We start from the raw sequence: 57,671 nt of genomic DNA, 5'->3' as shown, positions 1-57,671 counted from the left end.
GTATTTGCTTGGCAGCGTGCAATCGATCCAGCAACTGGATCACCTTACGGACCATTCATGATGTCTGGTACTGTTAAGAACGCTACAGCAATCAGTGAAGGTAAAATGGATAAGAAAGAACTTGGAATCGTAGCGAAAGATGAAAAGACTTTGGAAGTAACGCTTGAGCGTCCAGTTCCATATTTCCTTTCATTGATGTCTTTCGGAACTTTCTACCCACAAAAAGAAGAATTTGTTACATCTAAAGGCGATGCATACGCAACAAACTCTGATAACCTTCTTTATAACGGACCATTCACACTAACTGATTGGGACGGTACTGGCGGTAGCTGGTCTTATAAAAAGAACGATGAGTATTGGGATGCTGAAAACGTAAAACTTACACAAATCAATGTAAACGTTGTTCAAGACTCAGCAACTGCTGTTAAACTTTACAAAGATGGAAAGCTTGACCGTGCTGGAGTATCTGGCGACTTGGCAATGCAATATTCAACAGATCCAGAAGCTGTCCTTCAACCGGAAACTTCTGTATTCTATATGAAGTTCAACCAGAAGAAACTTAAAAAAGAAGAAACACCACTTGCTAACGTTAATATCCGTAAAGCAATCGCAAAATCATTCCAAAAAGATGACCTTGCAGATGTCGTTTTAGCTAACGGTTCACTCCCTGCAAACTTCCTAGTACCAAAAGACTTTGCTTTTGACGAAAATCAAAAAGATTTCCGCGATCTCAGTGGCGATCACTTGACTTACAACGTAGAAGAAGCTAAGGAATTCTGGGAAAAAGGATTGAAAGAGCTTGGAGTAGATTCACTTGAACTTGAAATCCTAGGTGGAGATACTGATCTTTCTAAGAAAATGGACGAGTACTTCAAGTCTCAGCTCGAAACAAATCTAGAAGGTTTGACTATCAAACTTAAAGAAGTTCCATTTGCAGTTCGTCTTGAGTTGGACGATTCGCAAGATTATGATATTCAAATTTCTGGTTGGGGACCAGACTTCCAAGACCCTATCTCATTCCTTGACTTGTTCGTTACAGATGGTACAAACAACTTAATGTCTTACTCTAACCCTGAGTATGACAAGTTGATTGCTGATTCTAAAGCAGAACTTGCATTGAAGCCACAAGAACGTTATGAAGCATTTGCAAAAGCTGAGAAAATTCTTTTAGAAGATGATGCAGCAATTGCTCCGATTTATCAACGTGGATTGATTTTCCTTGAAAAACCACACTTCAAAGGTTTAGTAAGTCACCCATTCGGTGCTGACTACAGCTACAAGTGGGCTTATATTTCAGGTAAAGAGTAAACGTTAGATAGCTGAATAACGGGAGTATATGGTGAGTATTCACCATATGCTCTCTTTTTAATAATATCGAGTATTGCGAATGTTTTGTAAGTGCTTTCATTTTGAAAACAAACCGTCAATTGGTTTCACATAGAGTAGTGGTACATAGATCTGGAGGTGCACTATGGTTAAATATATTGGAAAACGAATAATTTATATGTTCATCACAATGTTTCTCATTGCGACTGCTACATTTTTCTTAATGCAAACGTTACCGGGTTCACCCATTCAGTCATACAGCAAATTGAATGATACGCAAAAAGCAATTGTTGAAAAGAAATATGGAATTGATAAACCGAAACCTGTTCAGTATGCAATCTATATGAAGAACTTGGCAAAAGGTGACTTAGGAACATCATTTGCGTTCAAAGGAAAAAGCGTAAATGATCTACTTGCTTCACGTATGAAACCATCCTTTATACTGGGAATCCAAGCAATGGTCTTCGGAACGATAGTTGGGATATTGCTCGGTATGATTGCAGCACTGAAACAAAATACTTTCTGGGATTATGGAAGTACCTTTTTTGCCATATTAGGAATTTCGATTCCTTCATTCGTATTTGCAACACTTCTTCAGTATTACATTGCGTCACAATGGCACCTTCTACCGGTCGGACTGTGGAATGACGGTTGGAAATCTAGTATCCTTCCATCTCTCGCATTGGCGATGGGACCTTTGGCATTATCTGCACGTTTCATCCGAACAGAAATGATTGAAGTTATGGGATCAGACTACATTACACTTGCAAAAGCCAAAGGGGCAAATGGTTTTGAAATTGCATTTAAGCATGCATTCCGAAATGCATTGATTCCTTTGATTACTGTTTTAGGTCCGGTAGCAGCTGGTCTAGTAACAGGTTCACTTGTAGTAGAGCAAATATTTGCAATCCCTGGAATCGGTGAGCAGTTTGTTTCTTCTATTATGGTGAATGACTTTGCAACAATTATGGGTACGACATTATTCTTCTCAGCATTCCTAATTGTTGTCATCTTTATTGTGGATATTTTATATGGTGTCATTGACCCTCGTATCCGCGTGGCTGGAGGGAAAGCATAATGAAAAAAGATATCGAACAGCTGCCTCAAGACAAATTCGAACGGATCGAAATCGATAGCACGAAAGCTGAACGTATAGAGAAACCAAGCTTAAGTTTCTGGCAAGATGCTTGGTTACGTCTTCGTAAAAACAAAGCAGCTATCATTAGTATGGTTGTACTTGTTTTGGTGGTTATCATGGCACTAATTGGACCTCATTTGAACGGTCATGACGGAGCTACTCAAAACTTAAGACACGCCAACCTGCCTCCTAAAATGCCGGGTATTGAAAAACTTGGAATTATGGATGGGGTTGGGAACTTAAGCGGTGAAAAAGTAGATTTGTATGCTATGAAAAAAGTTGATGAGTACTATTGGTTCGGAACAGACGGTTTAGGTCGTGACTTATTTACACGCCTCTGGGAAGGGACTCAAATCTCACTACTAATTGCATTCATTGCAGCTATGATTGACTTAGTTATCGGTGTTATATATGGCGGTATTTCTGGTTATTTCGGTGGACGAACAGATGATATCATGCAGCGTGTCGTAGAGATTCTGATTGGAATACCTACCCTTGTTGTTGTTATCCTCATGATTATGATCATGGACCCTGGTATAGGGGCAATCATTATCGCCATCTCAATTACAGGGTGGATTGGGATGTCCCGTATCGTACGCGCACAAATTTTAAAATATAAAAACCAAGAATTCGTTTTAGCAGCGCGCACACTTGGAACGAATGACTCGAAAATTATTGGGAAACACTTAATGCCAAACGTCTTGGGCATCATCGTGATCAATACGATGTTTACGATTCCAAATGCCATTTTCTTCGAAGCGTTTCTAAGCTTTATCGGACTTGGTTTGCAACCGCCAGCTGCTTCACTTGGTACGCTTATCAATGATGGATATAAAGTAATGGAATTCCAACCTTATGTATTGTTATTCCCTTCAATTGTAATTAGTATCCTGATGATCGCATTTAACTTAATCGGCGATGGCTTACGTGATGCACTCGATCCGAAAATGAAAGACTGATAGGAGGAAAGCGAAATGAGTAAAATATTACAAGTTAAAGATTTAGAGCTTTCCTTCCATACGTTTGCTGGTGAAGTGAAAGCGATTCGCGGAGTGAATTTCGACTTGAACAAAGGAGAGACGCTTGCGATTGTAGGGGAATCAGGGTCAGGTAAATCCGTAACTACGAAATCCATCATGCGGTTGTTGCCTGAGTCAAGCTCGGAATTCAAAAATGGTGAAATCCTATTTGATGGAAAAGATTTAACAAAGTTATCTGAGCGGGAAATGCAAAAAATCCGCGGTAAAGATATCTCGATGATCTTCCAGGATCCGATGACATCTTTGAATCCAACGATGACTATTGGTAAACAAATAATGGAACCGATTTTGAAGCACCAAAAAGTTAGCAAAGACAAAGCGCGTAAAGTTGCGATTGAATTGCTGAATATGGTTGGCATTCCAAATGCAGAAAACCGATACAAAATGTATCCTCACCAGTTTTCAGGCGGCCAACGTCAGCGTATCGTAATTGCAATTGCGCTTGCGTGTAATCCACAAATATTGATTGCTGATGAGCCAACAACTGCATTGGACGTAACGATTCAAGCTCAAATCTTGGAACTAATGAAAGATATCCAAAAGAAAATTGATACATCCATCATTTTCATAACACACGATTTGGGTGTAGTTGCAAACGTAGCAGACCGTGTGGCTGTTATGTACGGTGGAAAAATTGTTGAAATCGGTACGGTCGATGAAATTTTCTATAATCCACAACATCCATATACATGGGGGCTATTAAGTTCAATGCCTTCTATGGATCTCAATGAAGAAAAGCTATATGCAATTCCAGGGACACCACCTGATTTGCTGAATCCTCCTAAAGGGGATGCATTTGCTCTTCGTAGTGAATATGCACTGAAGATTGATATGGAACAGCCACCTCCATTTTTCCAAGTGAGCGATACGCATTATGCTGCAACTTGGTTGTTGCATCCACAAGCTCCGCAAGTAGAGCCACCTGCTGGAATCATTGAGCGTATGCGTACTTTTCCAGGTAGCAGATACTATGAAGCAACAGGAGGGCGTGCGTAATGTCTGATGTATTACTCGAAGTCAAGAATTTAAAACAATATTTCAATGAAGGTAAGCCGTCCGAAGTCCGTGCAATTGACGATATCAGCTTTGCTATCAACCGTGGTGAAACGTTTGGATTGGTTGGAGAATCTGGTTGTGGTAAGTCTACGACTGGGCGCACGATTATCCGACTTTACGATGCAACTGATGGTGAAGTACTCTTTAACGGAGTGAACGTTCAAGATAAGAAAACAAAAGCTGCAAATAAGGATTTTAACCGTAAGATGCAGATGATCTTCCAAGACCCATATGCTTCACTGAATCCACGTATGAAGGTAATGGACATTATCGCTGAAGGTATCGATGTTCATGGTCTTGCTAAATCTAAAAAAGAGCGAAGAGAAAAAGTAATTTCTTTGCTCGAAACTGTTGGGCTGAACCGAGAACACGCAGAGCGTTATCCTCACGAGTTCTCAGGTGGACAACGTCAGCGTATTGGGATTGCACGAGCACTTGCAGTGGATCCTGAATTCATCATCGCCGATGAGCCGATTTCCGCTTTGGACGTATCTATCCAAGCACAGGTCGTCAATCTACTTAAAGAGTTACAAGAAGAACGCGGACTGACGTATTTGTTCATTGCACACGATTTGTCTATGGTAAAGTACATTTCTGACCGTATTGGTGTCATGTACTTCGGAAAACTTGTTGAGATGGCATCTGCGGATGAATTGTATCGTAACCCGATGCACGCATATACGAAGTCATTACTTTCAGCAATCCCTCTTCCAGATCCAATCTACGAGCGTTCACGTGTACGAACTCCATATAATCCGAAAGATCATAACTATGGTTCTGATGAGCATGTAGAGTTCCGGGAAATCGCACCTGAACACTTCGTCCTTTGTTCCGACAAGGAATTCGAAGAAATGAAAAAGAATTACGTTCCAAAAGAATCATAATATTAAAAGCCGGACACTCTAGAAAATTAGAGTGTCCGGCTTTTTTTAGGTTAGAAAGGATTAATAAATCTTCATATAACGCTCGAGTTCCCATGGATGAACGGTGATACGGTAGCTATCCCATTCACGCTGTTTAGCTTCCTTGAAATTCGCATAAATGTGACTACCTAGCGCTTCTTGAATAACAGTATCCTCACCAAGCGCTAAAAGTGCATGATCTAGGTCGGTAGGAAGGGTTGCGATCCCTTCTTTTTGTCGTTCTGAAGCATTCATCTCATAAATATTACGATCACATGGTTTACCAGGATCGAGTTCACGTCTAATCCCATCCAGTCCTGATTTAAGAATCGCTGCCAAAGCTAAATAAGGATTTGCAACGGAATCGACGGAACGTACTTCGATTCGAGTACTTAAGCCCCTTGACGCTGGAATTCGAATAAGTGGGCTCCTGTTTTGAGCAGACCATGCGATGTAGCAAGGTGCTTCATAACCAGGAACAAGTCGTTTGTAGGAGTTGACTGTTGGATTTGTAATTGCTGTAAATCCTTCAACATGGTCAAGTACACCCGCCATGAACTGATACGCTGTTTTACTCAACTTTCTTTCGCCGCTTTCATCGAAAAATGCGTTTGCCCCATTATTAAATAGAGAAATGTTGCAGTGCATGCCTGAACCATTGACACCAAAGATTGGTTTTGGCATGAACGTTGCGTGTAGCCCGTGTTTACGAGCGATTGTTTTCACAACAAGTTTGAATGTCTGGATATTGTCACAAGCTGTTAATGCATCTGCATACTTAAAATCGATTTCGTGCTGACCAGGAGCTGCTTCGTGATGAGACGCTTCCACTTCAAATCCGAGTGCTTCCAACTCAAGTACAATATCGCGTCTGCAATTTTCACCGAGATCTAGGGGAGCAAAGTCGAAATAATCTCCATGGTCATTCAATTCCATAGTTGGTTCACCGTTACTGTCTAATTTAAATAGGAAGAATTCAGGTTCAGGCCCTAAGTTGAAGTCAGAGAACCCCATCTCTTCCATTTCAGCCAGAATTCGTTTTAAGTTTCCTCTAGGGTCACCAGGGAACGGTTCGCCGTTTGCAAGAGAGACATCACAAATGAGACGGGCTACTTTTCCAGTTCCAGATGGCCAAGGGAATACCATCCACGTATTTAAATCTGGAATTAAGTACATATCGGATTCTTCAATTCTCACAAAACCTTCGATTGATGAACCGTCAAACATCATTTTATTATCGAGCGCTTTTTCAAGCTGGCTGATGGGAATTTCAACGTTCTTAATCATTCCGAGAATATCTGTGAATTGTAGACGAACAAAATTCACATTATCTTCTACCACATATTTTCGAATGTCGTCTTTTGTTGTATTCTTCATCAGGCCACTTCCTTTTTTAAAGTTTTTCATTATCATAGGTTCATAATAATTTTTTATAATACGCAACATTGCATCCATTTACAAGAATTTTTTTCAAGTAAATTGAAATTTTTCGTTTGAAGTCGAAAACAGATGTGTTTGTTGTATGAATCAGAAGGGAATTAAATGATAGGTTGAATATTGAATGTTGAATTTGAAGGAGGGAATGTCATGAATCGTATTTTTTCAATCGTAGTTTTTGTTGGGGTTCCCGTTGTCGCACTAGGGGCGTTTTTAAATTGGTCTGACCTCATAATGTTTGCGTTGAGCTGTATTACGATCATCGGACTATCCGGTTTCATTGGCCGTGCTACAGAAAGTCTTGCGATAGTAAGTGGACCTCGAATTGGAGGGTTATTGAATGCGACATTCGGTAATGCGGTAGAATTGATTATTTCCATTTTCACGTTGAAAGCCGGTATGATCGGAATTGTTTTAGCTTCACTGACGGGGTCTGTTCTCGGGAACTTACTTCTCGTACTTGGTCTATCCTTTTTTGCAGGAGGTCTGAAGTACAAAAAGCAGAATTTCAGTCTTCATGATTCCCGTTATAACTCCGGTTTACTGATTTTTGCAGTCATTGTTGCGTTCGTCATTCCAGAAGTCTTCTCGATGACCATGAATCCCACAACGACGTTTCAACTAAGTATCGGAGTCTCTGTAATCTTAATAGCCATCTATTTGTCCGGCCTGTTTTTCAAATTGGTTACTCATCGAGGTGTATTTGCTTCAGGGGATGAGGAAGGTGAAGAGGAAGAAATACCGGAGTGGAGTAAAGGTAAGTCCATGTTGGTATTGCTTTTAAGTACAATCGCTGTTGCATTCGTTTCAGAGCAACTTGTTCATACGTTTGAAACTCTTGGCAATCAGTTTGGATGGACGGAATTATTTATCGGGGTCATTATCGTAGCGATTGTCGGAAATGCAGCTGAACACGTGTCTGCGATTACAATGGCGATGAAAAATCGTATGAATGTGTCTGTAGAAATCGCAGTTGGTTCAACATTACAAGTGGCAATGTTTGTCGCACCAGCACTTGTCCTCATTTCCATTTTGATGCCTGAACAAATGCCGCTAGTCTTTACGATTCCAGAATTGGTTTCGATGGTGACCGCTGCGCTTCTTGTCATTAGTTTATCCAATGATGGTGAATCGAATTGGTTTGAAGGACTCATTCTATTCGCAGCCTATATCATTATGGGAATTGGCTTCTTTTTATTGTAATTGTAATCTTTTCAGAAATAGAAACCCGCACACTCGATTGCGTTAGAGTGTGCGGGTTTCTATATATCATTGGATACAATCTATCATCAATACATTCTTCGGTACTGTTCAATTTCCCATGGATGGACAGTGATCCGATAGCTATCCCATTCTTTCTGCTTCACTTCTCTGAAGTTCGTATAGATATGATTGCCCAGCGCTTCTTGAATCACAGGGTCTTTGTCTAGAGCAATCAGTGCATGATCCAGATCTGTAGGCAAGGTTTCGATCCCTAACTCGCCGAGTTCACGTGCACTCATATCATAAATGTTATAGTCACATGGATCAGCTGGAGTGAGACTCTGTTCAATACCGCTTAAGCCGGCTTTTAAAATTGCGGCTAATGCCAAGTAGGGATTCGCAACTGAATCGACTGATCGCACTTCGATTCGTGTACTTAATCCTCGGGAAGCCGGAATCCGGATTGCAGGACTCCTGTTTTGTGCGGACCATGCAACGTAGCATGGAGCTTCGAAACCGGGAACTAGTCTTTTGTATGAATTGACGGTCGGATTGGTAATCGATGTAAAGCCTTTGATGTGTTTAAGAACTCCCGCCATGAACTGATATGCAGTTTCGCTTAGTTTCAGGTCTCCTTGCTCGTCGTAAAATGCATTCTCACCGTCTTTGAATAGAGAAATATTGCAATGCATACCAGAACCATTGACTCCAAAAATAGGCTTTGGCATGAAGGTTGCGTGGAAACCGTGTTCCCGTGCAATTGTTTTTACTACGAGTTTAAACGTCTGGATATTATCACAAGCTTTTAAGGCATCGGCATATTTGAAATCGATTTCGTGTTGACCAGGGGCTGACTCGTGGTGAGAAGCCTCCACTTCGAAACCAAGCTCTTCCAGTTGCAAGACGATATCCCGCCTGCAATTTTCACCGAGATCGAGAGGAGCGAAGTCAAAATAGTCACCTTGGTCATTCAAGTGCATCGTCGGATCGCCATGACGATCCAGCTTAAATAAGAAAAATTCAGGTTCCGGTCCTAAGTTGAAGTCGGTGAATCCCATGTCTTCCATCTCTTTAAGAATGCGTTTTAAATTCCCACGTGGATCACCAGGGAATGGAGTTCCGTCAGCTTGTGCTACATCACAAACAAGGCGGGCCACTTTACCGGTACCAGATGGCCAAGGAAATACCATCCATGTATCTAAATCAGGTATCAAATACATATCTGATTCTTCAACTCTTGTGAATCCTTCAATTGAAGAGCCATCAAACATCATCTTGTTATCTAAGGCTTTCTCTAGCTGTGTTACAGGTATTTCTACGCTCTTGATCATTCCGAGAATGTCAGTAATTTGGAGTCGGATGAAATTCACATTCTCGTCTTTGGCGTATTTTCGAATGTCATCTTTTGTCATCTTACTCATCAAGGCACGTCCTTTTTTAATAGTTTTTATTATCGCACTTGAATAATAACTTATAATTATACATAGTGTGACAAGCGTTTTCAAGGAAGTGACATCGGTCTTCGACATCTATTGATAGACTGTAAGATGTCTTGGTGTTTGTGTTTGGTTTTAGGAAGAGTGAAAAGGAGACCTACTGAAATGGATTTTGGGGGATAAAAAAAGAAGACCACATTACTTGCGGTCTTCCCAGTTAGCTTGAATGAATTCGTCACGACCTGATTGAGCACGGTCCGCTTCGTATGCTTCTTTTTCTTTTTTATAAAAGTCTTGGTGGTAGTCTTCAGCCACATAAAACGTTTCGGCGGGACGGATAACCGTTACGATCGGTTTTGTGAATCGGCCGCTTGCCGCCAGTTCGTTTTTAGAGTGCTCTGCAGCTAGACGTTGCTGTTCAGACGTATAAAAAATTGCAGTAGTATACGAGTGACCTCGATCTTGGAATTGACCTTCCGCATCTGTGGGGTCGATTTGTGGCCAATACAGTTCCAATAAGTCCTCAAATGGATAAACGGCAGGATCGAAAGTGATCTCAACTACTTCCAAATGTCCTGTATTGCCTTCTTTCACTTGCTCGTATGTCGGATTTTCGACTGATCCGCCCATATAACCGGAGACGACCCTATGAATTCCGTCCCATTCAGTAAATGGCTTGACCATACACCAAAAACAGCCGCCAGCAAAAATTGCTTTTTCAAGTTGTTCCATCTTGTCTACCTTCTTTCAATTGAGTCCATTCTTACATCTTAGTCGTTCACTCTTTTAGTGTCCAGTGTTCACGCGTGATATAATAGAGTTACACTATGCAACCAACGATTCAAGAGAACGTCCTGTTTTGTGACTTCACTATTGGGGGAATACAATAATGTCAGAACACTATGAAGGTCCAGTCCCAAAAAGACGGAGACGACGGAGATTGCGAAAAGGCAGAGTACTCGTCACTCTATTTTTAGTCGGGTTTGTCGTAATAGGACTTTTTTCATCATATCAATATATCGCGGGCAAAAGGATTGCTTCTAAAAACGCTATAGAGCCTGGAAGTTTTGAAGGTGATTTGCTCGATCCTTCAACGTCATCTATAGAAAACTATTTGCTACTCGGCGTCGATGATGACGGTAGCGGAAGATCCCGTACAGATACCATGATGGTCCTTTCTTGGGACAAGCAAGAAAAAACAATGAAACTTGTGTCGTTTATGCGTGATATTTATGCGGATATTCCTGGATACAAATCGTACAAGCTTAACACAGCATATTATTTAGGTGGTGTGCAAAGTGCAAAGGATACAATTACGGGTATGTTCAACATTCCTATACACCATTATGCCATTGTTGACTTTGATAACTTCGAAACCATCGCAGATACTGCATTTCCAAATGGAGTAGAAATGGATGTAAAGAAAGAAATGTCTGAGAAGATCGGTGTCACACTGATGCCTGGCGTCCAACAGTTAAATGGAAAAGAGTTGTTGGGGTATGCACGATTCCGTGCAGATGCTGAAGGCGACTTTGGACGGGTTCACCGCCAACAAGAAGTTTTGTCGGCTGTTAAAAAGCAGGCAATGACACCAGGAATGCTAGTCCGCGCACCGAAAATTGCAGGTGTGATTTCTCAAACTGTTGAAACGGATTTGACGTCTAAAGAAGAACTTTCCCGCCTAACAACCTTGTTAGTAAAGGGCGGAGCTGATATCGAAACTCTTACTGTTCCAGTAAAAGGCTCCTATTCCTTTGCTGATTACTCACATGCAGGATCGGTCATTGAAGTGAATTTGGAGCAAAACCGAGAGGCGATTCGTTCATTCATCGCAAATTGATAGAAAACCATCTTTTGAAGGAGTGGGGGATTTGGCTGGTAAGAGGGAAGTACGTGAGGATCATGAGCAGGATGATGAATATGGAATTCCTCCTAAAAACCGAATAATTCGGTTCTTGGGGGGGAAGACCACACTCTTCATATTAATTGTACTATTGCTTGTCGGATTGAACGTAATGATATTCGATAAAGTGTCATTTATTTTTTATCCGATACAGGTACTGTTTTCAACAGTAGTATTACCAATCATTTTAGCGATGATTTTATATTATTTGCTGCGTCCTCTTTTAAAATGGTTAGAAAATATAAAAATCCCTAAAGTTTGGGGCATCCTCATTATTTTCCTGACAGCTGTTGGACTCATTACATTGCTCGTATTTCTTGTTTTTCCTTTTTTGAAATTACAATTTTGGAAATTGGTCGATGAGTTTCCGACTTATTTCAATCAACTCATTCTCACACTCGATTCCTTTTTCAGTAATTCCTTATTTGCGCCATATTACAACCAGTTAGACATTAATGCGAAAGAGTTGCTGGATTCGGGTCTTGAAAATATCGGTCAGATGGTTGCTGATGCTCTTGGTGGAATTGCATCCGGTTTGACAACATTTATCTCTACGTTGACTGGAATCGTTCTTTCCATCGTTACTGTTCCATTCATCTTGTTTTATCTCTTGAAGGATGGGGATAATCTACCGAAATACGTAATGAAGTTGTTACCACCAAGAATGCGTGATGATGCCCAGTCGATTTTAAGTGATGCAGACCATCAGATTAGCGCGTATATCCAAGGACAAATTCTAGTTGCGATGTGTATCGGTACAATGGTGACTATCGGTTTCTTAATCATCGATATGAAATATGCTCTATTGCTCGGTGTCCTTGCTATGTTCACGAGTGTGGTACCGTATCTTGGTCCCGTTATTGCCATTACACCGGCAATCATCATTGCGATTGTTACTTCACCATTCATGCTCGTGAAACTTGCGATTGTTTGGACTGTCGTTCAGTTGGTTGAAGGGAAGTTCATTTCACCACAAATCATGGGTAAAACCCTTCACATCCATCCAATTACCATCATTTTCGTCTTGTTGACGGGAGGTTCGTTATTTGGTGTGGCGGGTGTCATATTAGGGATACCTGGTTATGCGCTACTCAAAGTCTTTGTAACACATTTGTTCCAACTATTGAAAGTTCGTTATAACAAATATGAGGTCGATGTCCGTATGCATTATGAACGCCCAAATTATGATAAAAAAGATTAACTGTTAGAACAGTCGTGCTTAACTGCAAGGCTGTTTTTTTTAGGTTTAACTTAACTATAATTATATTATGTAAAGTTGAGAAAAAAACACTCTTTCTAATTAGAAAAGAGTGTTAGGGGGTGTCGTATAAAATTCGTCCCATTTGAGAAAATTCATATCCGTGAATAGTAGAGAGTTCTTTCTTGAAAGACTCGGACTGCAAGATGTTCAAAACTGTTTCGCGCAATGCTTTGTTGTCTTCACGCTTGATCATGACTAGGTCATATTGTTCTTCTGTCATGGGGATATAATCGACATTCACTAAATGTGCATTCTTTTCAATCCCAACACCAATATCCGCTTCTCCTGCTGCAACTTTACTAGCTACCGCTAAGTGGTTCATTTCGATATTCTCATAACCTGATATCGTCTTTGGTAAAATGCCCTCCAGTCGTAGTCGTTCATCCGTTAATACTCGAATTCCAGATCCTAGTTCACGATTGACGATTTGAATATCGTTACGGTTTAAATCACGCCAACTCCTAATATTCTTCGGGTTTCCTGGCTGTACGTAAAAACCTGCCGAACGGGAGAGCAAGTTAACAACAGTATATTCACGCCCAATTAATATCCTTCGAATGTACGGTATGTTATAGGAACCTGTATCCCCATCAAAAAGATGGGTACTGACGAGATCTGCTTCTCCCTGAACGAGTGCGAGCAAACTGTTCAAACTGCCAGTGTGGGAACGAAGAGTTCGATAGTTACTAGATGTAGCGGTGATTGCGTTTGCCAAAAGGTCCAGTGTTACATCCTGTCCGCTGATGATTACGTGTTGCAAAGTACGTGGTTGTGGGAGATGGGGGATAGACTGATTCCTTAAGATCGTTGGTACAACAGATTCTGATTCAGATACTTGTGGTGGAGCTGATTGCACAACAGGGCGATCGGTTCCACCTTTCATACGGTCTTTATAAGCTTCAAAGTCAGAAGCGTCAATCCGCATTTGTCTACCAACTCGGTAGGCAACGATTTCCCCTTTTTTAATGAGGTCATACACGGTTAACTTCGAGACTTGAAGCAAGTCAGCGAGATCTTCGGTCGTATACGAAACTTTATCGTGTGAATTCAACCTACATACCCCCATTTCTATCTTCTATCTTCTCTTATTTTTAGAATTATTGCAATAGATATAATAAGATATAACGGATAATAGTTAGAATTATTTAATTATAAATAGATAAAGAGAGTTTCCTTATGTTATAACTAGTTATATGTAGTTATAATTGATGATAAATAAGGAAGGGGAGATTGGTTTGAATAAAATACGTATTGGGATCATTATGGCAACTTTGCTACTATTACTGGTAGGTTGTTCAAATGGCAAACCAGCGTCTGAAGGTAATGGAACTAGTAAAACGGATAAAGTGGAACTACATATTTCTGCAGCAGCCAGTTTAACGGACGCATTGGATGACTTTAAGAAAACCTATGAAAAAGAGCATGAAAATGTAGAGTTGACGTTCATGTATGGCGGATCTGGAAAGCTTGCCACCTCGATTGAAAATGGAGCTCCAGCAGATGTGTTTTTATCTGCAAGTAAAAAAGATATGGATACTCTTGAGGATGAAGGGTTACTAGATGCATCAACACGGACAGATTTCACGAAAAATGTGTTAGTTTTGATAGCAAATGAAGATACAGATTCAGCTCTTACAAGTTTTGAAGAGATTGACCCTGCAACCATCGATCATTTCGTCATTGGTGAACCAGAAAGCGTTCCAGTTGGCCGTTATACCAAAGAAGTATTTGAACATTTGAAGCTTTGGGAGCCGATGCAGGACAAGCTTGTGCTTGCGTCAGACGTGCGACAAGTGCTCACGCAAGTTGAACTCGGGAATGCGGATTACGGTGTGGTCTATTCGAGTGATGCGTTTATTTCTGATAAAGTGAAAGTGATTGCTGAATCAGACCCTAGCTGGCATGAGCCGATTGTCTATCCTGGTGCTGTTTTGAAAGATTCTAAGCACGCAGACGAAGCCCAACAGTTTTTCGATGCATTACTAGGGGATCAAGGTCAAGAAACACTAGCTAAGTACGGATTTAAGTAAGAAAAGGAGGTAGACAATGTGGATTTAAGTCCTTTATTACTTTCTGTAAAGGTGGCGGTCATTTCCACGGCTATCGTGTTCGTGCTCGGCGTGTTTCTTGCACACCTATTCGCGAAACGGCAATTTTTCGGGAAATCGATATTTGAATCACTATTTCTTTTACCGCTCGTCTTACCACCGACTGTTGTAGGTTTCGGTCTGCTAATATTATTTGGAAAAAAAGGGTGGATAGGTAGCTGGTTACTCGAGGCGTTCGATATCCAAATCGTATTCACTTGGACGGCTGCAGTCATTGCTTCTGTCGTCGTCAGTTTTCCTCTCATGTACCAAAGTGCAGTAGCAGCTTTTGATAGTTTAGACAATAAGTTAGGGGATGCGGCGAGGACGATGGGCGCTTCTGAGTGGCGGGTTTTTAGAACAATCACGTTTCCGCTTGCGTGGCCGGGATTGTTGGCGGGACTCGTTCTTTCTTTCGCAAGAGGACTTGGAGAATTCGGTGCGACTCTGATGCTTGCTGGATACATACCTGGTAAGACGGATACGATTCCTATGGCGATCTATTTTGCAGTGGAAGCGGGAAAGATGGAGAAAGCGACGTTTTGGGTTGTCATTATTACAGCGCTCGGATTCAGTACAATTCTATGGTTAAACTGGTGGAGCAAACGCAACTTGAGACGATTTGCTTCTGAAAAACGGTAGGCAGGTGATTCAATGTTAGAAGTATCAATCAGGAAACGATTAGATCATTTTGAGCTGGATATCAGTTTTCAAGCGCAAAACGAAATTATTGTTTTGGCGGGGTCTTCAGGAGCGGGGAAGACGTCTATTTTACAGGCGATTGCTGGGTTGACTGAACCCGACAGCGGAATAATCACGCTCAATGGAAAGAGTTTTTTTAATGGGAAGAAGAATTCGTTACCCGCGCGATCCCGTAATATTGGGTACTTATTTCAGGATTATGCGCTGTTTCCGCATATGACAGTCGAGCGCAATATTCACTACGGTCTGCACAAGCAGACAACTGCGACGACTGGTTTTATCGTCGAACAATTACTGACGGTACTTGGCATCAGCCATTTGTTGGACAAGTATCCTCATCAGATTTCTGGCGGGGAGAAACAGCGGGTTGCTCTTGCTCGTGCGCTTGCTACAGAGCCGGATTTGCTTCTATTGGATGAACCATTATCCGCTTTGGATGAAGAAACGCGTGAAGAGTGTCAAGATGAGTTACTCCGGTTACATGAATTATGGAAAATTCCATTTCTTATAGTGACTCATAGCCGATCAGAGGCTGAAAAATTAGGAGATCGGGTGCTCCATTTGAAAAAGGGCTTGCTTGTCAATGAGAGTCGTGGAACAATGAAAGAAACCCCAGCGCACTAAGTGACGGGGTTCCGGAGGCGATTCCTATGGATGAAATTGCAATTGTTTCATTGACAAGTGAAGAAGAACTGATTGAAGCTTTTCCGATTATGAATCAGCTCCGTACCCATTTAGATCTGGAAGAGTACCTGGAACTCGTATATGAGTCTGAAGCAAAAGAACGTTATCAGATGATCGGATTACGGGATAATGGCGAGTTAAAAGCAGTTATTGGCTTTAAACCGATGATTACACTCTATTACGGGCGCTCGCTATGGGTCTGTGACTTAGTGACGGACAAATCAGCTCGATCTAAGGGCTATGGTGATAAGTTGCTTACACACGTAGAGCAATGGGGTAAAAAACACAATTACGAATCAATTGCATTATCCTCAGGGTTACAACGCACTAGTGCTCATCATTTTTATGAAGAAAAAATGGACTACAGCAAAGTGAGCATTGTGTTCAAAAAAGAATTTTAATGCGAAAAGTGCCGATTTTACGGGTATGCGAACAAAGATGCGAACAGCCGGTGGATATCAAACAATCTGCCGGTTTTACTAATGTTTAAGGAGTTGTTGTACGTATGTGGGTCAATGAAAATGGAATGCTGAGACAAACGTCAGATGAGACGCGTGTGAAATTCAGAACATCGATTAGCCAAGAAATCTTGGAGCAACTAAAACAACTAGCAGATCAGCACGGAACGTTTGTGAATTATTTACTTGAAGATGGCTTGAAAGTCGTATTGCAGCAAGATTCAATAACATTCAATAAAGAAACGCGACCTAAAGACCGGATCCAGTATAAAACGACGTATGATAAGCAGCTACTAGAAAGCGTGCGAGCGTTAGCCAAAGATCATCAGTTGTATATAAATGACGTGATTGAGTATGGCGTGCAGTTTATAGATGTGGAGCGGGCAAAAGCAGGGCAACATAGATATCGGATTGAATAATAGTTGCTTTCTTTTAACGCCCCCGTCATAATATATATTATAGGAAGCTACGTATCACTAATAAGTATACTTAGGATAGTGAGATAAAGCAGCGAAATTGAGTTATTTCTAAGGAATTTATAAAACGCGACTCTTTTTGCTAAAGTCGCGTTTTATTGTAGTTTCTATTTAGTTTACGTGCACTTAAACGCTTTTCACTGGAATGATTGCATCCGCAGCTACTGGCTCTTCCAACTGAATCTTACGTTGTTTCATTTGCAAGAAAAATACTGTCGTCAAACTGATGCTGATCACTCCAAATACGATGACCATCACTTGTAACCCTACAATGTCCAGGAACGCCCCGGTCGCCAGTAAAACGACTTGGAATACGACTCGCTCTAACATATTCCGGAATGAGAAAAATCTCCCGTGGTACGCTTTTGGCATCTGTTTCTGGAAAATCACCATAGCTGTTGGGAAAAAACATCCTAGACTGAATCCAAGGACTGTAAATGCTGCTAACGTTGCTAACTGGCTTTGCGCAAAGAATAACAGAAATTCTGCAATGGCCACCATACTTGCAAAGAAAAATAAGATCACCGTAGTTCGCCATTTCAATGCAATTCGTTTTACTGCAAATGAACCGATCATGAATGCGATTCCTTCACACGTGTAAATCAGTCCTTTTATGGATGCTGAATCTTGAATTTCACTAATATTAATGACAATTAAATTAAATGAGCCTAAAAATAATAACGGAATCAATGTCATCACTAGCGTCATACCGACTGCAGGATACGCTTTTAGCACTGGAAAGACTTCCATGAACCCGCCTTTAGCGCCTTCCGTTTTAACAACAGCCTCTGTCCCCTCCCCTTCATCAATGCGCAGCATGAATGTGAAGATGAGTAATAAGACATAAGCAACGATTGAAATCCAATATAGTGACGATAACGACCAGTAGACTAAGATAACCCCTGCTAATGCAGTCCCTGAGACCCGTGCAATGGTCGCTACGTTCATGTGCATCCCATTCATAGTCAGCAGGTCATCGTCCTTCACAACGAGCGGAATGGCCGCTTGTAACGCCGGAAAGTAAAACGTTGCTGCGAGTTGAATGCTGACAACAAATGCAATCATCCACCACACAGAGCCTGTTGCAATTGCGATAAGCATGAAGACGACACTAATGAGACGTCCAGCGCCTGCTAGAACTAATATGCGCTTTTTAGCTTGCTGATCAATGATTTTACCTGCTAAGGGACCTACCAATATTCCCGCCAAAAGTCCGACTGATAGAATCATGGCCTTCACGAAGTCTGAAGGGATTTTTTCTTGCATAAACTCCAAATTTCCGATGATGCCGGTCCAAAGACCAATACCAGCTATCAATTCACCGGAAAGAATGATCCAAACATTGCGATTTTTCCACATACACCCTCCTACTTTCTCTCTCGATAATTCGCTTTCCGAATTATTATACGCTAGAAACTCAAAAAGCACACGAGAATTTTAAGAGTCTCGTGTGCTTTTCATCAAAAAATTGTTATTTGGATGTGGGTTTATCAGTTTTTGCGGTTGGTTCGTAGTACAACCGACTCGCTAGACCGTTTTTCGACTCATCCGATACGGCGCTTCCATTTGATTGGCGATCTGACAATCTCAGGCTGCTTGGATCGATTTCGGTTTTGACATCTTTGACTGTTGTAAGAATGAGTTTTTCGGTGGATCCTGTGATCTTAGCACCGATTACTCGATATGGATTCTTTTTCAGTTCCTTTAAAATCATTAATCCACGTTGAGCACGTGAACCAACTTCAATTTCTTTTAATGCTGTGCGTTTCACGGTACCCCGCTGTGTTGCGACTACAATTGATGCTGAACTGTCTGTAATGACTTGCATGGAAACAATATAGTCTTCCGTTTTTAAGTTAATACCTTTCACACCTGCAGTTCGGACGCCAGTCGTAGCGACATCACTGAGTGGGAATCGTAAAATGTATGCCTGATGTGTTACTAGGACGGCATCTTCACTACCTTTGACGAGTCGTGCATCAAGTAATCGGTCACCTTTTTTAACATTCATCCCTTTATAGGCACGTCCATAACGTTGTACTTGGAAGTCCGCAAGTTGGGATAGCTTCACAAAACCGTTAGCTGTGACTGTCAATATAGAGTGAACGTCATCGAATTGTTCTAATCCGATCGCCGCCACAATCGACTCGCTCGGCTCCAAGGACACAATACTTGAAATGTGCTGTCCAAGATCACGCCACTTAATATCAGGAAGTTCATGAACCGGCTGATAAATGTAATTCCCGAGTGAGGTAAACAGCAACAAGTGATGTTGCGTATTCATCGTACGCTCGAGAACAGGATAGTCGGATTCCTTCATCGTCATCCCAGTCCCATTAGATGCCCCATAGGAACGCAACCCTGTGCGCTTCACATAGCCTTCTTTTGTGACCGATACGACGACTTCCTCACTTGGAATCAGAATATCAAGATCGACTTTCAATTCCTCAATCTTCTCTTCAATTATAGAATTACGTGGTTCCGCAAATTGCTTACGCACAGCATGTAATTCTTTTTGAATAACGCGTGATAGCTTAGCTGGGCTTGTGAGAATCGCGTTGAGCTCCTCGATAAGTTTACGCAAAGCATCTTGCTCTTGTTTCAACTCAGTGATATCCGTATTCGTCAGGCGATATAACTGTAATGAAACAATCGCTTCTGCTTGGATCTCCGAGAATTCAAATTTGCTGATCAAGTTGTTTTTCGCATCGCGCTTATCATTGGAACTACGGATTGTCTGAATGACTTCATCCAAAATAGATAGAGCTTTCATCAGACCTTCTACGATATGTAGACGATCTTGAGCTTTTCTCACATCGAACTGAGACCGTCGAGTGACCACTTCTTTCTGATGCTCAATATACGCATCCAATAACATCGGAAGTGACATCAGTTTAGGACGTCTATCTGAAATAGCGACCATATTAAAATTATACGCAACCTGTAAGTCCGTATTTTTCAATAAATAACGTAAAATTGGCTCGCCATCGATATCTTTTTTCAACTCGACTACGATTCGCAATCCTGTACGATCTGATTCGTCACGCACTTCTGCAATACCGTCTAATTTCCGATCAACACGTAGCTCGTCCATCTTTTTCACAAGATTTGCTTTGTTGACGTCATATGGTATTTCACTTATTACGATTTGAGATTTCCCAGCTTTTAACTGCTCAATTTCTGATTTAGAGCGGACAATTACACGTCCTCTTCCCGTTTCGTATGCCGCTTTAATACCATCTGTACCCTGGATGATCCCGCCAGTAGGGAAATCAGGCCCCTTTAGGACTGTCATCAGTTCATCCACTGTAGCTTCAGGATGATCCATCCTCATGAGTACCGCATCAATCGCTTCATGGAGCGCATGAGGTGGGATGTCTGTTGCATATCCAGCAGAAATTCCTGTTGACCCATTGACGAGCAAGTTCGGGAAACGAGCTGGGAGAACGGTTGGTTCCGGTTCTGTATCGTCAAAGTTTGGGATGAAATCTACGGTCTCTTTGTTGAGGTCTCGCAGCATTTCCCCCGCGATCGAAGACAGTCGCGCTTCTGTATAACGCATTGCAGCTGCAGAATCGCCGTCGACTGAACCGTTATTTCCGTGCATTTCAACCATCAAATGTCGTAGTTTCCAGTCCTGACTCATCCTTACCATTGCTTCATAAACGGAGGTATCGCCATGTGGATGGTAGTTACCGATTACGTTACCAACTGTTTTTGCAGATTTACGGAACGCCTTTTCGCTTGTATTGCCTTCGTTATACATCGCATACAAAATACGTCGTTGGACAGGCTTTAACCCGTCCCTTGCATCCGGTAATGCGCGATCTTGAATAATATATTTACTGTATCGACCAAAACGGTCACCGATGACTTCCTCTAATGGGAGGTCCTGAAAGCGTTCTGTTGCTGTCATTCCACTTCCTCCTCAACATGCAGGAATTCGTTTTCCAATATAGTGCTTCCTTCTTCCAAGCTGAAGTCTACATTGCTCTCGATCCAACGACGGCGTGGTTCGACTTTGTCGCCCATTAACGTCGTGACTCTTCGCTCTGACTGGGCTCCATCTTCAATCGTAACTCGGATGAGTGTCCGTGTATCAGGATTCATGGTCGTATCCCATAACTGTCCTGCGTTCATCTCTCCTAGACCCTTATAACGCTGAAGCATATAGCCTTTGCCGATCTTGTTCGTTGCAGCGCCTAGTTCGCGTTCTGTCCACGCATACTCAACTTTCTCTTTTTTACCGATTCCTTTAGACACTTTATAAAGCGGCGGTAAGGCAATGAATACTTTACCCGCCTCAATTAGCGGTTTCATGTAGCGGTAAAAGAATGTCAATAAGAGCACTTGGATGTGCGCACCATCAGTATCTGCATCGGTCATGATGATGACTTTGTCGTAAGCAGCGTCTTCAATCGTGAAGTCTGCACCAACACCCGCACCGATAGCATGGATAATCGTATTGATCTCTTCGTTTTTCATAATATCTTCGAGCTTCGCTTTTTCCGTGTTGATGACCTTACCACGTAATGGCAAGATCGCTTGGAATGTCCGGTCGCGCCCTTGCTTAGCAGAACCGCCAGCAGAATCACCCTCGACAAGGTACAGTTCGTTCTTTTTCGCATTTCTAGATTGTGCAGGCGTCAGCTTGCCGGAAAGGAGTGTGTCGCCTTTCTTCCGCTTCTTACCTGAACGCGCGTCTTCCCGCGCTTTACGAGCGGCCTCACGCGCCTGATGTGCACGTACGGCTTTGCGGATTAGGTTCGCGCTCAATTCCGCGTTTTCTTCTAAGAAATACAGCAAATGCTGTGAGATGACAGCATCGGTGACAGTTCGTGCTTCACTAGTTCCGAGCTTGCCCTTTGTTTGGCCTTCAAACTGCAAGATTTCTTCAGGAATCCGCACAGAAACGATGGCTGCGATTCCTTCTCGGATATCAGAGCCATCCAAATTTTTGTCTTTTTCTTTCAATAAACCCGTTTTCCTCGCATATTCATTGAATACACGGGTCATGGCCGTTTTCGCTCCGGTTTCGTGCGTGCCGCCATCTTTTGTCCGGACGTTGTTAACAAACGAAAGGATGGTCTCTGAATAGCCATCGTTAAATTGGAACGCAAACTCCACTTCAAGGCCATCGGTCTCGCCTTCAAGATAAGCGACTTCGTGAAGCGTGTCTTTTTCTTCATTCAAGTACGAAACGAAGGCTTTAATGCCTGTTTCATAATGAAACGTCTCGGTTTTTTCCGTACTTTCTTCTGTTAAGACAATCTTCAAACCTTTTAACAGGAATGCGGACTCTCGCAACCGTTCTGCGAGAATATCATATTGATATTTAGTCGTTGAAAAAATCGTCGGATCTGGTTTGAAGTGAATCATCGTACCGGTTTCCTTCGTTTTCCCGATGACTTCAAGACCTGTCGCGGGTTTTCCACCGTGTTCGAAGCGTTGTTTGAAAATCTGCCCATCTCGGTGAATAATGACATCCAGCCATTCAGAAAGCGCATTTACGACAGAAGCACCAACACCGTGAAGCCCGCCACTCGTTTTATAGCCACCTTGGCCGAACTTACCGCCAGCGTGTAAGACAGTCAATATGATTTCTGTTGTAGGTTTCCCTGTTTTATGGGTTCCTGTTGGCATGCCTCGTCCATAATCTCGTACGCTAATGCTGTTATCAGAGTGGATCGTGACGTTTATTTCAGATCCGAATCCACTTAGTGCTTCATCCACCGCATTATCTACGATTTCAAATACGAGGTGATGCAATCCTCTTGCATCCGTCGAACCGATATACATACCCGGTCGTTTGCGTACTGCTTCCAAGCCTTCAAGCACTTGGATTGAATCATCATTATACACATTCAATTCTTTTTGTTTCGTCAAGATGAAACCTCCATCAAACAAATGTTCTTATTTATCTAATGATACGTCGCTATTTTTATCATGTCAATGAGACACGTCAGCGCTTTGCTTAAATAATTGTATAGAAGAAAGCCTTTTATTGCAATGACTGGCCTCATCAGATTTATCCGCAATTGTCGTTCAGTACCGGTTCTGCTAAAATGAAAGAGATACATAATTTTTCACGAAGGGGCATGTCATGGAAATCATTTTATTACTGGTACTCGCATATTTAATCGGCTCTATCCCATCTGCGCTATGGATTGGAAAACTGTTTTATAAAACAGATATCCGAGAACACGGCAGCGGAAATATGGGAGCGACTAATACATTTCGTGTTCTTGGCAAAAAAGCCGGAATCGCTGTTACTGTGTTTGATATTTTAAAGGGAACAGCTGCTGTATTGCTAGTATCTCTACCCTATTTTGCCGATACACACGTTCACTCGTTAATCGTGGGTGTCGTAGCTGTGATTGGTCATATGTACCCTGTTTTTGCGAAGTTTAAAGGCGGTAAAGCCGTTGCAACTTCAGGCGGTGTATTACTTGGTTACAGTTGGCCGATATTTGTATTGGCCATACTCACTTTCTTGCTTGCGTTGAAAATTACGAAGATGGTCTCGCTCACGTCGATGATTGTCGCAGTGATGGGTGCAATTTACGGGATTATTTATTATTTCATTACAGGCGATATCTATTTGGAGCTAGTGATTGTCTTAATGGGCGTGTTCATCTTCTACCGCCACAGGGCAAATATCGCACGGATCAAAGCAGGAACCGAGCCAAAAGTGAATTGGTTGTAATATAATTTAAGGCATCCTAGGAAGGCGGGTTTTCAAATATGAATATACGCATTTCAAACGAAGCAACTCAATGGTTTGATGAAGAAATGGACGTTGAAGCTGGGGATTCCATACGATTTTTCGCAAGGTACGGCGGTAGTAGCCCGCTGCATGAAGGATTTTCATTAGGTGTTATCCGTGAACAACCGGATGAAGTGGCTGTAGAAACTATTTTGAATGATGTCCGCTACTATATCGAAACTCGTGATCTGTGGTACTTTGACGGGCATGATCTCCAGGTTGGTGTGAATGAAGATCTTGGAGAATTGCAGTACGACTATGTGAAGTCGGAGTAAGTGAAATGAATGACTCGTTGTTTCGCCTAACTAGACAGACAATTCTTCTTTTGGTATAATAGTCTTGAAAAATGGATATTGTAAAAAGACCAAGAAGATGTGATGATCTTCTCGGCCTTGTAATAGAATAGCGTTCGCTTCAAAGGCGAATCGCATAGTGCGAAGTAAACCGCTCCATTGCTTGGAGGCTCATGGGCGGTTTACTTTTTTCTTGAAAAAGTATATGACAAAGCAAGAATGGCCACGATCAGACTTCCAAAGCCGATCATGAGACTCAGTGCTTCAAAAGGTGTCATACGCATCACCTCCTCCCGTTCCTGATACGTTTCTTTCAGGAAATTGGGATTGCAGATCTGCGAACCGCCTATGAGCTCGTGCTATTCTAGTACATCATTAAGTATAACATATTTTAATAGCTCGTACATATGTTCTTGATGGCTTATCTACGGCATTTGTTACTTTTTTAACACCTCAATTAGGACTGTGAGGTGTTTTTTTGTGGTTGTGATTGGGAGTGATTTGATTTATGGGTGGTATGATCACAATTTGAGATTTATGAGCAGAATCGTGGAGTTATGATCACTTTCCGGGATTTATGAGCGGGATCGTGGAGTTATGATCACTTTTCGGGATTTATGAGCGGAATTCCTGGGTTATGATCACATTCTGAGATTTATGAGCAGAATCCCAGAGTTATGATCACATTCCGGGGTTTATGAGCAGAATTCCTGGGTTATGATCACTTTCCTGGGTTTATGAGCGGAATGGCGGAGTTATGATCACATTCCGGGATTTATGAGCGGAATTCCGGGGTTATGATCACATTCTGAGATTTATGAGCAGAATCCCAGAGTTATGATCACATTCCGGGGTTTATGAGCGGAATCGCATCGTTATGATCACTTTCCGCTTCCCTCCCCCCACATCCCCATACAAAAAGGCTTCCTGAGCATTCCAGGAAGCCTTTTTCTTCAATCAATCGACTCTTTTTGCGATTTCGACATACTTTGCGTCCCACACGGGATCTATTTTCCGTAGCGAAACAGGTCGGAACGTGTCTTTTCGTACAACTACGTGTTCCGAGGTCGCGGTCGCCGCCACCGTGCCATCTGCATGCAAGATCTCGTAGCCATATGTGGTGCGCAACTTCCCATGGGATTCAATCCATGTACGGACAGTGGCTGTCCCGCCATACCGCATCGCTGCCTTGTACTTGATGGATAGATCTGTGACGGGCGATACATATCCGTCTTCTTCGAATCCAGCATACGTGAACCCGAGATCCTCGATGAGCTGAGTTCGTCCGATTTCCATCCAAACTAAATAATTTGCATGATAGACGACACCCATTTGGTCGGTCTCTGCATATCGAATTTCAATTTCCTTTTCACTGACAAACATTTAACGTCACCTCTTCTACATAGCCAAGTATACAAAAGTCCGACAAAAAAATCAGGCATCAAGATTCAAAAAACCCCCTTACTGAACTGAATCAGTAAGGGGGAGATGTCGATTAGGATTAACCTTTCATCTTGTCGCGAAGTACCATTTGAAGAATGCCGCCGTGACGGTAGTAGTCGATTTCGACTTCTGAATCGAAACGCGCGAGCGCATCGAATTCCGTTACAGTGCCATCTGCAGCAGTAGCAGTCACTTTCAAGATGTCGCGTGGCTTAACGCCTTCTGCGATGTTGACGCTGATTGCTTCTTCTCCTGTTAATCCAAGAGATGCTGCACTTTGTCCGTTAACGAACTGAAGTGGAAGCACACCCATCATCACAAGGTTTGAACGGTGAATCCGCTCGTAGCTTTCTGCGATGACTGTCTTAATACCGAGAAGAGATGTCCCTTTCGCTGCCCAGTCACGTGAAGAACCCATTCCGTAGTCTTTACCAGCAATGACTGCAAGTCCTGTACCGTCTTGTTGGTACTTCATGCAAGCGTCATAGATTGGCATGATTTCTTTGTTTGGCCAGTAAGTTGTGTAGCCACCTTCTGTACCTTTTGCGATTTGGTTACGGATGCGGATATTTGCAAACGTACCACGCATCATTACTTCATGGTTACCACGACGTGAACCATATGAGTTGAAGAAACGTGGCTCTACGCCGTTTGCACGTAGGTAGAGGCCTGCAGGTGTATCTTTACCGATTGCTCCAGCTGGTGAAATGTGGTCCGTCGTAATCGAGTCGCCAAATTTACCAACAACGCGCAAGTCATTCAACGCACTGATATCTTCTGGCTCTTTTGAAAGACCCTCGAAGAATGGTGGGTTTTGAATATATGTTGAGTTCTCATCGAAATCATACAATGCATCGTCAGTTGTTTCGATTGCATTCCACGCTTCGTTTTCAGAGAATACGCGTGCATATTCTTTACGGAAGAGTTCAGGAGTGACCGTTTTTTCGATCATTGCTTTTACTTCTTCTGTTGAAGGCCAGATGTCTTTGAAGAATACATCTTTACCGTCTTTAGATTTACCGATTGGATCTTTTTTGAAGTCGATATCCACTGTTCCAGCAAGTGCATACGCAACAACTAATGGCGGTGAAGCTAAGTAGTTTGCTTTCACGTAAGGATGGATTCGTCCTTCAAAGTTACGGTTACCCGAGAGAACGGATGAAACGAGCAAGTCGTTTTCGCCAATCGTCTTCTCGATTTCTGGAAGCAATGGACCAGAGTTACCGATACATGTTGTACATCCGTATCCAACTGTGTTGAATCCGATTTGGTCGAGGTACTTATCAAGACCAGAGTCTTGTAGGTAACCTGTAACAACTTTCGAACCTGGTGCGAGTGAAGTTTTCACGTATGCAGGTGGTGTTAAGCCAAGTTCAACCGCTTTTTGAGCGACAAGTCCTGCACCGAGCATTACGTATGGATTCGATGTATTCGTACATGAAGTGATCGCTGCAATCGCTAGATCTCCCGTTTTCATCTCCATTTTCGTACCATTTGCGAACTCGATTGTGCCACTCTTCTTCATTTCTTTCGGCGTTAGTCCGAATCCTTGGTTGCCTTCAGGTGCTACAACCGCATCGTTGAATTCACGCTTCATGTCAGAAAGAGGAATCATGTCTTGTGGACGTTTAGGTCCAGCAAGGTTCGCTTCTACTTCAGTCAAATCGATTTCGATGACTTCTGTGTAGATTGGATCTTCTTTGTCCGTAGTGAAGAACATGTCGTTTTCTTGCAAGTACTTTTTCACGACATCGATATGTTCTGCGTCACGGCCAGTTAGTTTCATATAGTTGAGTGACTCTTCGTCAACTGGGAAGAAACCACATGTTGCGCCATATTCTGGAGCCATGTTTGCGATTGTCGCGCGGTCAGCAAGTGGCAATTGTGGAACACCCGGTCCGAAGAACTCAACGAACTTACCAACTACACCATGTGCACGCAATGTTTGCGTCACTTTTAGTGCGAGGTCTGTTGCAGTTGTTCCGTTTGGAAGTTCACCCGTCAACTTCACCCCGATAACTTGTGGAATTGGGAAGTAAGAAGGCTGTCCAAGCATACCTGCTTCAGCTTCAATTCCGCCAACGCCCCATCCGAGTACGCCGATTCCGTTGATCATCGTTGTGTGTGAGTCTGTTCCGACTAACGTATCTGGATACGTTTCGAATGATCCATCTTCGTTTTCAATCTCATGGACCACGCTCGCCAAGTACTCAAGGTTAACTTGGTGAACGATACCAGTTGCTGGTGGAACCGCACGATAGTTGTCGTATGCTTTTTGTGCCCAGCTCAAGAACTGGTAACGCTCAGCATTACGTTCAAATTCGAGTTCCATGTTTTTCTGCAATGCATCTGTTGTTCCGTAGCTGTCAACTTGAACCGAGTGGTCAATAACGAGGTCTACAGGAATTTCGGGGTTGATCTTATCTGGATCTCCACCCATTTCTGCCATTGCAGAACGAAGTGATGCCAAATCGACAACAACTGGTACACCAGTGAAGTCTTGCAAGATAACGCGTGATGGTTTGAATGGTACTTCTGCATCCGCATCAGCATCCTTGCCCCATTTTGCCAGGTTGTTTACATGATTGTCTTGGATGACATATCCGTCGTGTTGGCGCAGGACAGATTCTAACAGTACTTTGATCGAGTAAGGCAATCTTGAGACCTTTGCAATACCCGCGTCTTCAATCGCTCCTATGCGGTAGTAGTTATACTTTTTACCGTTCAGATCAAACGAGGAGCGGCTGTTATGAAAATTGCTCTTTGTCATTGCTAAATTCCTCCTTTACGTACTGAAAAGGCTCTATAAATAAGCATCTTTTCTCTACTCCATCATATATCAGCAAAGTCTATAAGTAAATTACATTAAATTTATAGTAATCCATAAGGAAACACGATAGATATCTCGACATACGAAAAGATGCATATTTTTTCCGGAATGTGCATAATGGAATCAGAATATGTAGAGGATGTGCTAGATGTGAAGAAAGCATTACTGGTTATTGACTACACTGAAGATTTCGTAGCAGAAGATGGAGCGTTGACGTGTGGAGCACCCGGAATTGCACTAGAAGAGTATATCGAGCAACTGACTAAGAAGTTTATCAACCAAGGTGAATCTGTTGTCTTTGCAGTGGACGTTCATGACGAAAATGATTCGTATCACCCGGAATCACGTCTATTCCCTCCACATAACATACGAGGAACTGCTGGGAGAGAACCGTTTGGATCATTAAAACAACTCTACGAAGATAACCGAAATTCGATCCACTGGATGGATAAAACCCGTTACAGTGCATTCGCAGGAACAGAACTTGAAATTTGGTTGCGGGCTCGTGGCATTCAAGAAATCCACCTAGTCGGCGTCTGTACCGATATTTGTATTTTGCATACTTCTGTAGATGCATATAACAAAGGATTTACCACGGTAATTCATGAACAAGGTGTTGCAAGTTTTGACACAGCTGGACATGACTGGGCATTGCGTCATTTTGAAAACACGCTGGGTGCCACCATTATTCGATAAATTTTTGCAAAATCCAATCAATGAGTATGAACATTTTTCGCTAATATGTTTCAAGTAGGTCATTTACGGTTATTATACTTACTAGAACAGACATACTATATTAACAAAAAGGAGAGGATTTCAAATGAGTTTCATTTGGTTCTTAATCATCGGCGGAATTATAGGTTGGCTTGCCGGCCTTATTTTAGGGAAAGATATCCCAGGCGGAATTATTGGTAATATAATTGCAGGTATCGTAGGGGCATGGGTTGGCGGAATGCTACTTGGTTCTTGGGGACCAAAAGTCTCAGATTTCTATCTCGTTCCAGCGATTATCGGTGCAGTCATCCTAGTCTTCATCGTAAGTCTGATTATGAAAGCCATGCGAAAAGCAGCATAACAAAAAGGACTCCGCAATTTGCGGAGTCCTTTTATTTTTGAGTTTGTTGCGCTTCGTATTCATCAAAAAACCAAAGTACGTCTTCTACATATTTATCGCTATGATTGTAGTGGAAAATCGCTTTCTCGATATGTCCGTCTGCCGCTCCACTTTGTGCTAGGTAGTTAGCGGCGCTAAAGATAGCATCTTCCAAGTTGTAAGGGTCGGCAATTCCATCACCATTTCCATCTACCCCATAACCTCCATATTTTGCAATAATATCAGGGTTGGTTTTATCCTCTTCTGGGATATTTCCTTTTCCTAAGTCTTTACAACCAGGATAGCTCCATCCCACAAACGTACACGGCATGAATTGCATATGCCCTTCTGCACCTGTCGGGGAAACCATTGTTTTCATAGTGGAAAAACGCGTTTCGACCCGGTGATGTGCAGCAAGTAGTGTCCACGGAACGTCATACTCTTCTGCTGCTGCTTTATAAATGGGGATATACTCATCTGGAATGGTCAACCCACCATGTCGATCTGACAAATCCATCAACGTGCTGGCGGATTTTTTTATGACTTCAGGGTGCCGGAGACTTGTCCAGATAATCGCAGTCAAGGTGAACAGGACGACTGAAACGGGAATGAGCAACGCAATCATGACAATCTTGCCTTTCGCTGATAAGCTGCGTTTCTTTTTCTTTTTCTTCACTCGTCCCTCTCCTCTCTCTGCCGATTAGTCTTCTTTGCTTAGGGCTTTCATATCCGACACAATGGTATCGAATGGAACGTCCTCGTATCCAGGATACAATTTGACGACCTTGCCTTCCTTATTGACCAGTCCGAATCTGGAACCGTGAACGACTTGGTCAGTGTTCGGATCGTCGATGACTGGCATTTTAAATGATTTTACTGCGAGATCGTTGATGTCTGCCATTGTGTATCCAGTGAGCATCTCCCACTTTGATGGATCTGGAACACTGAAACCTTCTAAGTATTTACCTAATTTTTCTGGTGTGTCTACTTCAGGATCTACGCTGAAAGAAACAATTTTGTAGTCTTTTATATCTTTCTCGATTAATTTCTCCTGGAGCTCCGACATATTGGACATCATAGGTGGACAGACACTCGTGCAGGTCGTGAAGACAAACTGTGCTAACCAAATCTCACCTTTTAAGTCATCCAATGCGACAGACTCGTTGTTTTGGTTCGTAAAGTCGAAGGGTTCGATGCTATAATTATGATCTGCTTTAAACCCACCCGAACAAGCACTTAATACAAGTGCCATCATGAATACGCCAAAAACTAGTACTTTTTTCTTCATAACTCTTCCCCCAAACTCTATGCATTTACCTTATCATATCGAACAGACAAACGCCAAACAACCGCGGATTCTCAGGTTGTTTGGCGTTTGTTTGTCGGTTATGTGAAGCTTACTTCACTTTTAGAGTGACAAGAGCCCCATGGATCGCTTCGAGTTTCACTTCTAGACGGTGGAGCAGATAGAAGGAAACAAAAACTGGAAAGCCCACCTCTTGGATGAACCCCATCGTTTGTTCCAACAATTGTTCCATCACATTCGCCTCCTTTAGATGTACATCCTTGTACTGTGAACACCAGAATGTTCTGTCGTAAAGTTTTTAAAAGCCGATCCCTGTCAGTTGACGAGGGATCGGCTTACCAACTCTTGTCTTATTATTTGCTGCTGATTAGATCGTTCGTTGAGCGATCGATAATTCGAGCGCTTTTCACAGCCGTGAGAACCTCTCCGTCTTTTTTAAAGACACCGGAAGCAATAATTTGCTCCATTGCGGTTTGGACTTCTGTCGGTGTGATCCCTGGTCGCGGTTCATCGACCGTTAAGACAAAATCCTTTCCATCTGACTTCGTGAAAACGAGTTGAAGTGTGAGTGCCATTTGTGAATTCCTCCTTTTCGGTTAGTTAGTTTGTGATTTCGGATGTGACGATTTTTTCATAAGACATGACGGTCATAGCTGACAGTTGGCCAAGTGAAGCTAGTGCTAGCTGTAAGTTAGCCGGTGTTGCATTTTGTTCGACGAAACGGTAGGTCTTTGACTTGCGGATGAGACGTCCATCGGGTGTTGAGCCTGCATTGTAGAAAATCTTACCGACTGCTGTTTGAAATTCGAGTGCTGCTGCCATGTGCGTTCCCCTCCTTTCACAGTCTAGATAGACGAAACTTGCAGAAAAGGATACAATGTTCGTGAAAGTTTTTAAGTTTACGGTTACAATTGATAGCATAGAGAGTCTTAAAGAGGTGAACGTATTATGCCAGGCTGGTTTATCTGGTTTATTGTATTTTGGTGTATTGTTTTAATCGGTTTGTTTGCGATAGGTGGATTTTTCATGTTCCGCAAGTTCCTTAAAGTGTTCCCGAAGGAAGATGGCAAGTCGACATTGGACTGGGAAGAGTACTACGTGGATCGTTCGCTTCACCTATGGAATAAGGAAGCGAAGGGGTTATTGAATGAGCTCGTTCAGCCAGTTCCCGAACTATTCCGTCCGGTAGCGAAGCAGAAGATTGCCGGTCGTATTGGACAAATCGCATTGGATGAGTGTGCTAAGACGATTGAATTTGATCACATCATCCGAGGGTATATCGTAGCGACTCCAAAACGCGACCACAAATTTTTACGCAAGAAGCTCACGACTATGGATGTCGACATGACACCATATGAGCATCTTTTTTAACACCAAAAGAGAGAGACCTGGTCATTTGACCGTGAGTCTCTCTCTTTTTTTCAGGTTATTGTATTTGATGAGCATGCCGATGCGCCATGGGACAATCATCGAAAATGCTAAGATGAAGAACATGCCGGCAAGTTCCCCCACGTCGATTGAGCTACTGAGGATCAGTTTAGCGACCAGACGGAAGACGAGTAAACTCGCCAAAATGACGATGAATGCTTTTGACCGCTTGACGAACAATTGACCATTTTTGTGTTCGAAGTTTGTCGTTGCGATCAAGATCGTTGAAAAGAGTAGCCCTACTCCCGCTGCTTCGATTACCTGACTCCACGGTACTTGGAACTGTGTGAACAAAAACATGAGCATCCCAGAAGACATGAATAACGGTGGTAACACAATACGAATCGGAGAAATCGGGCGTTCAGCTGCTTTAGACCGAACAAAGAACGCCAAAATCCCCATGAAGAAAAATACAACTGTCGAGCCGACGATTAAATAGACGGACGGGATGTTATTAAAAACCGTATCTATCAGTTCTTGGAGTTGACTCATCCGCGCGCCTCCTTCAGTTCCTCCAACCGGTTGCGAAGTTGCTCCATCGGAACAAAACGAGCAAACCGAGTCATTTCTTTTCCTTGCCTAAATAACAATACCACAGGTGCTGTAAACAGAGAAAGCTGCCCTGCCATTTCTGGCACTTTTGCGACATTTACATAATAGAACGGAAATGGATACTGTTCAGTAAGCACTTCCACTTGTGGATACAGCCCATCACATACAGAACAATGATCCGTTTTCACGAATAATAGCATCGCTTCTTGTTGTGTTAAAAGTTCTCGCCATGCTTGAAAAGACATAACTTCGTTCATTGTTCAATCCTCCTTGATGGTCAAAAACCTTGGAAATCTCCAAAGATTGGACTGAGTAAGCTGATTAAGTACGTCATGCCGTCAAAGAATAACACGATACCGAAGACGATCATGAAGGCTCCACCAATCCGCATAATCGTACGATTGTGTTTCCGGATCCATCCAAGACGTGTCACGAAGAATGAAAGAACGAAAAACGGAATCGCGAATCCAAGGACGTAGGTCATCATGTACAGCATACTCGAACCAGGGTTAGAAGCGGCAAGACCAATAATGGCTCCAATGATCGGCCCCATACATGGTTGCCATCCTGCTGAAAATGCAAGCCCGATGAGTGCAGAACCTAGGTAACCGGATGGACGATTTTTAAATTGCAGCTTGTGTTCTTGCATTAAAAACTTGGGTGTGAATATCCCAACTACCATTAAACCGAATAATACGATGAAAATGGCGCCGATTTGCCGAAGAAGATCCATGTACTCGATAAAGAAACGACCGATAAAAGAAGATCCGAATCCAAGGAATATAAAGACAATGGAAAATCCAAGAAGGAAAAATAGCGTGTGTAACATTCCGTTGCGGCTCATTCGTTTCTTATCTGAGCGCAAGTCTTCAATCGACATTCCCGTAATATAGGAAATGAATGCTGGGTAAAGCGGCAAAACACACGGGGAGACAAAACTTAAAAATCCCGCGCCGAATGCAAGGAATACGTTCACATCTGTTGCCAAGGAACTTTCCCCCTTTAAGTTTTTTCTTTTTCCTATCCATCGTATCAGAATGCGTCTACGAATACGTACATTTTGTCTGTGAACAGTTTATGACACATTCCAATCAGTGTGTCTCTCAGAGCATAATTTTGTTTCTATGTTTTGGCTATGAGGAATTCACAAGCTTGCAACACTTTCAGAAGTAAAAAACGATTCTTGAACTTCCTATTAGTGATAGTAGTTAATACTGAAGTCATAAGTAAATGTTGCTGGTTACCAGTCGAGGAAACTATCAATTTCTATACTAGCCAGTTTCTATATGAAAAATGCAATGCAAACCAGTCATTCGGTTTGCATTGCATTTTTCGCATATTCGTAAATTCTTTTATCACTTGATATTATTTGTGTATTATTTTTAATGCCATCGTTCAGTGTATAATAATCCGTCTAACTACTCGGTTAGACTCGCTGTTTTACTGCAAGCTTCAAAGCTAACGTTTATCTTTACATGAATTTCACAAATTCACCAACAGGTTTTCGATAGCCGCGCAATCTTCTCGACTGTTCCTTTTCTTTTCCGATGGTCATCATTAACACAATTTCATGCGTGTCAGGAATTTCTAATAGTTTTCGCAGTTGTTCATCATTGTACCCAATCATCGGGCAAGTGTCCCAACCATGATTTTTTGCTGAGAGCATGAAGAGCATAGAGGAAAGAGACGCATTTCGAATGGCTTCTTCTTTCATAAACTGTTCTCCTCGCCCTTCATAAAATGTAAAATTATCTTCGATTGTGTTTCTTAACTCAAACTCGGTCATCATTCCAAGGTCGACCATTCCTTGATGGAGGCTTTCTGTGCACTTGTAAGCGTAACGATCCGCGATGGCAATTATAACGGCAGATGAACTGTGTACCTTGTATTGCCCAAAAGCGGCTTCTCGTACTTTTTCTTTTAGTTCGTTGTCTGTAACGACTATATATTCTGTATGTTGTAAGTTAAAAGCGGATGGAGCAAGCTTAACATCGCTGAAAATAGGCATTAGATCTTCCTCAGTGATGGTGACATTTGGTAAAAAGTTGTTAGCTGAACGACGCACCTTGAGTAATTCTTGAAATTCCATCTCGTCTTCACCTCGTATATTAAAAACTAAAAACCATAGGCTTCGTCTTTTTTTATTCGAATTGCTTCAAATGCATCAAAGGTTGTTACTGTATCTTCTGCCAAGCGATTTAAACGAAAAATAATATCATCGTTACTAATTTCTTTACGCAAGAAATCTTGTTCTTCAATAAAAACATAGGTTGGCACAATTTGTGCTTTCATATAAGACAAAATTGGTTTTAGTTGTTGCTCAACCATTAAATAATGTTTTGCTGTACCTGCAGTGACGACAACACTAGCCACCTTGTCACGGAATGCATGAATAGGAAGTAAATCAAAAATATTTTTAAGTGTCGCAGGAATAGACGCTTGAAATACTGGCGTACCAATAATCAGTGCATCCGCATTCATGATTGTTTCAGTTACGTATTTGGTGTCTCCTTCGTAATCAATATAGTTACGACCATCACTATATTCTATTTGGTAGTCAGCTAAATCCAATAGTTGTACATCGTGTTCCGGGTATTTCTGTAGGAAAATTTCTTCAGTTTTCAGCATGGCTGTTTTTGTTTTTGTGCCTACAATCGATCCGGAAATTATTACTATTTTCATGACGTCATTCTCCTTTTTCTCTAGTGTGTTTCTTAATTGCTGGGATAATGTCATTTCCGATCATTTCGATATTTTTCATGATTTTGTCGAATGGTACACCACCAAAGTCAAGTTGTGCCATAAATCGTTGCATTCCGTAAAGTTCGTGTTGGTATAGCAACTTTTCGATAATTAGTTCTTTACTTCCAACCATCAGTGCATCACGATAATCTATTGACTGAGCAAATTGTTGTTTTGGATAACCGGATCCTCGAATTGCCTGGAATCCACTATTAAGGTGTGGATACATACCTTGTAAGGCTTCGTTGTTCGTATCTGCTACATAGAATAAGCTTGTTGTTCCAATTGGTAAGCTCTGTGCATCAAATCCATTATTTTCTGCTGCCTGTCTGTATACATCTACAGAATGTTTGAAATTCATTGCAGGGCCACCTAATGTAGTGAGCATCATTGGAATCCCCATATGCCCTGCTTTAATGGCACTTGCAGGTGGTCCTCCGACGGCCCGCCAAATTGGAAGGGATCCGTCTTTAGGTTGTGGAAGAATTTCTGCGTTTTGTAGAGGTGCCCGGTAATTTCCTTGCCAAGTGATGCGTTCTTGTTCATTAATCTGTTTAAGAAGTTCTAACTTTTCTTCAAATATTTCCTCGTAATCTTGCAAGTCAACCCCTAATAATTGATAGGCACCCACTCGCGAACCGCGTCCTGCAACAATTTCAGCACGACCGTCAGACAGTAAGTCGATTGTAGAAAAATCTTCGTATACTCGTACAGGATCTAAGACACTGAGCACAGTAGCAGAACTGGTGATTTTTATTTTCTGAGTAGCTTGTGCAATCGCTCCTAAAATCACCGTATGAGCCTGTGATGCAAAGTACTTCTGATGACTTTCCCCTACACCGAACACGTCAATACCTGCCTGTTCTGCTAATTGACTTACCTCGACAAGTTCCTGTATCCGTTGCTGAGCTGAGATGCGGCTACCTGTCAAGGGATTGAGGATATGATCACCCAATGAATATAATCCGAATTCCATTCCTTTTGATGCATCTATTCTATATTTCTTCATTTATTTATCCTCCAATGGTTTTAAATTTGCTTCAATTTCGTCCCGTTGACTTTCTAAAAATGGTGGTAAATCCAATTTTAAACCGAGCGTTGCAATATCAGAATCGATTGTAAATCCAGGACCATCTGTCGCAATTTCGAATAGAATTCCATTCGACTCTCGGAAATACAAGCTTTGAAAATAAAAACGATCGATAATCCCAGAAGAATGGAATCCTCGTGAACGTACTTTTTCTTCCCAAAAGGCTAATTCCTTTTGGTCTTTTACACGGATGGCTAAATGATGAATACTTCCTCTGCCCGGTTTTTCAGTAGGACCATCTAAAAGTTTCACTACGATTTCTCCAAAAACTTCTCCGCTTACTGATTGAAAGATGGCTACATCCTCCGTTCGTGATACCTCTGTATAGCCAAATACATCAGTTAAGGTACTTGCGAGTTTGTCCAAACGACGGACTGTTATTTCTACTGAACCCATTCCTTGAATCTGATGTTCTATAGGTACCTCTGATTCTTCCCATGCTTTCCAGTGCACTAACTTTTCATTGGTAGAAGCAAGCAGAACCATGCGTAATCCTTCCGAATCTTCAAAGTGCAAAGCAGGACGATGAGCATACGTTGTTAGTTCACCATGGCGAACATCATACTTTTCAAATCGCTGTTTCCAATAGTTTAAACTTTCTTCAGAAGGGACGAGCAATCCGATTTGTGTAATCGCATTTGTGCCCCGGTAAGTGCGACCCGCAAACGGCATTTCAAAAAAAGATAATTCAGTTCCTGGGCTACCTGTCTTGTCCCCATAAAACAGATGATACATGGACGGGTCATCTTGATTGACGGTCATTTTAACCCGACGTAGTCCTAAGATTTTCCTGAAAAACATATTGTTTTGTGTAGCACTTTTTGTAATCATCGACAAATGGTGATGTCCTGGAATGGTATACATTCTCTTCCTTCCTCCTTCAGTTAACTAGTCAAGTGATGGAATAAAAAAATTCATTGGTTCTTTTGAATTTTTTGTTCCCCGTTTTTTTGAACACGAGATATAAGATTGAGTAGTGTTTTCTGTTCTTTCTCTGTTAAGCAGTCCTCAAAGAAAGAAGATTGAAATGCGAGCTGTGCCTCAAATGCAAGGTCTAGTTTCTCTTGCCCTTTGGACGTCAAAGAAATGGTTTTCGTCTTCCATTCCTGTTTACGGTGGATTAATTGTTCTTTTTCAAGGCGTGCTAGCATGCGAGAAATTCCACCTTGCGTTACCGTTACTTTTTCTGCAAGTTCTCTTTGTGTTAAGGGTCCATAAGTTGAAATTTGAATCATCACATCAAATTGAGCAGTTGTTAAATCAAACTGCTTCAAAAATTCATTTGATAGCAAATTGCTTTGATGTGTGAATCGCACCAACCTTAACCAAATAAGTGAACCACGAGTATTTTTTTTCATGTATTAGGAACCTCCTATATCATCAATTTACTACTCAAGTGATGATTGGTCAAGGAAGTAGCCTCGAATAGATTTTTTAAAAATTATGGTTGTACGATGAAACTGCAAAAAGGAAGTACCTTGAGTCTTATTTACTGGTTGTCGACTAAGACATCGAAAAAGACGGAAGGTACTCCCTATATCTAATTGCTTTAATTTTGCATAGAAGCTGTTCATGGTATCGTCTTTTGAGCTAGGATATTAGGCCGTCTGACCATTCTGTAACTGATACATCTTATAATAGAGTCCCTTCATGCTGAGAAGTTGCTGATGGGTTCCTCGTTCAGCAATCTCCCCCTTATGCAATACTAAAATCAGTTCTGCATCTTGAATCGTACTAAGTCGGTGTGCAATGGCAATCGTCGTCCGCCCTTTTCTCATTTTTTGAAGACTAGCTTGGATTGCGATTTCAGTTTCAGTATCAATATTGGCGGTCGCTTCATCGAGCACAAGAACTTTCGGGTCCACTGCCATTGTGCGTGCAAATGCAATGAGCTGTCTCTGTCCACTTGACAATGTAGCTCCGCGTTCCATCACTTTGTGCGTATATCCCCCTTCTAATTGTTCAATGAACTTATTCGCCTGTATGAACTCCGATGCTGCCCGGACTTCTTCAGACGTCATCGCTTCATTATGAAGGCGGATGTTACTCTCCACATCCCCGTAAAACATGAATGGATCTTGAAGGACGAGCCCGACTTTGTTACGCAATTCCTCCATTGGATAGGACTTTAAGGAACGCCCGTCAATGGTGATAGAACCCTGCTCGTACTCATAGAAGCGCATAAGTAAGTTGATGATTGAACTTTTCCCACTGCCTGTATGTCCGACGAGTGCGACGGTCTCTCCGGCATTCGCGGTAAACGAAATGTCTTTTAATACATCCGTTTTACCATCATAGCTAAATGTGATGCCTTCAAAGCTAATAGTTCCTTTTGTAATCTTTGTATCCTTTTTCACTTGTTGAACAGGTTCCATGTCCGGTTCGTCAATGAGTGTGAAAACGCGCGATGCAGAAACGAGCGCTTGTTGGAAAATGGACATCCGGTTCATCACTTGCTGTACGGGTTGGAACAGGCGGCTAAGCAATGTTGTAAATGCATAAATTACCCCTACGTCGACTGCCGTTGAAAGTGACGTGAACCCGAAGTATGCAAGCGTACAGACGACTGCTGCTGCATATAGCAAGTCAATGAACGGTCCTAGTAAAATACTGTCGAATTTGATATTCCGGATTCCGGCCCGATAGTGCCCATCATTGATCGATTCGAATTCATCTGCTAGCCGTTTTTCTTGGCGGAATGCTTGGATCATTCCCATTCCTGAGAGTGACTCGGATATCTTGCCGTTTAATTGACTAAGCCGTTCTCGGATATCTTGATAAAAATCAGCACTGTAGTGACGATAGACTGATATTAGAATAATGAATAATGGTAACAACACCATAGAATACAGCGCCAGTTTCGCATCTAGTGAAAACAGTGCAATGTAGACGCCAATGACTCCGAAAATCGCTTGTAAGAACGTGACGACAACACTCACGAACATTTCCTTAATCGCTTCCGTATCGTTCGTCACACGCGAAACAATTGCACCCGCCGGTGTCTTATCAAAATAGCGCATTCCGAGTCCTTGCACTTTAGTAAAGGCATCGACCCGTAACTGCTGAATAATCTTAAGTGCGATTTTTTGAAAGCGAAGCGACTGGAAATAGGAAATCACAACAACCATCAATTGAATGATGATATAGGCAATGAGTAGCTGGATGACACTCGAACGCTTGAAATTTAAAGGCACGAGATGGTTGTCGATGAATGATTGGATCAGCAGCGGACTCACGATGCTTCCTGTAATCGCGAGTGCAAGGAGAAGCAGCGCAATCGCAATCGATATTTTGTGGGGCTTCAAGTACCTGAGAAGTCGGACGAATACTTCCCATTGACCTCGAGCAGACAATTTTGTCTGTTTCACTTCTGCCATTACGCTTCACCCCCTTGTTCTACAGACGCTTCAAGTTGTTGCAAGTCGTACATTTCTTTGTATCTACCGTTTAATGCCATCAATTCTGCGTGAGTACCGGATTCTGCAATTGCTCCTTCATCCATGACAATAATTTGATGTGCATGTTGAATGGCGCTTAACCGATGTGATGTAATGATCGTCGTTTCCCCACTACGCGTTTCTTTCAGTGAACGAAGAATGGCTTCTTCAGTCTTCGCATCCACTGCCGAAAGAGAATCGTCTAAAATGAGTAGCTCTGGCTGCATGAGTAAGGCACGGGCAATCGAGATCCGTTGTTTTTGTCCCCCGGATAACGACACTCCCCGCTCCCCGACAATCGTTTGATATCCTTCTGCAAAACCTTCTATGTCATTATGGATATGTGCAAGTCGCGCGGCATTGTGAATTTCTTCTGTCGGAACCGTCGGATTCGTAAAGGCGATATTTTCCGACAGTGTCGTCGAAAATAGGAAATGATCTTGCGGGACATACCCAATCGATTCACGAAGCCGCTGCTGCTTGTACTGCTGTATGGAATGTTTGCCATATGAAATGACACCTTCATAGTCGTCAAACTCCCGTAGCAACAGTTTCAAAATTGCTGTTTTTCCGGACCCGGTTTTCCCGACAATTCCGAGTGTCTCTCCTTGTCTCAACGTGAAGTGGACATCTGAAAGTGCGGGCTTCGGATCTCCGGGGAACGTAAAGGTATCAATGTCGACAGAAAGATCCCCTCTTGGTCGTTCATCAAGTGCCCCTTTCACATCGACCACTTCAGGATCGACAGACAGCAATTCACGGATTCGTGTATACGAAGCATTGCCTCGCTCCACAATATTGAATAGAAATCCAAATGCAAGCATTGGCCATGTTAACAATCCGAGATAGGTGCTGAACGCAACCATATCCCCTACACTCATTTCTCCAGCGAGGATAAAACGAGCACCGAAGATAAACGAAATAATAGTAGAAACTGCAAAAATTGCACCAATTGTCGGGTCAAACAAAGCGTCTACACGTGCAACCCGCATGTTTTTCTCGACTACTTCATCGGATAATTGTCTGAAATCTTCGATGTCCTCTTTTTGCTGTCCAAACGTTTTAATAACTTTCACACCGGAGATGCTCTCTTGTGTCTTATCGTTCATGCTGGAGAATGCTTCTTGAGCAGTCCGGAAATGACGACGTAGTAATTTGCCATAAAAACTTGTTAACACGATCATGAGTGGAATCGGAATAAGTGCAATAAGCGTCAATTTCCAGTTAATCGTCAATGCCATCGTCAAGATAACGGACCCGCCTGTTAAAATCGAATCGAATAGGGTTAACACGCCCATGCCTGCAGTTTGCTGAACCGCGCTCACATCATTGGTGGCATGCGCCATTAAATTACCCACTCGACGTTTTTGATAAAAAGCGGGCGACATCTTTAAAAAATGATCGAATAATTGCTTTCGGATCGTCCTTGCAAGTACAATCGACGAACCGAAAATCATGACGCGCCATAAGTAGCGGAAAACGTACATGACAATTCCTGCAACCGCAAGGATGACGAGCCATTGCGTCAGCTGGTTGGCAGTTAACGTTCCTTTCGTAATATCATCGACAATATAGCCGATGATTTTTGGCGGCAGTAGCTGCAAAATAGAAACAAGTACAAGTGATGCAATACCAATTGCATACTGTTTTTTGCGCTGTTTGAAAAACCAGCCCAGCTGAATGAGTACGTTCAATGAATTCCCCTGCCAATCTATATATAATAGGACTTTGAATAGTTTAGCAGATTCTTACACGTTTCGGATAGTGTTTGTTTCGAATTATCCGATTTCAGAAATAGTTTCAATGTCGAGAAGCGAAAGAATGCGTGCCACCCCATCAATCGTCACAACGCGTAGCTGCTTTCTCTCTGGTTCTAGACAATGAACGTAAAAGTCATCGCACTCGGGTTTACCGGTTTGCCAATGCGTGATGGTGATGGCTCGATGAGTTTCCATGGCGGCAGCGATGATGTAATTCCACTCCTCCAGTTGCTGCTCGTCAGGTTCACTTCTAACTGGTTGTGTATCTTCTGCTTGCCATGCGCGCAACCGCTCGACGTGTTCCGGTAGCATCAGCGCCGTCCATTTAATTTTTCCACGGTCTCGTAACATCGTACTCTCTCCTTTCGTCCATTACCTATCCGTTATTTCACATGTCCACCAATCAGTCCTGCTCGGTGGCGTGCTGTCCCTGCATCGGTATACGATACAGCACGTAAAACGGCAGCTGATCCGTATTTACTTCGGAGTTCATCCACCGTCTCACCAAGCTTTCGTTTCTTCCATTTATGCTGGTCAAACAAGCTCAGTTGCATTGAATGTTCCTCAACTAGATTGGATAAGCTCAACGACAGTTGGCGGACGGGGCGTCCATCGTGAAATGTATCGAACAGCTCTGTACAGAGCTTGTAAATCTTCATCGTATCGTTCGTCTCTTCTATAAGGGATTTGGAACGGCTAAACCCGCCACCTAACGCATTTTTAGAGTAGCCAACGGATAAGTGGACCGTCCGACCGGCGCGCCTCGCAGTGCGAGCACGCATCGCAACGTCTTCACACATTTCTAGCACCACGGCAAGCACATCCTCACGGCGAAAATAATCCCGGAAAAGAATTTGCCCTTTACCGTAGCTGACTTGCCCCTCAATCAGAGGCGCACCGAGATCAGACAGATCGATCCCGTGTGCATGATGGTAAAGCTGATTCCCCATAACACCGAACTTCTCTTCCAGCTGGACTAGAGACGAGTGCGCGAGATCGCCAACGGAGTAAATTCCCATTTCATTTAGCGTGTGTTCAGTTCTTCTTCCAATCCCCCACATCTCACTAAGCGGCGCGATAGGCCATAATTTCGTTGGCACATCCTCATAACCCCAGTGAGCAAACCCGGTTTTCTTTGCTTCCAAATCCAGTGCAAGTTTAGACAGCAACATGTTTGGCCCCATCCCACATGCGGATTGCAGTTGGAATTGGCGAAGTAAATCATCCTGAATGCGGGCCACGGTTTCTCTTGCGGGTCCCCAAAGTTTCTCCGTTCCATCCAAGTTAACAAAACTTTCATCAATGCTATACACGTGAATCGCTTCTTTTGGGACATATTGGTTCAACAAATGAGTGATTTCCATCGAAACCTTTATATAAAACTCCATCTTGGGTTCAATCAGTTGTATGGAGGGATCGTCTGGGATCTCAAAAAGACGCATCCCTGTCTTAATGCCAAATCGTTTTTTGAGTGGAGGGGATGCTGCCAACACAACGCCTCCTTTTCGCTCTTTGTTCCCAATAATCGCGATTGGCGTTTCCATTACATCCAGTCCTTCAATGGCGGCTGCACAACTCGCGTAAAAGCTACGCATGTCGATACAAATAATTTTACGTTCAGGCAATTGATTCATAATGTCTCCCCCTAAGAACACCTGTTCCCTTATTGTATGACGAACAAACTCGTTATACAACAGCCATTATCTTACAGTTTCAGTGAGACATTGAGATTCCGCTCCGTAACCCGTCATAATTTATTTTTGATCAATGGGAAACTGACATGAAATTGCCACCCCTTCATGCAAAAAACAGTTGACTCAACACGCTGATAATGATTATCATTGAGAAAAAGACTGAAAGTAGGAAACTATCTTATGAAATCACATGCCCTGCTCACTTCACTACTCGCAACTGGCCTCATCCTCTCCGGATGCGGTTCCGATAAAGCAACAACTGAGAAAGAATCAGCAGAAACTGTAGCTCCGACTGATCTTCAACAAGAAACGGATGCATATAAACAATTTGCTTTGGAGCAAATGGACCAGTTTGTTGTGGAAACAGACAAGTTTGTCAGTGCCGTAAAAGAAGGTAGACTTGAGGACGCAAAAGCGATCTATCCCCTTGCCCGTATGTACTTTGAACGTTCCGAGCCGATTGCAGAAAGTTTTGGTGACCTCGATCCTCGTATTGACGCACGTCTTGCAGACTTGGAAGAAGAAGGTCAAGGTGAAGAACAATGGTCTGGTTACCATAAGATTGAATACGGTCTATGGGTGGACAATACAACAGAAGGCTACGAAGAAGTTGCCGATCAGTTGTTGAAAGATGCAAAAGAATTGCGTGCTCGGGTGGAAACGGTTGAAGTCGGTGCGGACCTAATGATTACAGGAGCAGTCGACTTGTTAAACGAAGTCTCGACATCAAAAATTACAGGGGAAGAGGAAATCTTTTCTCACACCGATCTATACGATTTCAAAGCAAATGTTGAAGGTGCAGAAGAAATCTTCCATATTTTCGAAGCGGTCATCAAACAAAAGGATGCGCAACTTGCGACAGACTTAACGAATAAATTCTCAACATTGAATGGACTTCTTGCAAAACACGAAGATGGAAACGGCGGTTATGTTTCTTACGAAGAATTGACGAAAGAAGACACGAAGCAATTAGCAGATGCGGTCAATCAACTCGGTGAACCATTGAGCATGATGGGCATCGTAATGGAGTGAGAATCTAATGGCAGAAGAAAAGTTGTTTGAGAAGAAAATCTCCCGACGTCAAATGTTAAAGCTAACGGGCGCAGGAGCTGCTGGTGCAGCAATAGGCGTATCTGGACTCGGGGGTCTTCTCAATGTGTTTGGAATGACAACAGTGGATGACAACCCGACAACCAAAAACAAAGTGAACTTTTACGGTTCGCATCAACCTGGCATCATTACGCCTGTGCAAACTCACGTCTATTTTGCGTCACTCGAAGTCCTCGTCAACTCTCAGACAGAACTAAAAAAGTTATTCCAGCAGTGGACGCCGATGGCCGTTCGTTTAATGAACGGCGAACCTATTGGTGAACTCTCAACTAACGGTTTCATTCCAGCGAAAGATACAGGCGAAGCAGGTGGACTCGATGCATCTGGTCTCACGTTGACCTTCGGGGTCGGGCCTTCCCTGTTTGATAAAAAAGAGCTAGGACTTTCATCGAAACGTCCTACAGAACTCAAAGATCTCCCCCATTTCCCAAAAGATCAGCTCGATCCCACTTACACGGGAGGCGATATATGCATTCAGGCATGTGCAGAAGATCCCCAAGTTGCGTTTCATGCAGTGCGTAACCTGATTCGCGCCGCTTCCGGAAAAGTACGTTTGAAATGGTCACAAGCAGGATTCAACTCATTCCCTGAAAAAAACAAGAAACGCGAAACACCGCGTAACTTATTTGCCTTTAAAGACGGCACAGCAGGACCCGATGTTGCGAGTAAACAAGCGATGAATGACGTCGTCTGGGTACAACCGGGCAAATCTCAAGGTTGGCTTGCTGGAGGCAGCTATATGGCAGTCCGCCGTATTCAGATGCACTTAGAAACGTGGGACAGGACGGCACTCGGGGAGCAAGAAGCAACATTCGGTCGTCACCGCGAAACAGGTGCTCCTATCGGATTAAAAGGCGAACACGATGAAGTGCCGCTTGAGCAGAAAGATGCGTCAGGTGCACCTGTGATTCCTGTCGATTCACACGTACGGCTTGCAAAAGAAGCGAAAACACAAATTCATAGACGTTCTTTCTCCTACTCTTCAGGGACAATGGATGCAACCGGTGCATACGATGCAGGTTTGCTGTTCATCTCCTATCAAAAAGATCCGGAGCAATTTATCGCCATCCAAAAAAGTTTCGGCCGTGTTGATAAATTGAATGAATACATCACACACCGTGGCAGTGCTTTGTTTGCCTGCTTCCCTGGTGTCCAGAAAGGAAGCTATATCGGTGAATCGTTATTCAAAATTTTGTAAGCAGGTACTGCTCATCGCAGTCCTGCTTTTGTCTCTTTTACCGGCATCACTTGTCCAGGCGGAGTCACCTTCTTATAGTGACTTGTATATTGCAATTGGCGATGCCATCATGGCGTCAAAGCAAGACGATAAGCTAGCTGCGGATACAGCATTGGAAGAATTCAACACTACATGGCAACAACAAGAACACTCTGCAAAAGAAAGTAAGCAAGTCGAGAGTGCGCTGAGAGAAGCAGAACAGTCAAAAGGACCTGCACAGCGTCTTGAAGCATTAACAGCACTGTCAAAAGCATTACATGCATTGGAGAAAGCTGAAAATCCAGTAGATGAACAAGCGGAACGTCTTGCGTTTGAAAAGGCAGTTACTCCAGATCTTGAAAAACTAGGAGACGCCATTCATTCAGGCGATACGGAAGCAATACGAGCTTCTGAAAAGAAGTTTCTAGCTACTTGGACACGTAACGAACGTCCAGTCCGCGAACAAAGTATCGCGGCTTACGGAACGATTGAAACTCAAATGGCGTTCTTGCGAATTTCACTTGCAGAAGATTCTCCAAGTCAAACGGATCTCGAGCAGACATACACTGCTCTTGAACAGGCAATTACATCATTTGCAGCAGGTGAAACGGCTCAAGGTTCCGCTCCTGTTACCGATGACTCGTTGGACACGCTGACTTCCCTTTTGGCAGACAGTCGTGCGGCACTTGCTGAAGATGATGCGGATACAGCGGTTTCAAAACTCCGTGAATTCATCACAAGCTGGCCAAACGTAGAAGGTCAAATCCGTACAAAAGATGCGGCGCTTTACACGAAGATTGAAAGTCAAGTACCATTGCTTGCAGGAAAACTTACGAGTGAAAATGCAGATAGTAAAAAAATATCAGGTGACATCGCCAGTCTGCAACAGCAGATTGAACTCGTCAAAGAAAGCACGTCGTATACATTTTGGGATTCAGCACTTATTTTACTGCGAGAAGGATTAGAGGCTCTGCTTATCATTATCGGCCTGGTTGCATTCCTGAAGAAAGCCGGACAACCTCAGCTTGCTAAATGGATCTATATAGGTTCATCCGTAGGAATTGTCGCAAGTATCGTTGCAGCAGTCCTGATGACAACCATCCTTAACTCCGTGACGATTGGAAGCAGCCGTGAAATCATGGAAGGTGTAATTGGACTCGCTGCAGCTGCCATGATGATTGGAATGGGCGCATGGCTTCACCGCAAATCGTCTATAAGCGCATGGAATGACTACATCGCGCGTCAAATGGGGACAGCCGTTTCCAGTAAAAGCGCTTGGGCGATTGGATTGCTCAGTTTCTTGACAGTATTCCGTGAAGGTGCAGAAACCGTCGTGTTCTATGTAGGAATTGCGCCGAACATGAAATTGTCCGAGTTTCTACTCGGCATCGCGGTAGCATTAATCATATTGGTTGCTGTTGCTGTCGTGCTACTGAAAGCCGGAAGCCGCATTCCAATTCATCGGTTGTTTGCGGTTGCGACGGTTTTCATCTATGCACTCGCCTTCAAAATTATCGGCGTGAGCATCCATACGCTCCAGTTGACGGACGTCTTCCCTACTTCCATTGTGGATGGACTTCCTGTCATGTCTGCGATTGGATTCTATCCGACATGGGAAACGATTGCAGGTCAGCTGGTGTTAGTAGTAACAGTAGTGACAATGTTTGCGATCAAAAAACGATTGCCTGCTCGAAATGCCGTTTCCTCTTAAGGAAGCGGTGTTTTCAATATTCGACAAAAACTTAAGCATAGATATTGACCAAAACTTCCAACTTAATGTACACTTCGCTAGCGCAATCAATATATATGAATAGGAGAAAACTGATGTTATCGAAAATATGGCGTGGTTATCGCGACAGCTCATTTGTTTTAAAAATGTCCATCGGATTTATCGCAGGAATTGTGAGCGGTCTCGTATTCGGACAAAAAATGTCTTTATTTCAACCACTGGGGACATTACTAATCAATTTACTTAGCCTAGTCGCCATCCCTGTGGTTTTTTTAACGGTTGTCCTTGCTGTCAATCAGATGAACATGAAACAACTTGGTCGCATAGGCTGGAAGCTCATTCTCTACTACACGGTCACCACTGCGGCTGCAGTAGGAATCGGTGTTGGACTCGCCCTGTTGTTCCAACCGGGTCAGTATTTAACACTTCCTGATACAAAAGTGGAGACACCAGCAGCACCAAACTTCTCGGATGTCTTATTGCAAATGGTTCCGTCCAATATATTTGAGGCCTTTTCTGGCGGTAATGTAATGGGAATTATTTTTATAGCAGTCATTATTGGTCTTGCCATCTCGGCAATGAAGTTTTCGGCGGATAAAGAAATGCAAAAACATGGTCAATTGTTGGACAAAGTAATTATTGCACTGAAAGAAATGTTTTCAAAACTCCTTACGGGCGTCTTGCAGTATGCACCGATTGGAGTATTCGCTATTAGTGCAACTGCATTCGGTAGTCAAGGCTGGGACACGTTCAAGTCTCTTCTTACATTCACAGGAGTCTTTTACCTCGGAATTATTCTGCTATGGGTATTCGTCTATACAGGATTCCTTCGCTTGTCTGGAAATTCCGTAATGGATTTCTTTAAGTCGACGAAAGAAGCGTATACCACGGCCTTCTTCACATCCAGCAGTATCGCGTCGCTGCCGATTGCCATCAAATCAGCACGAAAAGCAGGAGTATCTGAGCGTACAGCAAACTTTGCACTCCCTCTCGGAGCGGTGTTCAATTCAGATGGTGGTGCCCTTAGAATGGGTGTATCAATCGTTTTTGCTGCGAACATAACAAATCTCAACCTTTCTGTATCTAGCTTCTTCCTGATCGTCATTGTGGGGACATTGCTCTCGATTGGAACCTCTGGTGTTCCTGCTGCAGGACTAGTGACGCTGGCAGCGGTATTGACGATGTTCGACCTGCCACTTGAAATCGTCGCCCTCATCGCAGGCGTAGACGCTATCATAGGAATGGGTGGATCTGCTTCAAACGTTGTTGGAGACATCGTAGGTGCAGTCGTGGTAGATAGTTCGGAAAAGAAACGCGCGACGACTTGAAAAGCCTGACATTTTAAAATGAACCCAGAATAAAAAGATCGCTAATTCAGTTTGAATTGGCGGTCTTTTTTTGTTTTCCAGGATTACTTTTATGTTCATATGCAAGTTACCCTGCGTTACATGCAACACACCGAAATTGTATTGTTCTCCATCTGGTGAAATGGTACGATTCATCAAAGATTAGAACTTCGAGGTGAGTCCGATTCGACTAAAAATAAATGAATCCGAAGATTTTACAGACATTGAAATTATCATTAATTGCCCTGAAGTAGACGAAACTTTGTCTCCTTTGATTCATCAGATTAATCAAATGATGTTTTCCGTTCAGGGAAAGAAGGATGGCATTACCTATCCTTTAGTAACCGATCATTTGCTGTACATTGAATCCGTGAATGACACTGCTTTCCTCTATACCGATGAAGACGTCTATGAAAGCGACAAGAAACTATATGAGTTCGAAGAACAGCTGAAAGATACGAGGTTCATGAGGATCAGTAAAAATTTCATTGTGAATACGTCCAAGATTGAGAGTGTAAAAGCTCTAATGAACGGTCGATTCGAAGCGCATTTATCGAACGGTGAAAAAGTCATTGTGAATCGGCATTATGTAAAATCATTTCGAAAACATTTTTTAGGATGAGGTGACTTGAATGAATCGCTTAATTATCTATATAGGTGCAGCTTGTTTCGCCTTCACTTTCAGCTCTATCTTCTATTATTTGTTTAGGGCGCTCAACATCTTTCCGCCGCTGACAGAAGAAATCACGATCTACTTGTTTATCATATCCTGTCTTATTACCTTGCTAATATTTCTTTCTCATAAACTGCCCGTTGAGCAACCGCTGCTCGTTCATTTAATTGAGCTGATCTGTGTTCTTATAGTGTTAATCCTTGCAGGTGCATTTTTCGGGGTGTATCCGTTCCGTGCTTTTTATATTGGAACGGTCGCATTGTGTGGGATATGTGCATACACATTTGTCATTCTGATGGTCTATTTAAATAACAAGATGGCTGAAAAGGCAATCAATCAAGCGATTGCCGAGCAGAGACGGAGAGGGTCAAATGTCTAAAATTATTGAGGTGCACCACTTATTCAAGTCGTTCGGTGCTATGGAGGCAGTGAAAGATGTCAGCTTCTATGTGGAGGAAGGAAGCCTGTTTTCATTTCTCGGTACAAACGGAGCTGGTAAGTCTACAACAATTTCTATTCTGCTGACTCTATTAAAACAAGATGCAGGAGTAGTGAAGGTAAACGGCTTAACGGTAGGAAAAGATGATGACGCAATACGTAATGAAATAGGTGTTGTATTTCAGCAAAGCATATTGGATCCCCTTCTGACGGTTAAGGAGAATTTGGATTACCGCGCACGGCTGTATAAGATGACGAAGGAGGAAAGGCTAGCGGCAATCGATCGCGTTGCTGATACTGTCGATATATCTTCTATCATGCAGCGTCGCTACGGTAAATTATCAGGTGGACAGAAGCGAAGAGTGGATATTGCCAGAGGCTTGCTGCATCAACCTAAAATCTTGCTGTTGGATGAACCTACGACAGGTCTTGATCCGCAAAACCGGAAACAGATTTGGAATACCATTCTGGAATTGCAGCGCAAGACCAATATGACGGTTTTTCTAACGACACACTATATTGAAGAAGCTGCCAATTCCAATTTTGTGGTTGTCATGAAAGAAGGAGAAATTATTGCCAAGGGGACGCCGCATTATCTAAAGTCCCAATATTCTGCCAACCGTTTAATGATCATAGCAAAGAATCCCGCACAATTACGCAGTCAATTTCAGACAGATAAGCTAGCCTTCACCGAAGAACACTCCACCTTCCTGATCCAGCTCGAGAAAACAACCGATGCCATTGTATTACTGGCGAAATACGAAGAACTAATCGATTCATTTGAAGTACAAAAATCCAGTCTGGATGATGTGTTCATCCAAATCCATAACGGAAAGGATGATATACATCATGATGGCTGTTACGAAGCGTAATATACTTCTGTATTTCCGAGATAAGAGTGCGCTATTCTTTTCTCTACTTGCTGTCATCATCCTGGTCGTCCTATACGGAACATTTCTAGGGAATTTAATCTCAGACAGCCTTCCTGATTTCCTTGCTAAAAAATGGCTCCTTCTGTCATGGATCTTTGCTGGAATTTTAGCAGTTACTTCAGTCACTACGACGCTGGGCGCTTTTGGGACCATGGTAGAAGATCGTTCGACGGAGGCCGATCTGGACTTCTATGCTTCTCCAATTAAAAGATCATCTCTTTTTGGCGGCTATGTGATGAGTTCAATCTTCGTCGGTTTCATCATGTGTCTGCTCGTCCTACTGACTGCAAATGCTATTTTCTTTTTCTCGGGTGACGAAATGCTAACCTATATCCAATTGTTTAAAGTTGTCGGGGTGATCGGTTTGTCCGTGATTTCAAGCAGCTCTATGATTTTACTGCTCGTTTCTTTTTTCAAAACCGTCAAAGCTTTTGCTGCTGCCAGTACTGTCATAGGAACACTGCTTGGTTTTCTTGCAGGTATTTATATTCCCATTGGAAATCTACCAGCATACTTGCAAATCATAATTAAACTATTCCCCACCTCGCATTCCGCTGCGTTATTCCGTCAAATTCTGATGGAGCAACCACTGCAAGAAACATTTGCACAAGCACCGGAGTCAGCCAAGCACGAATTCTTGAAGGATATGGGCGTGTTTTATGAAATAAATGGCTCCCTTACTTCACCAACGTTCAGCGTTCTCTATTTAATAGGCATAGCTGTTTTTTTCTCTATATTGGCTGTTGTATTACTGAAGAGGAAGCGGTCTTAACACAGGACATTATCCAGCGCCCATTCATACCGCAATGAAAACGAGAAGGATGCAGGCACAGTGCTTCCTACAGCAACTGTGCCTGCATCCAATAATTTTTATTTGGTGGAATTCTACAACAGCATTTAACAATCCCATTTAAAATTGACCATTATAATCTCCAGGAACGATTGTTTTTAAATTATACCTACTTGATTTTTTCGATAAATGATAACTCATAGTGTAATTTTGATCAACTTGTATTAAAGCCCATATACTTAAATCCTCAATGTAAATTTGCTTGTCATTAGAAAGTATTATCCATTGTTCATCAGTATTTTTATCTTTTTTAACCACCTCAATGTTTTGGGTAGTACTTTCAAGAATAGGATCATAGAAAGTAAAACGAAATAAAAGAAACAGCAAGATTAAGAAGAAAAATGATAGTACTGTGATTTTCCCCTTCATATTTTTCTCCTTTGAAAGATGATCTGGACCGTCGATGGAAAATTACGAAAGCAATTGTGCTCTTTCTTGACAAACGAAATAAACAAATACTCAGGGTGCATTTCTTTGAAGATAACCAAAACTAGCTTAGGTCAGTTATAAAAGACTGTTATTTTGTATCTTTGTTCACTTCTTTTAATTGTTTTTTGATTTCTCTAAGCTCCATTTTGATCGCTTTCACTTGTTTCGATGTATCAATGCCATATCGAACACCGTATGTAATGATGAAAAACACAAGAGCTACCCCTAATAGCCAGTAAAGCAGCATCGTATCCTCCCCTTCAGTTTGCTAAGTCAATTTCACAATCAATTATTCACTTTTCCACTTTTAGTTTTTGAAAATGCAACGATCATCAAACAAAGTAAATTAATAATGAAGAGTACTACATAATAGGTGCTGGTGGATCTTTCGAAAAGGTAAGAAGCATATCTCAACGTATTAATACCTAGCACAACTAATAGTAAAATGAACAGTTTCGTATTCATATGTCTGTACCTGTCTTTCAAGAGTTGAAAAATTGTATTTCCAATACGCGTTCCACGGTATCTATAAGGGTACTATTGTTTTCAGCTCAACTAAATCATCGATTACCAAATCGGCCATAGCAAGTTCATCTTCTTTTGCAAAATCAAAATTACATCCGATTGCCATTAATCCGTTATCTCTAGCTGCCTGAATATCAGATAGGCGGTCTCCTACTACTGCAGCTTTCTGTATATCATATTTTGTTACAATTGTTTTTACTAAATCTCCTTTATCCAACGTTTGTATTTGTTGAATACTAAATGTTTCAGTAACCCAATCATCCAATTTATAATAAGTCACAATTGCATTTAAATATTCAGTTAGACCATTACTCGCTATGTAAATCGAACAGTTATTCTCTTTTAAAAAACCGAAAATCTCTCTTACATTGGGATATAAAGCACCGTTCCCACTTCTTATGTTTTCAATTAATCTTTCTAGAAAATAAGCATCCGTTTGTTCTCTCTCTGCGAGAGAATGATTAGGCAACAATGTTTCCCATACTTTTGGTAAAGGTACTCCCATAATTTCACGATATTTATCAATAGGGGTTTTTGACTCCCATTTATTTTGCCGCCGTAAGTGATTAAACGTATCCTCAAGTGATAATTCTAAAATTTTGTCCGTTTGAAATAGAGTGCCATCCATATCAAAAATAAGTGCTTGTACCATTGATTTCTCTCCTTTTACCAATCCATTTCCTGTCAGATGTTCAGTTTAAGTGTAAAGACGACTAGTTTAAATTACTTCTTTATGAAGATACGCTTGCATTTTTATCTTCAACTCCATAAAGTCTGTTGGTTTCTCTGCATTTTCGGGTTCCACCAAATAAAACCCATCGTCTTTATATCTTGGGATTACATGCATATGATAGTGCTCTACATCTTTGAATATTCCGTTTTCTTGTAAAACAGTTATGCCATCTGTGGGGAATAGATTTTCCAGTACTCTTGCCATTTTTTGAGCAGTATTAATAACTTCGTTCAAACTCTTCTCATCAACATCACGGAATTCTGGAGAATGTGTTTTAGGAACTATCAAAATATGACCTATATTTATTGGGGATTTATCTAAGAAGCAACACACATGTTCATTTTCATAAATGATATATGCTTCCACTTTTTTATGGATGATTTCACAGAATATGCAGTTCTCCATCCTCATCCTCCTCATATAAAGGTAATATAACTCATTAAAATTAGGAAGAAAATTAAAGTCTCAAGATTAGTAATATAGGGTATCGGTTTCACTTTCATGAGCAATCTTACTCGTTTTACTAAACTAGCATCTAGCATGATAAATAAGTAATAAAAAAGCAGTATACCAAAGAAAAGCATTAGACCTGACATTAACTCTTCTCCGTTTTGCCAGAAAGCTATTCCTAAAAAAATAGCCCATATAGACTTGAAAACACCCGCTAAACTTTCAATAGGAGATGGCCAAGCTTCAAAAGCAGCCTTTCTCTGATGAAACAGCATGAAAAAATCCTACGCAATTGAATCCTATAGTTATTGAACTGCCTCTATAACAGGAATTGTTGCACATCTTAAAACCTTACCCAAAAGTTCCAGCTAACCGCTTGTTATCGATGGATATCCATTGAGACTTGAAAGCAGTTTTATATCAAGCGCTTAGATAATGTGAAATGCGGATAATTATAACCAATTTTCAAATTTTCTATTTTTCGCTAATTATAGCACAGATCCAACTATTTCCATATCGTTAATTAGAAATAAAAAAGTGCAAGCTTCCATGAATAAGCTTTAAGGTGTAGCAACTTTGTGGATACTTGATTGCTCAACTAGGCAGCTGTATTTTTATAAACACGAAAAGAAAAAATCCGAAACTCCATTTGAAAGTCCGGATTTTTCCCTATCTCTATTATCTAGGCAGCGTGTCCCTATGCAAGATTGCAGATGGAGGTTATTTCAATTCCACAGTAATTGGCTGGAAATCTATTCGTTTAGAATCTGTTTGACTGTTACTCAAATGTGCAAATGGATAGAAAGTTATCGAAGTTGCATCCGGATTCAGACCGTGAACTGTAGCATTCCAGGTGAGGTCTTCGCCCGAATCCCCTCCCTTAGTTCCAACTCCACCATTATAGGGAACTTGATATTCATTTCCTAAGTTATCAATTGCACCTAACTCTGCTTCAACTGCCATCCAATCGTCATGAACGGAAGGATTCACGTCTTGTAAGTAATTTATTGTTAAATTGACATCCGTTTTCACTGCATCGATTAATTCTACCGTTACTCCTTCTGTACTAACGTGTTTATTGATGGGGATATGTGTGCCTTCTAAAGCGTTGAGAGAAAAGGCAAAACTCCAATTGCCTTCAATTGTTTTTTCGTCTATAACGATAGCTGTCGGTTCCCATAACACATTCACTGTGTCTCCTACAACATCAAAACTTTTCATAGTCATCATTCCAACATAGCCAATCCCCTTTATATAATCGCCTTCATAGCTCACGTTATTTATCTTCTTGTCTATTGTTGGCACATTTTCAAACGTAGGAAATTTACCTAAGTCTAAGTCTAAGTCTGATTTAATTACATAAGAAAGTGAAACTACATTTCCATCGTAAAACGCTTTTTCAATAATGAGGTCAATTCCGTTACTTGTTGAAAGCAATCCGACATCCGTACTGATTTGGTCGTACGCTTCATAATAATCTTCTTGTGAAATGAAATAATCAAACGCTTCCCCGACAACAGGAATTTTCGTCACGAACTTGGCAAACGCAGGAGAGACGTAAGCTGAAGAAATCGTACAGAGAGAGAGAATCGCAACAGCTGCTGTATAAGCAACGGTTTTCTTGAATGGGAATTTTCTCTTTTTCTTAATTTCAAATGCATCAGCTAAAATCAAGTCTAACTCATCTGAGGGCACCGGGATTTCATTCAGCGCTTCTTTAAAATGGTTTTGCTCGATCATCTGCGTACACTCCTTTTAACAATGTTTTGAGTTTTGACAAACCCCTCTTACCATTCGATTTTACTGTACCAAGTGGTTCTTCAAGTAACTCGGCTATTTGCTCAAATGTTAAGTCCTCATAAAATTTTAAAATCAGTACAGTTTTGTATTTCTCATCTAACTGATAAATCGCATTTAGTAAATCCATTCTTTCTTCATAACCCGTTTTGTGTTTACTTGAAGTTTGATTTTTTAAGTCATCCATCAATACAATTTTCTTTTTCTTATGTAGTACATCGAGGGATGCATTGATGCAAATTCTCATTAGCCATGTCGAAAAATACTTAGGCTGTTTCAGTTGATGTATGGACTCAATGGCTAAAAGTACAGTCTGTTGGAAGACATCTAATGCATCAGGTTTGTTTTTCACATAGCTATAACCGGTTCGGTAAAGCTTCTGTTTGTCTTGCTGGATTAGATGTAATAACGCCTCCCTATCTCCTCCAATTGCACGTATAATTCTTTTCTCTCTATCCATTATCTTTTCACCGTCCTATATATTAGAGCGTTGACAGTCGAAAATAGATGCAATTTTTAAAAAATACAATTTAATAAGTCGTTTTGTTAATACAATATAGCGAATTAGTTGAATACCACCATAAGAATTTACCGCATTTCCCCTCTGTTTCGAGCGTTTCACGCAGGATTTACTACCCGTTGCCAATGAGTTTACCAATGAAAATATAAAGAGTGTGAAATGTCAGAAAAGAGAGGATATTGAAAGGTAAAAAAGCCTATCCCCTTTGTATCTTAAGCGAAGAATTAGGCTTATGAGCTTATATTTAAACAATCACACCTGCTAACGATACAAGCCGGTAAATTTCGGCTGCTTCACCATCCAGGGTCTCAAGGCACACGTTGATCCTCTATTAGTCGCCACCTTCCACTACGATAAATTGACACCTTTTAGCTACCCAGCAATCGTGCCACTTTTATTAAACAACTGATTTGGGGCATCATGATTTTCCTAATGAATTTTCGAGAATAAAGTTTTTAGCCATAAAATAAGCTGATGCAGTAAATAATTGTGTTTTAATTTTGTTTGTCAGTATATGATTTCCAAATTCATTAAAGTCAAATAATGTGATCTTTATTTCTTCGGTATCATCCAAATCTTGTTCATATGCTTTAAATGCTTCAAGTATTAGGATAGTCTTTACCTTATTATTTTGTGTAGCCGGATTAACCATAAATTCTCCTAAAAATATAGGTTCTCTAAGAGAAATGTAACCTGTCTCCTCCCTTACTTCTCTGACTAAACCTTCCGCTTCCGTTTCATTATCTTCTTTTTTTCCGGCAGGAACTTCTATGAAAAAGTCTCCTCCAGCATGTCGGTATTGTTCCACTAAAACAATTTTGTGTTCTTTAGTTACCACCACTGCATTTACCCAATCGGAATATTCATTTACATAATAATCATTAATTACAATACCATTAGGAAGTTCACAACTGTCTTTTCTTATATTTCCGAATGGACTTTTGTGAAAATACTCAGTCCTTGTTGTTTTCCATTTGCTCATTGTCGCCTCCAAATTTCACTATTTTTTCTTCACTCTTTTGCGGAAAATATATCTTCTCTTTAAAAGTCGTGATCCTTATAACAGAATCACGCTCTTTAATTAAACTGTGTTTTTTCTTGCTTCGTAATTCCAAATCAACTTTTTTAATATTATTGTTTTTTAGGTTTCTTATTTAAAATAAAGCGTAGTTCATTGATATCATCTTCAGATAGGGTATCTTCCTGAATGAATTGGACAAGCATGGATTTCAGGGTACCTCCATAGATACGCTTGATAAATGATTCGGTCTCGGCACGCTGACACTTTTCTTGTGTATAGAGCGGGTAAAAGGTGTAAATTCTTAGATCTTTATTGACACCGACTACATCTTTTTGAACCAATCGATCGAGAAGAGTACG

The 57,671-nt window shown here is 41.9% G+C and carries 62 protein-coding genes (2 of these 62 running past the window's edge); 26 read left to right on the top strand and 36 right to left on the bottom strand.

The window, feature by feature from the left end:
• The 5 genes from N693_RS0109370 to N693_RS0109350 all read left to right on the top strand — a co-directional run.
• Positions 1-1,308: the 3' portion of a peptide ABC transporter substrate-binding protein gene (locus N693_RS0109370; protein ID WP_025784530.1), read on the top strand. It extends 417 nt beyond the left edge of the window; only the last 1,308 of its 1,725 coding nucleotides appear in the window; its start codon lies off the left edge, out of view; it ends in the stop codon at positions 1,306-1,308.
• Positions 1,309-1,471: 163 nt separating this feature from the next.
• Entirely contained in the window at positions 1,472-2,404 is a 933-nt protein-coding gene (gene opp3b / locus N693_RS0109365) for an oligopeptide ABC transporter permease (protein ID WP_025784529.1), read from the top strand.
• Positions 2,404-3,423 carry an oligopeptide ABC transporter permease gene (opp3C, locus tag N693_RS0109360; protein WP_025784528.1) on the top strand — a complete coding sequence of 340 codons (1,020 nt, stop codon included), beginning with the start codon at positions 2,404-2,406 and terminating at the stop codon, positions 3,421-3,423. Before opp3b ends, opp3C begins: the two co-directional genes overlap by 1 nt.
• Positions 3,424-3,438: 15 nt before the next feature.
• Positions 3,439-4,500, top strand: a complete 1,062-nt coding sequence (locus N693_RS0109355) for an ABC transporter ATP-binding protein (RefSeq protein WP_025784527.1) — start codon at positions 3,439-3,441, stop codon at positions 4,498-4,500.
• The gene (locus N693_RS0109350; protein ID WP_025784526.1) at positions 4,500-5,444 is read left to right on the top strand and encodes an ABC transporter ATP-binding protein; all 945 of its coding nucleotides are present in this window, start codon (positions 4,500-4,502) and stop codon (positions 5,442-5,444) included. The genes N693_RS0109355 and N693_RS0109350 overlap by 1 nt, the downstream gene beginning before the upstream one ends.
• A gap of 60 nt (positions 5,445-5,504) precedes the next feature.
• On the opposite strand, the gene glnA (N693_RS0109345) is transcribed toward N693_RS0109350, so the two are convergent.
• Positions 5,505-6,839, bottom strand: a complete 1,335-nt coding sequence (gene glnA / locus N693_RS0109345) for a type I glutamate--ammonia ligase (RefSeq protein ID WP_025784525.1) — start codon at positions 6,837-6,839, stop codon at positions 5,505-5,507.
• A gap of 210 nt (positions 6,840-7,049) precedes the next feature.
• On the opposite strand from glnA (N693_RS0109345), the gene cax reads away from it, so the two are divergent.
• The gene (cax, locus tag N693_RS0109340; RefSeq protein ID WP_025784524.1) at positions 7,050-8,102 is read left to right on the top strand and encodes a calcium/proton exchanger; all 1,053 of its coding nucleotides are present in this window, start codon (positions 7,050-7,052) and stop codon (positions 8,100-8,102) included.
• Between the two features lie 86 nt (positions 8,103-8,188).
• On the opposite strand, the gene glnA (N693_RS0109335) is transcribed toward cax, so the two are convergent.
• A complete protein-coding gene (glnA, locus tag N693_RS0109335) occupies positions 8,189-9,523 on the bottom strand; it encodes a type I glutamate--ammonia ligase (RefSeq protein WP_025784523.1) in 1,335 nt (444 codons plus the stop codon).
• A gap of 213 nt (positions 9,524-9,736) precedes the next feature.
• Positions 9,737-10,270 carry a peptide-methionine (S)-S-oxide reductase MsrA gene (gene msrA / locus N693_RS0109330; RefSeq protein WP_025784522.1) on the bottom strand — a complete coding sequence of 178 codons (534 nt, stop codon included), beginning with the start codon at positions 10,268-10,270 and terminating at the stop codon, positions 9,737-9,739.
• A gap of 157 nt (positions 10,271-10,427) precedes the next feature.
• On the opposite strand from msrA, the gene N693_RS0109325 reads away from it, so the two are divergent.
• Together N693_RS0109325 and N693_RS0109320 are read left to right on the top strand one after the other, a co-directional pair.
• Positions 10,428-11,378 (top strand): LCP family protein, encoded by a 951-nt coding sequence (locus N693_RS0109325; protein WP_025784521.1) that lies wholly within the window; start codon positions 10,428-10,430, stop codon positions 11,376-11,378.
• Positions 11,379-11,463: 85 nt separating this feature from the next.
• Positions 11,464-12,642 (top strand): AI-2E family transporter, encoded by a 1,179-nt coding sequence (locus N693_RS0109320; protein ID WP_037593070.1) that lies wholly within the window; start codon positions 11,464-11,466, stop codon positions 12,640-12,642.
• Between the two features lie 112 nt (positions 12,643-12,754).
• Here the strand turns inward: N693_RS0109320 and N693_RS0109315 are convergent, their stop codons facing one another.
• Positions 12,755-13,753 carry a substrate-binding domain-containing protein gene (locus N693_RS0109315; RefSeq protein ID WP_025784519.1) on the bottom strand — a complete coding sequence of 333 codons (999 nt, stop codon included), beginning with the start codon at positions 13,751-13,753 and terminating at the stop codon, positions 12,755-12,757.
• Between the two features lie 184 nt (positions 13,754-13,937).
• Here N693_RS0109315 and modA point away from each other — a divergent pair, with 184 nt between their 5' ends.
• The 5 genes from modA (at position 13,938) to N693_RS0109290 (ending at position 17,052) form a co-directional block, all read left to right on the top strand.
• Positions 13,938-14,732, top strand: coding sequence for a molybdate ABC transporter substrate-binding protein (gene modA, locus N693_RS0109310; protein ID WP_025784518.1), 795 nt, complete (start codon positions 13,938-13,940; stop codon positions 14,730-14,732).
• 18 nt (positions 14,733-14,750) lie between these two features.
• Positions 14,751-15,431, top strand: coding sequence for a molybdate ABC transporter permease subunit (gene modB / locus N693_RS0109305; protein ID WP_025784517.1), 681 nt, complete (start codon positions 14,751-14,753; stop codon positions 15,429-15,431).
• Between the two features lie 12 nt (positions 15,432-15,443).
• Positions 15,444-16,115, top strand: a complete 672-nt coding sequence (locus tag N693_RS0109300; RefSeq protein WP_025784516.1) for an ATP-binding cassette domain-containing protein — start codon at positions 15,444-15,446, stop codon at positions 16,113-16,115.
• Positions 16,116-16,141: 26 nt separating this feature from the next.
• Positions 16,142-16,576 carry a GNAT family N-acetyltransferase gene (locus N693_RS0109295; protein WP_025784515.1) on the top strand — a complete coding sequence of 145 codons (435 nt, stop codon included), beginning with the start codon at positions 16,142-16,144 and terminating at the stop codon, positions 16,574-16,576.
• Positions 16,577-16,680: 104 nt separating this feature from the next.
• Positions 16,681-17,052 carry a hypothetical protein gene (locus N693_RS0109290; protein WP_025784514.1) on the top strand — a complete coding sequence of 124 codons (372 nt, stop codon included), beginning with the start codon at positions 16,681-16,683 and terminating at the stop codon, positions 17,050-17,052.
• A gap of 183 nt (positions 17,053-17,235) precedes the next feature.
• Here the strand turns inward: N693_RS0109290 and N693_RS0109285 are convergent, their stop codons facing one another.
• The 3 genes from N693_RS0109285 to parE form a co-directional block, all read right to left on the bottom strand.
• Positions 17,236-18,468 (bottom strand): MFS transporter, encoded by a 1,233-nt coding sequence (locus N693_RS0109285; RefSeq protein WP_025784513.1) that lies wholly within the window; start codon positions 18,466-18,468, stop codon positions 17,236-17,238.
• Between the two features lie 112 nt (positions 18,469-18,580).
• Positions 18,581-21,025: a DNA topoisomerase IV subunit A gene (parC, locus tag N693_RS0109280; RefSeq protein ID WP_025784512.1), complete on the bottom strand. Its 2,445-nt coding sequence runs from the start codon at positions 21,023-21,025 to the stop codon at positions 18,581-18,583.
• A complete protein-coding gene (gene parE, locus N693_RS0109275; protein WP_025784511.1) occupies positions 21,022-22,995 on the bottom strand; it encodes a DNA topoisomerase IV subunit B in 1,974 nt (657 codons plus the stop codon). The genes parC and parE overlap by 4 nt, the downstream gene beginning before the upstream one ends.
• Positions 22,996-23,212: 217 nt before the next feature.
• On the opposite strand from parE, the gene plsY reads away from it, so the two are divergent.
• Together plsY and N693_RS0109265 are read left to right on the top strand one after the other, a co-directional pair.
• The gene (plsY, locus tag N693_RS0109270) at positions 23,213-23,815 is read left to right on the top strand and encodes a glycerol-3-phosphate 1-O-acyltransferase PlsY (protein WP_025784510.1); all 603 of its coding nucleotides are present in this window, start codon (positions 23,213-23,215) and stop codon (positions 23,813-23,815) included.
• 38 nt (positions 23,816-23,853) lie between these two features.
• On the top strand, positions 23,854-24,150 hold the full coding sequence (locus N693_RS0109265; protein WP_025784509.1) for a HesB/YadR/YfhF family protein: 297 nt from the start codon (positions 23,854-23,856) through the stop codon (positions 24,148-24,150).
• A gap of 200 nt (positions 24,151-24,350) precedes the next feature.
• On the opposite strand, the gene N693_RS20585 is transcribed toward N693_RS0109265, so the two are convergent.
• From N693_RS20585 to acnA, 3 genes are all read right to left on the bottom strand, one after another.
• Entirely contained in the window at positions 24,351-24,446 is a 96-nt protein-coding gene (locus N693_RS20585) for a putative holin-like toxin (protein WP_231567266.1), read from the bottom strand.
• Positions 24,447-25,125: 679 nt separating this feature from the next.
• A complete protein-coding gene (locus N693_RS0109255; RefSeq protein ID WP_025784508.1) occupies positions 25,126-25,551 on the bottom strand; it encodes a thioesterase family protein in 426 nt (141 codons plus the stop codon).
• A 118-nt stretch (positions 25,552-25,669) separates the two neighbouring features.
• Positions 25,670-28,381 carry an aconitate hydratase AcnA gene (gene acnA / locus N693_RS0109250; protein ID WP_025784507.1) on the bottom strand — a complete coding sequence of 904 codons (2,712 nt, stop codon included), beginning with the start codon at positions 28,379-28,381 and terminating at the stop codon, positions 25,670-25,672.
• A gap of 210 nt (positions 28,382-28,591) precedes the next feature.
• Between acnA and N693_RS0109245 the strand changes: the two genes are divergently transcribed.
• Positions 28,592-29,137: a cysteine hydrolase family protein gene (locus N693_RS0109245; RefSeq protein ID WP_025784506.1), complete on the top strand. Its 546-nt coding sequence runs from the start codon at positions 28,592-28,594 to the stop codon at positions 29,135-29,137.
• Positions 29,138-29,261: 124 nt separating this feature from the next.
• Positions 29,262-29,516, top strand: coding sequence for a GlsB/YeaQ/YmgE family stress response membrane protein (locus N693_RS0109240; RefSeq protein ID WP_025784505.1), 255 nt, complete (start codon positions 29,262-29,264; stop codon positions 29,514-29,516).
• 31 nt (positions 29,517-29,547) lie between these two features.
• On the opposite strand, the gene N693_RS0109235 is transcribed toward N693_RS0109240, so the two are convergent.
• From N693_RS0109235 to N693_RS0109215, 5 genes are all read right to left on the bottom strand, one after another.
• Complete coding sequence (locus tag N693_RS0109235) at positions 29,548-30,210, bottom strand: lytic transglycosylase domain-containing protein (protein WP_025784504.1); 663 nt, start codon at positions 30,208-30,210, stop codon at positions 29,548-29,550.
• Positions 30,211-30,234: 24 nt separating this feature from the next.
• Positions 30,235-30,822, bottom strand: coding sequence for an SCO family protein (locus N693_RS0109230; protein ID WP_025784503.1), 588 nt, complete (start codon positions 30,820-30,822; stop codon positions 30,235-30,237).
• 109 nt (positions 30,823-30,931) lie between these two features.
• Complete coding sequence (locus N693_RS19965) at positions 30,932-31,072, bottom strand: YvrJ family protein (RefSeq protein WP_369795222.1); 141 nt, start codon at positions 31,070-31,072, stop codon at positions 30,932-30,934.
• Positions 31,073-31,193: 121 nt separating this feature from the next.
• Positions 31,194-31,415, bottom strand: a complete 222-nt coding sequence (locus N693_RS0109220; protein ID WP_025784502.1) for a DUF2922 domain-containing protein — start codon at positions 31,413-31,415, stop codon at positions 31,194-31,196.
• Between the two features lie 25 nt (positions 31,416-31,440).
• Complete coding sequence (locus N693_RS0109215; protein WP_025784501.1) at positions 31,441-31,662, bottom strand: hypothetical protein; 222 nt, start codon at positions 31,660-31,662, stop codon at positions 31,441-31,443.
• A gap of 126 nt (positions 31,663-31,788) precedes the next feature.
• Between N693_RS0109215 and N693_RS0109210 the strand changes: the two genes are divergently transcribed.
• A complete protein-coding gene (locus tag N693_RS0109210; RefSeq protein WP_037593015.1) occupies positions 31,789-32,211 on the top strand; it encodes a DUF2621 domain-containing protein in 423 nt (140 codons plus the stop codon).
• 21 nt (positions 32,212-32,232) lie between these two features.
• Here N693_RS0109210 and N693_RS0109205 read toward each other — a convergent pair whose 3' ends face one another.
• The 12 genes from N693_RS0109205 to N693_RS0109150 form a co-directional block, all read right to left on the bottom strand.
• Entirely contained in the window at positions 32,233-32,760 is a 528-nt protein-coding gene (locus N693_RS0109205) for a CcdC family protein (protein ID WP_025784499.1), read from the bottom strand.
• Positions 32,757-33,077 (bottom strand): thioredoxin family protein, encoded by a 321-nt coding sequence (locus N693_RS0109200; RefSeq protein ID WP_025784498.1) that lies wholly within the window; start codon positions 33,075-33,077, stop codon positions 32,757-32,759. The genes N693_RS0109205 and N693_RS0109200 overlap by 4 nt, the downstream gene beginning before the upstream one ends.
• A gap of 20 nt (positions 33,078-33,097) precedes the next feature.
• Positions 33,098-33,808, bottom strand: coding sequence for a cytochrome c biogenesis CcdA family protein (locus tag N693_RS0109195; protein WP_025784497.1), 711 nt, complete (start codon positions 33,806-33,808; stop codon positions 33,098-33,100).
• A gap of 483 nt (positions 33,809-34,291) precedes the next feature.
• Entirely contained in the window at positions 34,292-34,909 is a 618-nt protein-coding gene (locus N693_RS0109190) for a nitroreductase family protein (protein WP_025784496.1), read from the bottom strand.
• A 26-nt stretch (positions 34,910-34,935) separates the two neighbouring features.
• The gene (locus N693_RS0109185; RefSeq protein WP_025784495.1) at positions 34,936-35,502 is read right to left on the bottom strand and encodes an NADPH-dependent FMN reductase; all 567 of its coding nucleotides are present in this window, start codon (positions 35,500-35,502) and stop codon (positions 34,936-34,938) included.
• A gap of 4 nt (positions 35,503-35,506) precedes the next feature.
• Positions 35,507-36,571, bottom strand: a complete 1,065-nt coding sequence (locus N693_RS0109180; protein WP_025784494.1) for an LLM class flavin-dependent oxidoreductase — start codon at positions 36,569-36,571, stop codon at positions 35,507-35,509.
• The gene (locus N693_RS0109175; protein WP_025784493.1) at positions 36,572-37,516 is read right to left on the bottom strand and encodes a ring-cleaving dioxygenase; all 945 of its coding nucleotides are present in this window, start codon (positions 37,514-37,516) and stop codon (positions 36,572-36,574) included. It abuts the gene before it with no gap.
• 50 nt (positions 37,517-37,566) lie between these two features.
• The gene (locus tag N693_RS0109170; RefSeq protein ID WP_025784492.1) at positions 37,567-38,010 is read right to left on the bottom strand and encodes a MarR family winged helix-turn-helix transcriptional regulator; all 444 of its coding nucleotides are present in this window, start codon (positions 38,008-38,010) and stop codon (positions 37,567-37,569) included.
• A 240-nt stretch (positions 38,011-38,250) separates the two neighbouring features.
• On the bottom strand, positions 38,251-40,029 hold the full coding sequence (locus N693_RS0109165) for an ABC transporter ATP-binding protein (RefSeq protein ID WP_025784491.1): 1,779 nt from the start codon (positions 40,027-40,029) through the stop codon (positions 38,251-38,253).
• Positions 40,029-41,783 (bottom strand): ABC transporter ATP-binding protein, encoded by a 1,755-nt coding sequence (locus N693_RS0109160; RefSeq protein WP_025784490.1) that lies wholly within the window; start codon positions 41,781-41,783, stop codon positions 40,029-40,031. Before N693_RS0109160 ends, N693_RS0109165 begins: the two co-directional genes overlap by 1 nt.
• Before the next feature lie 84 nt (positions 41,784-41,867).
• Positions 41,868-42,161 carry a YolD-like family protein gene (locus tag N693_RS0109155; protein WP_253271173.1) on the bottom strand — a complete coding sequence of 98 codons (294 nt, stop codon included), beginning with the start codon at positions 42,159-42,161 and terminating at the stop codon, positions 41,868-41,870.
• A gap of 71 nt (positions 42,162-42,232) precedes the next feature.
• Positions 42,233-43,483: a UV damage repair protein UvrX gene (locus N693_RS0109150; RefSeq protein ID WP_025784488.1), complete on the bottom strand. Its 1,251-nt coding sequence runs from the start codon at positions 43,481-43,483 to the stop codon at positions 42,233-42,235.
• Positions 43,484-43,723: 240 nt separating this feature from the next.
• Here N693_RS0109150 and efeO point away from each other — a divergent pair, with 240 nt between their 5' ends.
• From efeO to N693_RS0109110, 8 genes are all read left to right on the top strand, one after another.
• Positions 43,724-44,575 carry an iron uptake system protein EfeO gene (efeO, locus tag N693_RS0109145; protein ID WP_025784487.1) on the top strand — a complete coding sequence of 284 codons (852 nt, stop codon included), beginning with the start codon at positions 43,724-43,726 and terminating at the stop codon, positions 44,573-44,575.
• Between the two features lie 7 nt (positions 44,576-44,582).
• The gene (efeB, locus tag N693_RS0109140) at positions 44,583-45,851 is read left to right on the top strand and encodes an iron uptake transporter deferrochelatase/peroxidase subunit (protein ID WP_025784486.1); all 1,269 of its coding nucleotides are present in this window, start codon (positions 44,583-44,585) and stop codon (positions 45,849-45,851) included.
• The gene (locus N693_RS0109135; protein WP_025784485.1) at positions 45,826-47,580 is read left to right on the top strand and encodes an FTR1 family protein; all 1,755 of its coding nucleotides are present in this window, start codon (positions 45,826-45,828) and stop codon (positions 47,578-47,580) included. The genes efeB and N693_RS0109135 overlap by 26 nt, the downstream gene beginning before the upstream one ends.
• Before the next feature lie 113 nt (positions 47,581-47,693).
• Complete coding sequence (locus N693_RS0109130) at positions 47,694-48,926, top strand: dicarboxylate/amino acid:cation symporter (protein WP_025784484.1); 1,233 nt, start codon at positions 47,694-47,696, stop codon at positions 48,924-48,926.
• A 193-nt stretch (positions 48,927-49,119) separates the two neighbouring features.
• Positions 49,120-49,566 carry a LytTR family DNA-binding domain-containing protein gene (locus tag N693_RS0109125; protein WP_051508713.1) on the top strand — a complete coding sequence of 149 codons (447 nt, stop codon included), beginning with the start codon at positions 49,120-49,122 and terminating at the stop codon, positions 49,564-49,566.
• Between the two features lie 10 nt (positions 49,567-49,576).
• The gene (locus N693_RS0109120; RefSeq protein WP_025784482.1) at positions 49,577-49,996 is read left to right on the top strand and encodes a DUF3021 family protein; all 420 of its coding nucleotides are present in this window, start codon (positions 49,577-49,579) and stop codon (positions 49,994-49,996) included.
• Entirely contained in the window at positions 49,989-50,927 is a 939-nt protein-coding gene (locus N693_RS0109115) for an ABC transporter ATP-binding protein (RefSeq protein ID WP_025784481.1), read from the top strand. The genes N693_RS0109120 and N693_RS0109115 overlap by 8 nt, the downstream gene beginning before the upstream one ends.
• Positions 50,905-51,759 (top strand): ABC transporter permease, encoded by an 855-nt coding sequence (locus N693_RS0109110; RefSeq protein ID WP_025784480.1) that lies wholly within the window; start codon positions 50,905-50,907, stop codon positions 51,757-51,759. The genes N693_RS0109115 and N693_RS0109110 overlap by 23 nt, the downstream gene beginning before the upstream one ends.
• 138 nt (positions 51,760-51,897) lie before the next feature.
• On the opposite strand, the gene N693_RS0109105 is transcribed toward N693_RS0109110, so the two are convergent.
• From N693_RS0109105 to blaI, 9 genes are all read right to left on the bottom strand, one after another.
• Positions 51,898-52,206 carry a hypothetical protein gene (locus N693_RS0109105; protein WP_025784479.1) on the bottom strand — a complete coding sequence of 103 codons (309 nt, stop codon included), beginning with the start codon at positions 52,204-52,206 and terminating at the stop codon, positions 51,898-51,900.
• Between the two features lie 148 nt (positions 52,207-52,354).
• Positions 52,355-52,513, bottom strand: coding sequence for a hypothetical protein (locus N693_RS20210; protein WP_156028898.1), 159 nt, complete (start codon positions 52,511-52,513; stop codon positions 52,355-52,357).
• Between the two features lie 279 nt (positions 52,514-52,792).
• Positions 52,793-53,443 (bottom strand): HAD family hydrolase, encoded by a 651-nt coding sequence (locus tag N693_RS19090; RefSeq protein ID WP_037593012.1) that lies wholly within the window; start codon positions 53,441-53,443, stop codon positions 52,793-52,795.
• Between the two features lie 66 nt (positions 53,444-53,509).
• The gene (locus N693_RS19085) at positions 53,510-53,929 is read right to left on the bottom strand and encodes an HIT family protein (protein WP_025784478.1); all 420 of its coding nucleotides are present in this window, start codon (positions 53,927-53,929) and stop codon (positions 53,510-53,512) included.
• An 11-nt stretch (positions 53,930-53,940) separates the two neighbouring features.
• A complete protein-coding gene (locus tag N693_RS0109085; RefSeq protein ID WP_025784477.1) occupies positions 53,941-54,249 on the bottom strand; it encodes a hypothetical protein in 309 nt (102 codons plus the stop codon).
• 445 nt (positions 54,250-54,694) lie between these two features.
• On the bottom strand, positions 54,695-55,714 hold the full coding sequence (locus N693_RS0109080) for a DUF4179 domain-containing protein (RefSeq protein ID WP_025784476.1): 1,020 nt from the start codon (positions 55,712-55,714) through the stop codon (positions 54,695-54,697).
• A complete protein-coding gene (locus N693_RS0109075; protein WP_025784475.1) occupies positions 55,692-56,231 on the bottom strand; it encodes a sigma-70 family RNA polymerase sigma factor in 540 nt (179 codons plus the stop codon). Before N693_RS0109075 ends, N693_RS0109080 begins: the two co-directional genes overlap by 23 nt.
• Before the next feature lie 478 nt (positions 56,232-56,709).
• Positions 56,710-57,273, bottom strand: coding sequence for an NUDIX hydrolase (locus tag N693_RS0109070; RefSeq protein ID WP_025784474.1), 564 nt, complete (start codon positions 57,271-57,273; stop codon positions 56,710-56,712).
• 149 nt (positions 57,274-57,422) lie between these two features.
• Positions 57,423-57,671, bottom strand: the 3' portion of a protein-coding gene (gene blaI / locus N693_RS0109065; RefSeq protein WP_025784473.1) for a penicillinase repressor BlaI. The gene runs 135 nt beyond the window's last position; the window shows 249 of its 384 coding nt (coding positions 136-384); its start codon lies beyond the right edge, outside the window; its stop codon occupies positions 57,423-57,425.

Origin of the sequence: Sporosarcina sp. D27 (genome assembly GCF_000586555.1) — a bacterium.
GTDB lineage: Bacteria > Bacillota > Bacilli > Bacillales_A > Planococcaceae > Sporosarcina.
This window is presented reverse-complemented; position numbering and strand designations above follow the sequence as displayed.

Bases quoted from the DNA above. Each gene is read 5' to 3' on its own strand.
- N693_RS0109215 (WP_025784501.1), bottom strand. From the start codon at position 31,662: ATGGCAGCAGCACTCGAATTTCAAACAGCAGTCGGTAAGATTTTCTAC.
- N693_RS0109165 (WP_025784491.1), bottom strand. From the start codon at position 40,029: ATGGCAGAAGTGAAACAGACAAAATTGTCTGCTCGAGGTCAATGGGAA.
- N693_RS0109230 (WP_025784503.1), bottom strand. From the start codon at position 30,822: ATGAAGAAAAAAGTACTAGTTTTTGGCGTATTCATGATGGCACTTGTA.
- plsY (WP_025784510.1), top strand. From the start codon at position 23,213: ATGGAAATCATTTTATTACTGGTACTCGCATATTTAATCGGCTCTATC.
- N693_RS0109200 (WP_025784498.1), bottom strand. From the start codon at position 33,077: ATGAACGAAGTTATGTCTTTTCAAGCATGGCGAGAACTTTTAACACAA.
- glnA (WP_025784523.1), bottom strand. From the start codon at position 9,523: ATGAGTAAGATGACAAAAGATGACATTCGAAAATACGCCAAAGACGAG.
- N693_RS0109080 (WP_025784476.1), bottom strand. From the start codon at position 55,714: ATGATCGAGCAAAACCATTTTAAAGAAGCGCTGAATGAAATCCCGGTG.
- N693_RS0109180 (WP_025784494.1), bottom strand. From the start codon at position 36,571: ATGAAGAAATATAGAATAGATGCATCAAAAGGAATGGAATTCGGATTA.
- N693_RS0109325 (WP_025784521.1), top strand. From the start codon at position 10,428: ATGTCAGAACACTATGAAGGTCCAGTCCCAAAAAGACGGAGACGACGG.
- N693_RS0109170 (WP_025784492.1), bottom strand. From the start codon at position 38,010: ATGAAAAAAAATACTCGTGGTTCACTTATTTGGTTAAGGTTGGTGCGA.
- N693_RS0109210 (WP_037593015.1), top strand. From the start codon at position 31,789: ATGCCAGGCTGGTTTATCTGGTTTATTGTATTTTGGTGTATTGTTTTA.
- N693_RS0109105 (WP_025784479.1), bottom strand. From the start codon at position 52,206: ATGAAGGGGAAAATCACAGTACTATCATTTTTCTTCTTAATCTTGCTG.
- N693_RS0109155 (WP_253271173.1), bottom strand. From the start codon at position 42,161: ATGCTACCGGAACACGTCGAGCGGTTGCGCGCATGGCAAGCAGAAGAT.
- N693_RS0109175 (WP_025784493.1), bottom strand. From the start codon at position 37,516: ATGTATACCATTCCAGGACATCACCATTTGTCGATGATTACAAAAAGT.
- N693_RS20585 (WP_231567266.1), bottom strand. From the start codon at position 24,446: ATGACACCTTTTGAAGCACTGAGTCTCATGATCGGCTTTGGAAGTCTG.
- N693_RS0109255 (WP_025784508.1), bottom strand. From the start codon at position 25,551: ATGTTTGTCAGTGAAAAGGAAATTGAAATTCGATATGCAGAGACCGAC.
- opp3b (WP_025784529.1), top strand. From the start codon at position 1,472: ATGGTTAAATATATTGGAAAACGAATAATTTATATGTTCATCACAATG.
- N693_RS0109300 (WP_025784516.1), top strand. From the start codon at position 15,444: ATGTTAGAAGTATCAATCAGGAAACGATTAGATCATTTTGAGCTGGAT.
- msrA (WP_025784522.1), bottom strand. From the start codon at position 10,270: ATGGAACAACTTGAAAAAGCAATTTTTGCTGGCGGCTGTTTTTGGTGT.
- N693_RS0109240 (WP_025784505.1), top strand. From the start codon at position 29,262: ATGAGTTTCATTTGGTTCTTAATCATCGGCGGAATTATAGGTTGGCTT.
- glnA (WP_025784525.1), bottom strand. From the start codon at position 6,839: ATGAAGAATACAACAAAAGACGACATTCGAAAATATGTGGTAGAAGAT.
- N693_RS0109130 (WP_025784484.1), top strand. From the start codon at position 47,694: ATGTTATCGAAAATATGGCGTGGTTATCGCGACAGCTCATTTGTTTTA.
- N693_RS0109265 (WP_025784509.1), top strand. From the start codon at position 23,854: ATGAATATACGCATTTCAAACGAAGCAACTCAATGGTTTGATGAAGAA.
- parC (WP_025784512.1), bottom strand. From the start codon at position 21,025: ATGACAGCAACAGAACGCTTTCAGGACCTCCCATTAGAGGAAGTCATC.
- N693_RS0109185 (WP_025784495.1), bottom strand. From the start codon at position 35,502: ATGAAAATAGTAATAATTTCCGGATCGATTGTAGGCACAAAAACAAAA.
- N693_RS20210 (WP_156028898.1), bottom strand. From the start codon at position 52,513: ATGCTGCTTTACTGGCTATTAGGGGTAGCTCTTGTGTTTTTCATCATT.
- N693_RS0109355 (WP_025784527.1), top strand. From the start codon at position 3,439: ATGAGTAAAATATTACAAGTTAAAGATTTAGAGCTTTCCTTCCATACG.
- N693_RS0109150 (WP_025784488.1), bottom strand. From the start codon at position 43,483: ATGAATCAATTGCCTGAACGTAAAATTATTTGTATCGACATGCGTAGC.
- N693_RS19965 (WP_369795222.1), bottom strand. From the start codon at position 31,072: ATGGAACAATTGTTGGAACAAACGATGGGGTTCATCCAAGAGGTGGGC.
- N693_RS0109350 (WP_025784526.1), top strand. From the start codon at position 4,500: ATGTCTGATGTATTACTCGAAGTCAAGAATTTAAAACAATATTTCAAT.
- N693_RS19085 (WP_025784478.1), bottom strand. From the start codon at position 53,929: ATGGAGAACTGCATATTCTGTGAAATCATCCATAAAAAAGTGGAAGCA.
- N693_RS0109190 (WP_025784496.1), bottom strand. From the start codon at position 34,909: ATGGAATTTCAAGAATTACTCAAGGTGCGTCGTTCAGCTAACAACTTT.
- N693_RS0109075 (WP_025784475.1), bottom strand. From the start codon at position 56,231: ATGGATAGAGAGAAAAGAATTATACGTGCAATTGGAGGAGATAGGGAG.
- N693_RS0109070 (WP_025784474.1), bottom strand. From the start codon at position 57,273: ATGAGCAAATGGAAAACAACAAGGACTGAGTATTTTCACAAAAGTCCA.
- N693_RS0109290 (WP_025784514.1), top strand. From the start codon at position 16,681: ATGTGGGTCAATGAAAATGGAATGCTGAGACAAACGTCAGATGAGACG.
- N693_RS19090 (WP_037593012.1), bottom strand. From the start codon at position 53,443: ATGGTACAAGCACTTATTTTTGATATGGATGGCACTCTATTTCAAACG.
- N693_RS0109285 (WP_025784513.1), bottom strand. From the start codon at position 18,468: ATGTGGAAAAATCGCAATGTTTGGATCATTCTTTCCGGTGAATTGATA.
- efeO (WP_025784487.1), top strand. From the start codon at position 43,724: ATGAAATCACATGCCCTGCTCACTTCACTACTCGCAACTGGCCTCATC.
- acnA (WP_025784507.1), bottom strand. From the start codon at position 28,381: ATGACAAAGAGCAATTTTCATAACAGCCGCTCCTCGTTTGATCTGAAC.
- N693_RS0109205 (WP_025784499.1), bottom strand. From the start codon at position 32,760: ATGAGTCAACTCCAAGAACTGATAGATACGGTTTTTAATAACATCCCG.
- N693_RS0109110 (WP_025784480.1), top strand. From the start codon at position 50,905: ATGATGGCTGTTACGAAGCGTAATATACTTCTGTATTTCCGAGATAAG.
- N693_RS0109085 (WP_025784477.1), bottom strand. From the start codon at position 54,249: ATGCTGTTTCATCAGAGAAAGGCTGCTTTTGAAGCTTGGCCATCTCCT.
- cax (WP_025784524.1), top strand. From the start codon at position 7,050: ATGAATCGTATTTTTTCAATCGTAGTTTTTGTTGGGGTTCCCGTTGTC.
- efeB (WP_025784486.1), top strand. From the start codon at position 44,583: ATGGCAGAAGAAAAGTTGTTTGAGAAGAAAATCTCCCGACGTCAAATG.
- opp3C (WP_025784528.1), top strand. From the start codon at position 2,404: ATGAAAAAAGATATCGAACAGCTGCCTCAAGACAAATTCGAACGGATC.
- N693_RS0109220 (WP_025784502.1), bottom strand. From the start codon at position 31,415: ATGGCACTCACACTTCAACTCGTTTTCACGAAGTCAGATGGAAAGGAT.
- N693_RS0109120 (WP_025784482.1), top strand. From the start codon at position 49,577: ATGAATCGCTTAATTATCTATATAGGTGCAGCTTGTTTCGCCTTCACT.
- N693_RS0109115 (WP_025784481.1), top strand. From the start codon at position 49,989: ATGTCTAAAATTATTGAGGTGCACCACTTATTCAAGTCGTTCGGTGCT.
- N693_RS0109295 (WP_025784515.1), top strand. From the start codon at position 16,142: ATGGATGAAATTGCAATTGTTTCATTGACAAGTGAAGAAGAACTGATT.